This is a genomic window from Acidisoma sp. (assembly GCF_965199065.1).
Taxonomy (GTDB): Bacteria; Pseudomonadota; Alphaproteobacteria; order Acetobacterales; family Acetobacteraceae; genus Acidisoma.
Map to the genome: position 1 here is coordinate 282,971 of NZ_CBDAQN010000001.1, position 56,259 is coordinate 339,229.

Here is a 56,259-nt window from a genome sequence, read left to right on the forward strand (position 1 = left end):
CTGTTTCAGTCGACGACCGATTCCGAGGTCTTCATCCACCTCATCGCCATCAGCCTATACGCGACCGTGGTCGACCGGCTGATCGATGCGCTGAAGCAGGTCGTCGGCGCCTATTCCTTGGTCGCGCTGTCACAGGACGGGCTGATCGGCGTGCGGGACCCGCAGGGTGTGAGGCCGCTGATCCTCGGCCGTCTGCCGCATGCGGACGGCAATGACGGCTGGGTGCTGGCGAGTGAGACCTGCGCGCTCGAGATCGTCGGCGCCGAGTTCATCCGCGACGTGGAGCCGGGCGAGATCGTCGTCATCAACGATCAGGGCCTGCGGAGCATCAAGCCCTTCCACCGCACGACCTCTCGCTTCTGCATCTTCGAGTATGTCTATTTCGCCCGCCCGGATTCGGTGATGGAGGGCAAGCCCGTCTATGGCGCCCGCAAGGAGATCGGGGCGATGCTCGCCCGCGAGTCAGGCGTCGACGCCGATGTCATTGTGCCCGTCCCGGATTCGGGTGTGCCCTCGGCCATGGGCTACGCGTCGGAGAGCGGTATCCCCTACGAGCTGGGCATCATCCGCAACCACTACGTCGGCCGCACCTTCATCGAGCCGACGGACCAGATCCGCAACCTGGGCGTCCGCCTCAAGCATTCCGGCAACCGCGCGGTTCTCGCCGGTAAGCGCGTCATCCTCGTCGACGATTCCATCGTCCGCGGCACCACCAGCCGCAAGATCGTCGAGATGGTTCGCGCGGCAGGTGCTACCGAGGTGCACATGCGTATCTCCTCGCCACCCACCACGCACTCCTGCTTCTACGGCATCGACACGCCGGAGCGCGGTAAGCTGCTTGCCGCCCGCCACGATGTTGCCGAGATGGCGGATCTGATTGGCGCCGACAGTCTCGCTTTCATTTCGATCGACGGACTGTATCGGGCCTTGGGCGAGGCGAAGCGCAACGCTGTCAATCCCCATTTCTGTGACGCCTGCTTCACCGGCGACTACCCGATCCCGCTCCATGATTTGGATGTGCGCGGCGAGCGCCAACTCGCGCTGGTGCCCAAGGCCGGCTGACGACCGAACGTCATACGCTAAGCTCTTAACCAGAAAATCAGACGTTCAGACGATTATGGCTCCCGCAACCAGGGGGCGGTGATCGTCGATGGCTTTCTGGCTTGGTCGTCCGGTACTCGGTCATGTGGGCCGTCGATCAACGGGCCTGGGCGCGTGGTCGATCCCGGTGGCTCTTGGCTCGCTGTCTCTCATGGCGGCCCTCGTGCTGTCTCTGCAGCCTCGCCCATCCGGGCCGGTCGCGCTGCTCTTCCCTCCCTGGTGGGGTGCGATGCGATCCATCGCCGCCGCCGCCCGCGTCGGCTCCATTGTCCGCCTTGGGGCAGTTCCGTTCATCGTTGTCGTACAGCCGGATAAAAGCTTCCGCCGCCACGTCGGAGGAAGCCTCGCTTGGCTGGTTCTGGATCCTCAGGCGCTTGGCGGCTGTGGCCTCCTCAAACATATTTCAGAGTGAGACCCCAATGGCCGAAAACCTGAGCACTCTGCGCGATACCGTCAGCAAGCTCCTTGTTCCGGTGCTTTGGCTGCATGTCGTCCTGATAGCGCTGATCGCCTGGAAACTCGGCAACGGTTTGGTGCTTTTTGCCGTTCTGGCGGCCGCGGTGGCCGGGGCCGCCACGGCCGTCTGGGCCGCGGCGCCGTCATCACGATCCAGCCGCCTCACCATCGCGGTTGCATATATCGGGTTGGTCTCGATCCTGCTCGCCGGTTGCCGGGGCAGCCCTCTGCAGCTCGACATCCACATGTATTATTTTGCGTCCATGGCGATACTCGCGATGTACTGCGACTGGGAGGTTGTCCTCGCCGCAGCCGGAGCGACGGCGGTGCATCATCTCGTGCTGAATTTCGCCGCCCCGGCATTCGTATTTCCCGAAGGGAGCGATATCGGCCGGGTCGTTCTGCACGCCGTCGTCGTGGTCTTTGAAGCGGGAGCCCTGGTTTGGATGACGCACCGTGTCGCCAGGTTGTTCGTGTTGTCGGCGCAACATCTCGGAGAGGCGCACGCTGCTTCGGACGCCGCTGCAGCAGCGCGCGCGGAGCTCGACGTGCAAGGGGAAGCTGCGGAGTGCGAGCGTCAGGAAAGGCTGGCACTGATGACCGCGGCGGCGGCGCTGCAGACTGAGGTTGTGACGGCGATCAGCCTGGCGCTCGCAAAAGCGGCTGAAGGCAATCTCGTCTATCGCTTGACCGATGCCTTCCCGCAGGATTTCGAGAGCCTCCGGACAGATTTCAACGCGGCCATGGAATCACTCCGCCTCGCTCTGGCGTCGGTTGATTCCGTAAGCCAAGGCATCCGGGGCAACATTCAGAACATCTCCGCCTCGGCTGACGATCTGGCGCTGCGGACGGAGCGGCAGGCGGCTTCCCTGGAGCAGACGGCGGCGGCGCTTCATGAGATTGGGGACGGGGCTCGCCATTCGGCGGAGATCGCCCGCGACGCGCAGACGATCGTCGAGACGGCAGCCTCCGATGCGCGGCAATCGGAGACCGTTGTCAGGGAGACGATCGCGGCCATGGACGCAATTCAGGCCTCATCCCGGCAGATCGACCAGATCGTCGTTCTGATCGATGAAATTGCCTTTCAGACGAACCTTCTTGCGCTCAATGCCGGGGTTGAGGCGGCGCGCGCCGGGGACGCCGGGCGTGGCTTCGCCGTGGTAGCGACTGAGGTGCGGGCGCTCGCACAGCGTTCCGCCGATGCCGCGAAGGAGATCAAGTCGCTCATTTCGGCATCGGGACGGCATGTGGAAGCGGGGGTTCGGCTGGTTGGCGACACCGGGCGGACATTAGGCCGGACCGCCGAACAAGTTGTGCAGTTGCAAGGCCTTCTTAGTCAACTTGCGTCTGCCGCGGGGCAGGAGGCGACCGCGCTTGCGAACATCGACATGGCGGTCGCTGAGATGGACAGCGTAACCCAGCGGAACGCTGCGATGGTCCAGGATACGAGCGTGACGGTGCAGGGGTTGAGCGCGGACGTCGAAGACCTCGTCGGCCATGTTGGCCGTTTCCGGACCGAAACTCCGCGCGCCGTGCCTGTCAAGGGCAGGCAGCCGAACCGCTCCGCACCGCAGCGTGTCACGGAGACCGCCTGAACTTATTTACGCCGTGATGATCCGCCGCGAAATTCAACCCGCGTGCGACTCCCGCTGCACCTCGAGTTCGAGCCAGCGCTCTTCCGCCTCGACAAGCTCGTTTTCGTTCCGGGCAAGTGCAGCACTGGTCGCCGCAAACTTCCTTGCGTCCTTCGCGTAGAGGTCAGGGTCCGCAAGCACGCGCCGCAGACGCGCGGCCTCCGCCTGCAAATCGGCGATCTGGCCCGGTAGCTTCTCCAGGGCATGACGGTCCTTGAAGCTCATTTTGCGAGCGGGCATCGGCGCCGCCTCCGGCTTCACGGCGGCGCGCGGACCGGCGGCGGCCGCACCACCTTGTGCAGGCCGTGCCGGCAGGTCGGATTGCCGCTGCGCCATCATGTCCGAATAGCCGCCAGCATACTCCGTCCAGCGGCCGTCGCCCTCGGCCGCCAATGTGGAGGTCACGACCCGGTCGAGAAAATCGCGGTCATGGCTGACCAGCAGCACGGTGCCGGCGTAGTCGGTCAGCATGTCCTGCAGCAGGTCCAGCGTCTCGAAATCGAGGTCATTGGTCGGTTCGTCGAGCACCAGCAGGTTCGAGGGCCGCGCCAGAGCGCAGGCGAGCAACAGCCGCCCGCGCTCCCCGCCCGAGAGCGTTCCGACGGGCGTTCGCGCCTGCTCGGGCTTGAACATGAAGTCCTTCATGTAGCCGATGACGTGGCGGCGCTCGGCGCCGACCTGCACCATGTCCCCATGACCGTCGGTCAGCGTCTCGGCGAGCGTCCGCGTCGGATCGAGCGCCGCCCGCTGCTGGTCCAGCGTCACCGTCTCGAGGTTGGTGCCGATGCGGATGGTGCCGCTATCGGGTGTCACCTGACCGGTCAGCAGTTTGAGCAGCGTTGTCTTTCCAGCGCCGTTGGGCCCGACGATCCCGAGCCGGTCGCCACGCAGCACCCGCAGGTCGAGGTTGCGCACGATCGGCCGGTCGTAGGATTTCGACACACCCTCGGCGACGAAGACCAGCTTGCCGGAGCCTTCCGCTTCGCTCGCCGCCATCCGGGTGCCGGTCGCGACCGTGTTCCGCTCGCGATGCCGCTGGCGAAGGGCCGCGAGTTCACCCACGCGCCGCACGTTGCGCTTGCGCCGGGCAGTCACGCCGTAGCGCATCCAATCCTCTTCGCGCGCAATCTGGCGGCCGAGCTTGTGGTGCTCCGCCTCTTCCTGCGCCATCACCTCCTCGCGCCAGTCCTCGTAGCCGTCGAAGCCCCGGTCGACGCGGCGTGTCATGCCGCGATCGAGCCAGATCAGCGAGCGCGACAGCGTGGTGAGCAGCCTGCGGTCATGGCTGATGAGCACCAATCCGGCGCGCAGCCGCCCGAGTTCGGCCTCCAGCCATTCGATGGCCGGGAGGTCCAGGTGGTTCGTTGGCTCGTCCAGCAGCAGCAGATCGGGCTGGGGGGCGAGCACGCGGGCGAGTGCCGCGCGGCGCCCTTCGCCGCCCGATAGGCTGGCAGGGTTTTCCTCGCCCGAGAGGCCGAGTTCGGAGAGCAGGCTGATGGCCCGGTAGGGGTCGTCGCCGGGGCCCATTCCGGCTTCGACGTAGTCGAGGGTGGTCGCGAACCCGGAGAGGTCCGGCTCCTGCGGGAGGTAGCGGATGGTGGCCCCGGGCTGCATGAAGCGGGTGCCGCCATCGGGCTGCATGAGCCCGGCGGCGATCTTGAGCAGGGTCGACTTGCCGGAGCCGTTACGGCCGATCAGGCAGATGCGGTCGCCCGCGCCGACGCCGATCTCAGCTCCGTCCAGCAGCGCGGTGCTGCCGAGGTTGATGTGGATATCCTGAAGCATGAGCAGAGGAGGTGCCATGGCGCCTTGTCGCCGATCGGGCGGGCTTGCCGCAAGGCACGCATTGCGGCCGCTCAGGTTACGGGACGCTTGCTTGACAGCCTGGACCCTTTCCGCGACATCCGCCGGGCGTCTCGAGAGGTTCAAGCAGTCCTATGGCTCAGCGTAAACCCGGCGGCTGGGGTGACAGCCTCAAGACGGTGATCTACGCCGCCCTGATCGCCATCTTCATCCGCACTTTCCTGTATGAGCCGTTCAACATTCCCTCGGGCAGCATGATCCCCACGCTACTGGTGGGCGATTACCTCTTTGTCTCGAAATTCAGTTACGGCTACTCGAACTACTCGTTTCCGCTGTCGCCGAACCTCTTTCAGGGCCGCATCTTCGGCAGCCTGCCCAAGCGCGGCGATGTCGCGGTCTTCCGGCTGCCGCGCGACCCCAGCATCGACTACATCAAGCGCATCGTCGGCCTGCCCGGCGACAGCATTCAGATGCAGAACGGTCACCTCTTCATCAACGGCAAGGAGCTGCCGCGCACCCCGGACGGCAGCTATACGACCGAGGGAGACGATGACGGTCCGCCGATGGTGCTGAAGAAATACATCGAGACCATGCCCGACGGCCTGCAGCACCCGATCCTCAAAGCATCGGATGACGGGCCGCTCGACAACACCCAGGTTTATCACGTGCCACCAGGCTACGTTTTCGGCATGGGCGACAATCGCGACGACAGCCTCGACAGTCGTGTGCTGGATGCGGTGGGCTACATACCGGTCGCTAACCTGGTAGGGCACGCGGAGATCATCTTCTTCTCCATCGACGCGCGCTATCCTTGGTGGGAGGTGTGGGAATGGCCATTCGAGATCCGCTGGGACCGCATCCTCCACACGATCCATTGACCGCGGCCGCAGCCGGCACGCGACGCCCTCCCGGTGGTGCCGAGGCCGAGGGCGCCATCGCCGATGTGGAGGTCATCCTTGGCCACAAGTTCCGCGAACCTCGGCTGCTGCGGGAGGCGCTGACGCACCGCTCGGCCGCCGGCTCCGGCCGTCGTTCGAACGAGCGTCTGGAGTTTCTCGGGGATCGCGTTCTGGGCCTCACGGTCGCCGTCTGGCTCGTGGAGCAATACCCGCGGGAGGAGGAAGGCGCGCTCGGTCCCCGTCTGGCGCATCTTGTCTCTCAGCCGGTGCTGGCCCGGATCGCGGAGGAATTGGGTCTGTTTGCCTTGCTGTCGGTGCCGCCGGGTGAGACGCGGGCCGGGGTTCGCAGGCGGGCGTCGGTGCTCGCGGATACGATGGAGGCCTTGCTCGGCGCCATGTTCCTCGATGGCGGCCTTGAGCCTGTGCAGCGCTTTGTGCGCGCCCGCTTCGCCGCGACCATGATCGCCGAGGCGGATCCGCCGAAGGACCCCAAGACGGCCTTGCAGGAATGGGGGCAGGCGCGGGCTCTCGGCCTGCCGGTCTACGAGATCGCGTCGCGCGAGGGGCCATCGCATGAGCCCCATTTCGTCATCAGCGTCAGCCTGGGCGGAGAGATGACGCAGGGTGAGGGCGGCAATCGCCGGGCGGCGGAGCAGGCCGCGGCCCAGGCGTTGCTTGCCCGGTTGCAAGCGGGGCTCAAGGCGAGGATGAAGGGGCGATGAGCGACACCCCGACTGACGCGCCCCGCTGCGGCTTCGTCGCCATCATCGGCGCCCCGAATGCCGGCAAATCGACCTTGCTCAACCGCATCGCCGGCACGAAGCTCTCGATCGTCAGCCCCAAGGCGCAGACGACCCGGTTCCGCATCATGGGCATCCTCATGCGCGGGCCTGCGCAAATACTGCTGGTGGATACGCCCGGCATCTTTCAGCCCAAGCGCCGGCTGGACCGCGCGATGGTGGCGGCGGCCTGGACCGGCATGCAGGATGCCGATCTCACGGTGCTGCTGGTGGATGCCAAGGCCGGCCTGTCCGAGTTGACCAAGGGGATCATCGACCGGCTGGCAAAGGCCGACCGGGAGGTTTGGCTGGTCTTGAACAAGACCGACCTGGTCGAGCCGGCGAAGCTGCTGCCGCTTATCGCGGCGATCAACGAGCGGTTGACGTGCAGCGAGACCTTCATGGTCAGCGCGACGACAGGCGAAGGCGTGGCCGAACTACGGGACGCGCTGGCGCGGTCGATGCCGGAAGGGCCGCACCTCTATCCGGAGGAGGACCTCACCGACCTGCCGGACCGTTTGCTCGCCGCCGAGATCGTGCGCGAGCAGATCTTGCTGCAGACGCACCAGGAAGTGCCGCACGAGACGACTGTGGAGACGGAGAGCTTCACCGAGCGGAAAGATGGATCGGTGCGGATCGACGCCACGATCACTGTTTCGCGGCCCGGCCACAAGGCGATCCTGATCGGGGCTGGCGGCGCGCGAATCAAGGAGATCGGGGCGAAGGCGCGTTTGGAGCTGACGAAGCTTTTCGACCGCAAGGTGCACTTGTTCCTGACGGTGAAGGAGCGCGCGGGCTGGGACGAGAAGACGCAGCATCTGCGCGCCCTGGGGCTGGATGGTTGAGCCCGCAGCCGCCGGAACGCCTCCGCTTGTGATCCCATCATCCCCTGACGTGAGGCGCCGATGAGCCGCATCGCCTACGTGAATGGCCGCTACCTCCCACTGGCCGCCGCGCAGGTGCGCGTCGAGGATCGCGGATTCCAGTTCGGCGACGGCGTCTACGAAGTCGTCCACCTCCATCGCGGCCGCTTCACCGACGAGGACAAGCACCTCAACCGGCTCGGCCGGTCGCTCGGCGAGTTGCGCATCCCCTGGCCGCTCAGCCGCGCGGCGCTCGGCGGCATCATCCGCGAAGTCGTGGCGCGCAACCGGCTGCATGCGAACGGCCTCGTCTATATCCAGGTGACGCGCGGCGCGGCGCGGCGCGATCACGTCTTTCCGGCGGCCACCACCCGGCCGACGCTCGTCGTCACCGCCCGCACTCTGGCGCCATATCCCCGCGATGTGGATGCCTGGGCCACCACCATCATCACAGGCCCTGACCAGCGCTGGGACCGCTGCGACATCAAGACCGTCAACCTGTTGCCGAACGTGCTCGCCAAGCAGGCTGCGCGCGAGGCTGGTGCCTTCGAGACGGCCATGGTCGACGGCGACGGGATGATCACGGAATGCGCCTCATCCAACCTCTGGATCGTCGACGAGCGCGGCCAGCTTCGCACCCGCCCGCTGGGGCACGAGATCCTGCCCGGATGCACGCGTGCGGCGCTCGCAGAATTGCTCGCCGGGGAGCGGGTCACGCTTTCCGAGACAGCGTTCAGCCTGGAGGAGCTGCGCCGCGCGCGCGAAGTGTTTCTGACCAGCGCCACGAGCTTCGTCCGCCCGGTGATCCGCGTGGACGGCACCCCGGTCGAGGATGGTAAGGTCGGCCCGATTACCCGTCGGCTCTTCGCCGCCTTCGCGCGCCATGTGCAGGGAGGCCTGTCCAACGCGGCCTGAACCTAGGAAGCGCTTCTTTTCGAGCCCAAGTCGGGCACAAAGGAGCTAAACTTCCGTCCGCTAAAGAGGAATACAGCCATGTCCGACAACCGCCGCTCGGTCATCCTCCGCAGCCGCCCGAAGGGGCCGCCGACGATCGACAACTTCTCCCTGGAGACGGAGCCCGTCCCGCAGCCCGCCGAAGGGGAGGTGCTGACCCGGACGCTCTGGCTGTCACTCGACCCATACATGCGCGGCAGGATGAGCGACCGCGCCTCCTATGTCCCGCCGACGGAGATCGGCGCGCCGATGATGGGAGAAACGGTCGGCGAGGTCATCGAATCCCGGGACCCTCGTTTCAGCCCCGGCGAGGTCGTGCTCGGCGCCTTCGGCTGGCAGAGCCACATCGTGACGCCCGCTGACCGGCTGGTGCCGCTGCCCAAGGGCGCGCCCTATTCGGCCTATCTCGGCGTGCTGGGCATGCCGGGCACGACCGCCTACTCGGCGATGAAGGACATCGGCCAGCCGAAGGCCGGTGAGACGGTGGTGATTTCGGCGGCCTCCGGCGCGGTCGGATCGGTCGCCGGACAGTTGGCGAAGCGGGCGGGGGCGCGGGTCGTCGGCGTCGCCGGCAATTCCGACAAATGCATGTTCGTGCAGGAGTCGCTCGGCTTCGACGACTGCATCGACCACCGCGCGGTCATGGACCTCGATGCCGCGCTGCAGGATGCCTGCCCCGACGGCATCGACATCTATTTCGAGAACGTCGGCGGCGATCTCCAGCAGGCGGTGTTTCCGCGCCTCAACACCTTCGGGCGCGTCATCATGTGCGGCATGGTCGCCGAGTATAACGACACCAAGCCGCGTCCCGGCCCGAACCTCATGTCGGTCGTCCGCAAGCGGTTGAAGATCGAGGGTCTCATCGTCACGGACAAGCCCGAGCGCTTCGCTGAATGGCGGGAGCTGGCGGCGCCCTGGGTCGCCGATGGAACCTTGGCCTACCGGGAGCATGTCGTGGATGGGCTGGAGAATGCGCCCGGAGCGTTCATCGACCTGCTGCGCGGCCATAACTTCGGCAAGCTGGTCATCCGCGTCGGCGAACTCACGAGAGGACAATAAAGCCATGAGCGGCGATCTCAGCCCGCAGGCCATGCTTCCGCAGGATCGGGCCAAGCAGGCGGCGGCGGACGCGGCGGCGGCCATCGTCGAGGACGGGATGCTGGTGGGCCTCGGTTCCGGCACGACGCTGCGGCGCTTCGTGCGCAGCCTCGGGCTACGGGTCGGGCAGGGGCTCAGGATCACCGGCGTCCCGACATCGGAATCGACACGGGCACTGGCAGTCGAACTCGGCATCTCCGTCGCCGACCTCAACGACGTGAGCGAGCTGGACCTTGTGCTGGACGGCGCCGACGAGATCGATCCGCAGGGCCAGATGATCAAGGGCGGCGGCGGCAATCTGCTGTGGGAGAAGATCGTCGCGACTGCCGGGCAGCGCTTCGTGGCCGTCATCGACGAGAGCAAGCCCGTCGCGCATCTGGGCAAGTTTCCATTGCCGGTGGAGGTGGTGCGCTTCGGCTGGCGCTCCACCGAGCGGCAGATCCGCGGCCTCTTTGTCGAAAGCGGCTTCCTGGAGCCGGCGATGACGCTGCGCGGCGGCGAGGCCTCGCCATTCGTCACGGATGGCGGCCACTACATCCTGGACTGCGCGCTCGGCGAGATCACGCACCCGGAGCCGCTGGCGATTGCGCTGGACCGCATTGCGGGCGTCGTCGAGAACGGGTTGTTCATCGACATCGCGCGGTCTGCCATCATCGGCAAGCCCGACGGAACGGTCGAGACGGTCACCTACGACTGACGAAGTCGATGAAGGCGCGCAGCGGCGCGGGCAGGTAGCGGCGGCCCGGGTAATAGAGGAACGGCCCTGAGAAACTCGGCCACCAGGGCTCGAGCACCGGCTCCAGCGCGCCGCTGTCGAGATAGGGGCGCAGCCAGTCCTCAAACAACTCGATGATGCCGCTGCCGGCGACCGCCGCATCGACCACGAGTTCGGTGGCCGAGCCCACGCTGACGATCAGCGGGCCGCCCGGCTCCACTTTCACCACCTCGCCATCGCGCTCGTATTCCCAGACGAGCATCGCCCCGCTGGAGAACCGCCCGCGCAGGCAGGCGTGGCCGAGGAGGTCGCGCGGATGATCGGGCCGCCCACGCCGGTCGAGATAGGCGGGCGCGGCGGCTGTGGCGAACCGTTGCATCCGCGGCCCGATCGGGACGGCGATCATGTCCTGCTCCAGCCGCTCGTCGTAGCGGATGCCGGCATCGCAGCCCGCCGCCAGGATGTCGACGAAGCTATCCTCGGCCACGACCTCCAGAATGATATCGGGGTAGGCTGCCAGGAAAGGCGGCACGATGCGCGGCAGGAGGAGCCTCGCCGCGCTCACCGGCACGTTCAGCCGCAGCGTGCCCGCCGGCCGGTCACGGAAGCCGTTCACCACGTCGAGCGCCGCCTCGACCTCGCCGAGCGCCGGACCGAGCCGTTCGAGCAGGCGCGCGCCGGCTTCCGTGGGCGCCACGCTGCGGGTCGTGCGGTTGAGCAGCCTGACGCCAAGCCGCGCTTCGAGCCTGCGGACGGCCTCGCTTAGGCCTGAGGCACTGCCGTTGGTGAGGCGCGCGGCGTCCCGGAAGCCGCCGGCTCGGGCTACGGCCACGAAGGCCGTCAGGTCACTGAGCTCGGCCGTCATTGTTCGACACCCCGCACAACCTGTGCCGACCTATCCGGATTATCATACGGTCCGGCTGCGATTACAAATGCGTCCATCAACAGGAGACGCATGATGAGCGACATCAGCAAAGCCGGCACCTTCACACTCAGCGACCGCCGCGTGAACCGCCTTGGCTACGGCGCCATGCAGTTGGCCGGGCCGGGCGTGTTCGGTCCGCCGAAGGACCGCGAGGCCGCGCTCGCCGTGCTGCGGGAAGCGGTCGCGAGCGGCGTCGACCACATCGACACCAGCGACTTCTACGGGCCGCATGTCACAAACCAGATCATCCGGGAGGCGCTGCATCCCTATCCGGACGATCTGGTCATCGTCACGAAGGTTTCGGCGCGGCGCGGGGCGGACGGCTCATGGCTGCCGGCGATGTCGCCCGAGGAACTGACGGCGGCGGTGCACGACAATCTTCGCAACCTCGGTCTCGACGTGTTGGAGGTCGTCAACCTGCGCAGCATGCTGGATGTCCACGGTCCGAAGGAAGGTTCGCTGGAGGCGCCGCTGACCGTTCTCGCCGAGTTGCAGCATCAGGGCCTGATCCGGCACATCGGATTGAGCAACGTGACCTCGAAGCAGGTCGCGGACGGACGCCGCATCACCGAGATCGTCTGCGTGCAGAACGCCTACAATCTCGCGCACCGGGCCGACGAGGCGCTGATCGACGAGCTTGCCGCGAGCGGCACCCCCTATGTCCCGTTCTTCCCGCTGGGCGGCTTCACGCCCTTGCAGTCGACCGCGCTGTCGGAGGTCGCAGCCGGGCTGGGTGCGACGCCGATGCAGGTGGCACTGGCTTGGTTGTTGCAGCGCGCACCCAATATCCTTCTCATTCCCGGCACGTCCTCGTTGGGGCATCTGGAGGAGAATCTGGCCGCGGCCGATCTGGTTCTGCCGGATGAGGCGGTGGCTGTTCTGGACAGGATCGCGGAGTGACAGATGGCGGACGGCTTTAATCTTGGTCGGTTCGAGGCGGCGCAGGCGCCGGTGATCACGCAGGTGATGCGGGAGTTGCGGGCGGGCGACAAGCGCAGCCATTGGATGTGGTTCGTGTTTCCGCAGCTTGCGGGGCTGGGACACAGCCCGATGGCGCAGCGCTACGCCATCTCGTCGCTCGATGAGGCGCGGGCTTATCTCGCGCATTCCGTTCTCGGGCCTCATCTCGTCGAGTGCACGGGGCTGGTCAATGCCGTCGAAGGTCGCTCGGTCCATGCGATCTTCGGCAGCCCTGACGACATGAAGTTCCGTTCGTCGATGACGCTGTTCGCGCGGGCGGCGCCGGATGAGCCGGTCTTCCGCACGGCGCTCGATCGCTACTTCGGCGGCGGGGAAGATCCGAGGACGGTCGAGCTACTCGGCGCGGGCTAGCCGCCGCGCGGTAACTTCGATCTCGATCTTCATGCGCGGATCGGCGAGCCCGGCTGCGATCATGGTCGCGGCCGGCCGCACGTTTCCGAACGCGCGTTGCAGCGCCGGCCAGCAGGCCGGGAAATCCTCTGCCCTGGGCAGGATATAACGCACGCGTAAGACGTCGGCGAAGGAACTGCCGGCTTCGGCCAGCGCGGCGGCGATATTCGTGAGGGTTTGCTCCGCCTGCTCCGCCACATCCTCCGATATGGCCATCGTGGCATAGTCGAAGCCGGTCGTGCCGGAGACGAAGATCCAGTCCCCGTCCACCACGGCGCGCGAGTAGCCGATATCGGCCTCGAAGCGGGAGCCGGACGAAATAAGGCTGCGCATTCAAACCTCTCTCTCAAACTTTGCTCAGCGAATAGGAGCTGACGCGCATTTTATGACTGTGCGCGTAGTCCGAAAAGATGATGGTGCAAGCGATATTCCGTTACGGAATGTTGTTGCGGACGCTTCGGAAGAAGACCCAGTGTGAGCGGCGATGGAGTTTCGCTCGACAGGAACACAAGCTAAATCATTTCATGTGTTGTAGTCTATGGTTTAGGTTACGCTGCACCGTCTAGCTTGATCCGAACAACACGTTCCCCACGCCGGCGCAAGCTCAACACCGAGAGCAAGCTCAATGGACAATGTGATCGATAGCCGGTCAGCCGGGATCAGAACTGGCCGCTTCAATTCCATCCAGGTTCTGCGGGCGCTCGCCGCCGTTTCCGTCGTGCTGTTCCACTCCAGTGTCTTCGGCATCGGGTACAGCGGCGTCGACATATTCTTCGTCATTTCCGGCTTCATCATGGGCACCATCGGCGTCAATGAACGGCCGGCGGTCTTCGTCACTAATCGCCTTATCCGGATCGTTCCGCTCTATTGGGCGGTCACGCTCGCGATCTGCGTGTTGTCATTCATTCCCGGAGCGTTCAAGACTTTCACGTTCGACGTCCAAACCCTGACGAAATCGTTGCTGTTCGTCCCGTATTACGACCAGACCGGCCACATCTGGCCGCTGATAGTTCCTGGGTGGTCGCTCAATTACGAACTTTTCTTCTATGTCATCTTCGCGGTCGGATTGTGTTTCCGACGCGCTATCTCCTTCACCATACCCGTCATGGTTGTTCTGGTCCTCGCGGGGGCGCTGCTGCCGTCGGAAAGTCCGCTGGTCCACACCTACACCAACGCCTTACTGCTCGAATTTGCGGCCGGATTGGCTCTGGCCCAATTCCAGCTCATCAAGGGGCTCTGGCTCGGCCTCGCCTTGCTAGCAGCGGGCATCGCCCTCTTCGTTCACGCGGGCTTCGCCCAGCATAGCGATGTCGAAGGGTTCTCAAGGCTGATGATCTTCGGGGTGCCCGCGATCCTGGTTGTCGCGGGTGCTCTCTTTGTTGAGCGGGCAGGCTACTGGCCCCGCATGAAACCTCTTGAAGCAATCGGCGACGCGTCCTACTCGCTCTACCTTCTGCATGGATTTGCCGTGGCGTTCTTCCACAAGTTCCTTCATCTGCCGACGCCTCAGATGGCAGTCGTCATCGTCGTATCCAGCCTCATCGGCGCCTTGCTGAGCTACCGGTATTTCGAGCGTCCGGTCGCTCGCCTGCTGCGAACCACCATTGGCCGCAGAACGGCGCTAGGGCCCCGGTTGGCAACCGGGTAATGATCCGCCCCGGGCATCGTTACCGAAGTTCGCGGCCCATGCGGCGGCCTCTTTCGGCTTGCCAGCGGAGCCAACCGGAGTGAAGGCATAGGATCCGCCGCCGTTGTCGTCCCAGATGGAGACGAACGCGACCGGCACCTTGGATGTCTTGAGGACGCTGGCTTCCCACGCCGGAAAGTATGGATTGTCCGAAAGGCCCGCGTTGATTTCCGCGCCATCGCCGCCGGCGCCCGTTTCAGGCACGGCAACCGGCAGGTTCTGTTCCTCGGCAAACGCGATCAGCCCGGGCAGGCTGAGGGCCACGCCGCCACTGCTGTCGGCGATCGCAGCCGTCGCGGCCGGGTTGGAGTAGAAGTGGCAAAGGTTGATGGGGTTCGACGAGAACTGCGTCACGCTGCGGTCGTAGATCGCATGGGTCGCGTTATAGGCCTGCCCGTTGGCAGCCCAGTCGTAGAGGGAGTCCGGAGTAACCTCGCCGTAGATATCGCCGCCGATGATATCCACGTACTGCTTGCCCGGCCACAGTGTTTTGGTTGCGTTTCCGGCCGGAGTGCCGTTCACGAGGCCGGGGTTCCAGATGATCTTGAGATTGACGCCGTCAGCCGCCGCCGCCGCATGCATGGTCTTGTAGATGTGACGGAACGCCGTGATCCATAGTCTCTGCAGGGCCGCATCGCCACCGACGAAGCCGGGCGTCGACGTCAGGTTCATTTCGACGCCAGGACGCCAGTACTGCGTCGGATAGCCGTCGTTCTTCCAATCCTGCACCATGCCCTGGAGCATGCCGTCGTAGGCGCCATCGGCATAATTCCTCAGGAGGTGGGCTGTGGTGGGCGCACCCGGGTTGGTCGATCCCATCGGCAGCGCAATCAACGGTATGATCGGGTTGCTGGGGGTGTTCGTCCACCCTTCGGTGTGCTGGAACTGCGATGCCGAGTAGCTGCTGTTGCCCCGCCAATCGGATGGCACCTGCGTATAGTCGATGAAGTCGTTCAAGATCGTTGCGTGGGCGCCCATCAACGTGTCGAAGTCCTGCAGATTGGCCTGACTGCCGGGGTCGTTGGGTTCGTCGGGGAAGACGCCGAGCGGCCAAGGGGTTGCGGCCGACGCGCTGCACGCGAAGCCCGCGAACAGAGCAGCTGTCAACATTGCTCGCTTCATCGCCGGATAGCGCAACCCATCCTCCTGCCTTCTGTTAACGCCCATCGGCGACGAGCGGGTCCTCGGGCCAGTTGTGCTTCGGGTACCGGCCGCGCATGTCCCGCCGCGCGTCCGCCCATGCGCCACGCCAAAACCCGCCAATATCCGCCGTGATAGCGATCGGCCGCCCGGCCGGCGACAGCAGCGAAAGGCGTAATGCTATGCGCCCTCCCGCCAGCCTCGGCGTCTCCGCCAATCCGTAGAAGTATTGAGCCCGTGCCGAAGCAATCGGCACCGGCTGAGCATAATCCACCGGCGCACGCCCTCCCGGCAAGGCCAGATGCGTGGGCAACTCGCGGTCCAGGCGAGACCGCAGGCTCCACTCCAGCCGGTCCAGTAGCAGCGCGCTGAGGTCGAGCCGGGCAAGATCGCCAAGCCGCGTCAGCCCATGCAGATGCGGCTCCAGCCACTCCGTCAGTGTCGCCAGCACGGCCGCGTCGTCGCTCGCCGGCCATAGGTCGGGCTCGAGCCCATGCATCAGCACCAGCCGCGCCTGAACGCTGCGAGCAGCCTCGGTCCAGGGCAGGCGGCTCGGGTCGCGCGTCACCGCGTCCAGCAACGCGGCTGCGGCCTCGGCGGCGTCGGGTGGCCCCGACCGGTCCTCCAGCACCAGCGCGCCAAGCCGGCGCCGGCGGCGCGCGTGGATGCTGCCCGTCACCGGGTCCAGTGTCGTCTCCACCGTCTCGGTCACCCGCCGCGCGAGGCCCGGCGGCAGCGATGTGGGGTCGAGCACCGCCGCCATGCGGATGCGGGCCGATGTCTTCATCTCGAGCGCGGCCACCGCCAGCAGCGAGGCGCGGGCCAGCGGGTCGTTCGCCGGCAGCTTGGCGCCGCCGCCGCCGGAAAGCCGGAAACTGCCCGGCTCGCCGCGTCCCTGCGCCAACCGGTCCGGGAAAGCGGCGGCGATCAGCGGCGCCGGATCGCCACTTGGCCTGATCTCGCCACGCAACCCCAGTCGGCCGCGATACTGCCGCGCCGCCTGCCGGATGCGATGCACCGCGCCGCGATCCGCCTGCGCCGAGCCCGCATCAGCCAGCGCCTCGAGCCGCAGCGTAATATCCGCGGGCGCCTCGGGCCCCGCGCGCAGCGGGTCGCGCTCCTCCAATAGCGCCGCCAGATCGCAGGCGAGTGCGGCTTCGGAGGGCGTCCTCGCCGCCAGCATCATGGCTGCAAGCCGGGGATGGGCGCCAAGCCTGCTCATCTGCTGACCGAACTCCGTAATCGCGCCGTCGTCGCCCAGCGCCTCCAGCTCGCCCAGCAGAGTTCGCCCAGCCGCGAGCGCGCCTGCCGGGGGAGGGTCGGGGAAGGGCAGGTCAGTGGGCGCCGTGCCCCAGGCGGCGCAATCCAGCACCAGCCCGGAGAGTTCCGCCTCGAGGATCTCCGGCCGGTCGAAGGGCCGCAAGCCGCGGTGCGTGGCCGTCGTCCACAGCCGGATGGCGAGCCCCGGCGCCTCGCGTCCGGCGCGGCCGGCGCGCTGGTCGGCCGCGGCCCGGCTGATGCGCTCCGTCGTCAGCCTCGTCAGCCCGGTGCTGGGGTCGAGGCGCGGCGTGCGGCGGTAGCCGCCGTCCACGACAATCCTGACGCCCGGAACGGTCAGCGAGGTTTCGGCGATGGAGGTCGCCAGCACCACGCGCCGCCGCTCGGCCGGGCGCAGCGCCAAATCCTGTGCCGCCGGCGGCAGGTCGCCATGCAGCGGCAGCACGAGCGCGTCGACGCCCGCCAGCGCCGCCTCCACCCGGCGGATCTCGCCCATGCCCGGCAGGAAGGCGAGCACGTCGCCCGGCGTCTCGGCCAACGCGGCGCGGATCGCGCGGGCCATCGCGTCGGGCAGGTCGCGGATATGGCCGAGGTCGCGCGGCTGGTGGCGCACCTCTACCGGGTAAATCCGGCCCGCGCTCTCGATCACCGGCGCGGGATTCGGCGCGCCCATCAGCGCGGAGAGCCGCGCGCCGTCGAGCGTCGCGGACATCGCCAGCAGCCGCAAGTCCGGCCGCAGCAGCTTCTGCGCGTCCAGGCAGAAGGCGAGCGCGAGGTCGGCCTCCAGCGAGCGCTCATGGATTTCGTCGAGGATGACGGCGGAAACGCCCTCCAACCCCGGGTCGGCCAGCAGCCGGCGCACGAGCAGCCCGGTCGTGACGACCTCGATTCGTGTCCGTGCCGAGACGGCGCTGTCGATGCGGGTTCGGAAACCGACGGTTTCGCCGACCGTCTCGCCGATGAGGCTCGCCATGCGGGTCGCAGCGGCACGGGCCGCGAGGCGCCGCGGCTCGAGCATGACGATGCGGCCCTTCGCCCAGCTGGCGTCGCGCCACAGCGCGAGCGGCACCAGGGTGGTTTTGCCGGCGCCGGGCGGCGCGACCAGCACGGCGTTGGGGTGGTCCTCCATCGCCGCGAGAAGCCGGGGCAGTGCTTCGGCTACCGGAAGCTGCCCCATCGGGCTCTCCTGCGGCACAACGATGACCGGTATCTCCATGTTGCCGTCGGTCGGGATGGAACGAGCCTCCTTAAGGAAGTAGGGTGCCTGCCATGACATATCCCGGCGCTCCCAGGAAATCGCTGCGGGCAGTCCTGGCCCTCCTTGCGCTCGTCGCGGCCGGCTTCTTGGGCCGGCAAGGCCTGTGTCCTCAGGCGCAGGCGGCGCAGAGCTTGGTCGCCTCGACGCTGAACGTCGATGTGAGCCTGCTGTCGGACGTGGATCGTGTCGCCCCCGGCCAGCCCTTCCGCATCGGCTTGCTGTTCGGTTTGGGTAACGGCTGGCACATCTACTGGACCAATCCCGGCGATGCCGGGGCGGCGCCGACGCTCGACGTAGCGCTTCCTCAGGGCGGAAGGGCGGGCGCGCTTCAATGGCCGATCCCGAAGGTCATGATCGACGGGTCGATCACGAGCTACGGTTACTCCCGCAAGACGGCGCCGGTGCTGCTGCCGCTGACCGTTACCCCGCCAAAGACGCTGCTGACGGCCTCGACCTATACCGTCACGGCGACTGCCACCTGGCTCGTCTGCAAGGATATCTGCGTGCCCGGCTCCGCCAACTTCAGACTGGCGCTGCCCGTTGCGGACAAACCCGTTCCCAGTCCGCAGGCGACGCTGTTCGCGGCGGTCGATCGCCGCATGCCGACTGCGGCTCGTTGGCAGGCCTGGGTCGAGCCCGATGGCACCCTCAGCGTCGACGACACGGGTGTATCGCGCTCCTCCGACCTCGCGACCGCCTATTTCTTTCCGCTTCAGCCGGGCGTGATCAATCAGGATTTCGATCAGCCGCTGAAGGTTCGTCACGGCCGGGTGGTGCTCGGGCTGAAGCCGGGTTCTGACTTCAGCCAAGCCCAGCCGCTTACCGGGCTGCTCGCTTTGACGATGGCCGATGGAGACGAGGCCGCGGCGATAATCTCCGCACGGCCCGGCGTCCCGCCGCCGCTGGGTCCTGTCGGTTCGCGGCTCAGCATCGTGATCGCGATCGTGACATCGTCCGGGTTTCTGGCCCTTCTGGGTGGCGCCTTTCTAGGCGGCCTCATCCTCAACCTGATGCCGTGCGTCTTTCCGGTGCTGGCCATGAAGGCGGCGCATCTCGTTCGGCTCTCTGGTGGCAAAGCGGGTTCCGCACGGCGCAGCGGGCTCGCTTACGGCGCCGGCGTGCTGCTGAGCTTCCTGGCGCTCGGCGGCGTGTTGCTCGCTCTGCGCGAGGGCGGCCGGCTCGCCGGCTGGGGCTTCCAGTTCCAGTCCCCGCTATTCGTGCTGGCGATGATCTGGCTGCTCTTCGCCGTGGGGCTGAGCTTCTCCGGCGTGCTGGTGATCGGGGGCCGCTGGGCCGGTGCCGGGCAAAGCCTTGCAGCGCGCGGCGGCGTGGCCGGCAGCTTCTTCACAGGGGTTTTGGCGGCGGTGGTCGCCACCCCGTGCACCGCGCCCTTCATGGGCGCCGCCGTGGCGGCCGCTCTGGCTGGGCCGCCGATCCCCGGCATCATGATCTTCCTGGCCCTCGGGCTCGGCCTCGCGCTGCCGCTGGTGGTCATCAGCCTCATCCCCAACCTGGCGCGGATCGTCCCCCGGCCCGGAGCATGGATGGACATCCTCCACCAGGCGCTCGCCTTTCCCGTCTATGCCAGCGTGCTGTGGCTGGTCTGGGTCGCCAGCCGGGAGGGGGGCTCCGATCTGCTGCTGGCCGCGGGCTCCGGCCTTCTGCTGATCGCCTTCGCCGCATGGCTCGGGCGTCTCGGGGGCCGGGTCGCGCCGATCGTCGCGCTGCTTGCCGTCATCGCCTTGATCCCCGTGCTCTGGGGCGCGCACAGCGCCCGGCCCGATACGGCGCAGAAGGTCGCCAATGGCGGCGAGCCATTCACGACTGCGCGGCTGGCCGATCTCAGGGCCGCGGGCAAGCCGGCCTTTGTCGATCTCACGGCGGCCTGGTGCGTGACCTGCCTGTTGAACGAGCGCGTGGCGCTGGATCAGGCTGCGGTACAGGCGGGCTTCAAGCGCGCGGGCGTGACCTACCTCGTCGGCGACTGGACGCGGGGGGACCCGGACATCACCACCTACCTCAGGGACAACAGGAGGGACGGCGTGCCGCTCTATGTCTTCTACCCGGCGGGGGGCGGGCCGCCGGTGACGCTACCGCAACTGCTGACGCCTGCTCTGGTGCTGAGCACGATCGACAGGTCACCCGGTTAGAGAAACTGGAGCGGGTAGCGGGAATCGAACCCGCGCATTCAGCTTGGGAAGCTGACGAGCTACCATTACACCATACCCGCCCATGGGTGGCGTGCTCTTCCTCCCTCATATCGCCATCCGCGGCGTTTGAGAAGCGCCCTCCCGCTCCGGGCCCGGGCGGTTGACGGCGGCGGGCACGCAGTCCTATGCAGGGTCATGGCACGGCGTGCCCCTCGTGATTTGTCCGGCCGGATTGCGGCGAGGTGAAAGAAACGCGCTAAAGAGGCCAGTGGAGACGTGCGAGCCTCCACTGCATCCACGGCCGGGTTTCTCCATGAGAGGCCCTTTGCCATGACCGACACCCCGAGATCCCTCCGCCCCGCCAGTCTGCTCGTCCATGGCGGCACCATGCGGAGCGAGTTTGGCGAAACCAGCGAGGCGCTCTTCCTCTCCTCCGGCTTCGTCTATGACAGCGCCGAACAGGCCGAGCAGACCTTCCTCGGCGAGGTCCAGCACTTCCAGTACTCCCGCTTCGGCAACCCGACCGTCCAGATGCTGGAGAACCGGCTGGCTTTGCTGGAGGGTGCGGAGGCCTGCCGCGCTACCGCCACCGGCATGGCGGCGGTCTCCTCCACGATGCTCTCCCACCTGAAGGCAGGCGACCGGGTCGTGGCCGCCCGCGCGCTCTTCGGCTCCTGTCACTGGATCGTCTCGACGCTTTTGCCCCGCTACGGCATCGAGACCGTGTTCGTCGAAGGCGCCGATCTCGGCCAGTGGGAGCAGGCGCTTGCTACCCCGACGCAGCTCGTGCTCGTCGAAAGCCCGTCGAACCCGATGCTGGAGATCGTCGATCTGCAGGCGGTGGCCGATCTCGCCCATGCCTCCGGCGCCATCGTCGTCGTCGACAACGTCTTCGCGACCCCGCTGCTGCAGCACCCGTTCAAGCTCGGCGCCGATGTCGTGGTCTATTCCTGCACCAAGCATATCGACGGGCAGGGCAGGGTCCTCGGCGGCGCCGTCCTCGGCCGTAAGAAATGGGTCGAGGAGGTGTTGCAGCCCTTCACCCGCAACACCGGCCCGGCCATGTCGCCCTTCAATGCCTGGCTGCTGCTCAAGGGGCTTGAGACGCTGAGCCTGCGCGTCGACGCCTCCTGCCGAAACGCCGAACAGGTCGCACAGTTTCTAGAGAGTCGCGCCGAGGTGGTGCGTGTCTGGTATCCGACGCTCGCCAGCCACCCGCAGCGCGATCTCGCGATGCGCCAGATGTCGGCTGGCGGCACGCTGGTGACCTTCGACCTTGGCAGCAAGGAGGCTGCGTTCCGCTTCCTCAATCGCCTCGGGCTGATCGCGATCTCGAACAACCTCGGCGATTCGAAATCCCTCATCACGCATCCGGCGACGACCACGCACATGCGTGTCGGTGCCGAGGAGCGGGCGCGCCTCGGGATCGGAGACGGCGTGGTCCGGCTCTCGGTCGGGCTGGAGGATCCGGCGGATTTGATCGAGGATCTGGGGCAGGCGTTGGACGCCGTCGCGCAGCGTCTGGCGGCGGAGTAGCCGCGCGGATGCAGATCAGGCCGGCGGACGAGGGCGATCACGACACGGTCTGGTCGATCATCGCGCCGATCATCGCGCAAGGCGAGGCTTACGCCCTCCCCCGCGACTGGTCGCGCGCGGAGGCGCTCGAGTATTGGTTTGGCGGGGAAAACAACGTCTTCCTGGCCGAGGCGGAGGGTGTCGCGCTCGGCGCCTTCTACCTCAAGCCGAACAAGCTCGGCGGCGGCGCGCACGTCGCCAATGCCGGCTATGCGACCGCCGTCAGCGCCCGTGGCCGGGGCGTCGCCCGCGCCATGGGCGAGCACAGCCTCGCGCAGGCCCGGGCGCTTGGTTTCCGGGCGATGCAGTTCAACTTCGTCATCAGCAGCAACACGCCCGCCGTGCACCTGTGGACGAGCCTGGGCTTCGAGACGCTCTGCCGCGTGCCCGAGGCCTTCGCCCATCCAACTCTTGGTTTTGTCGACGCGCTCGTCATGTACCGGCGGCTGTAGGCGCCGGCTTCAGCCATCCATTCGCCACCGCATCGGCGAAAACCGTCTCGGCGGCGGCCCATAAAACCGGCGAGCCGTGCGCGATCCGGCTCGTCAGGGCCCGCTCGCGACCCTCGTCGAAATCGTAGTCCGTCCAGGTGCCACCGCCGACGACGTGGTTGAGCAGGATCGGCTGCAGCCGGTCGCAGGCCTTGGCGAAGCGGGCATCCGGCGTTTCGGCGGCCTCGAACTCGTCCCAGATGGCACGCATCGCCGGCCCCTGGTCCGGCGGCAGCAGCCCGAACAGGATGTCGGCGGCGGCCTGCTCCCGCTCGGCCTGACCCACGGCCGCCGCCGCGTCATAGAGCGGCGTGTCTCCGGCTTCGATCTCGACCAGATCGTGCAGCAGGAGCATCTGCACGACGCGCCATACATCCACCGGCCCCACCGCATGCTCGGACAGCACCATCGCGAAGAGGGCAAGGTGCCAGGAGTGTTCGGCGGTATTTTCCCGGCGCGACCCGTCGGCGATGCGGTTGCCGCGAATGACCGTCTTGAGGCGGTCCGCCTCCATCAGGAAACGGAACTGGTCGGCCAGCCTGCCGCCGGTGCGGTCCAGCCACACGGTTGATTTCATCGCTCGCGACCTTCTTGCTGAAGCCTGTGGAACCCTGAATAATCGCCCATGGCTCTCGACGCGCCCCGGCTGATCGTTCCGCCCGCGCTGGCCGGCCTGGACCGCCATCACCGGGACCCTGTCGGTCGGCTGTTCGGACTTGAGCCGCCGCGCAGCGTCATCGACCCGTCGCTCAAGTTCCTGTTCGTCTGTTTCACCAACCGCTGCGGATCGAATTATCTTGCCCGGCTGATCGCCTCCACCGGCATTCTGAACGTGGCGGAGGAGGTGTTCAACGCGCCGGCGGTGGAGGAGCACGCCCTGCGCGAGGGGCTGCGGTCCCTGCACGACTACGTCAACTTCCTGGGCCGGCGGCTGACCATGAGCGGCTGGCTCACCGCCAAGCTCGGCATCGAGCAGCTGTTGATGCTGACCGAGGCCGGCATCCTCGACGCCATCATCGGGCGGACCAGCTTTCTCCTCATCGAGCGGCAGGACATCGCGGCGCAGGCGGTCTCGCGCCTCGTCGCCATGCAGAACAGCGCGTGGACCTCCCAGCACGTCCCGGTCATGCCGGACGACCAGCTCATCTACTCGCGGGCCGAGATCGACAAGCAGCGCGCGATCGTCACTTTCGACAACCAGGCATTTTACCGCTTTTTCGCCACCAACGGCCTGGCGCCCAAGCACCTCGCCTACGAGGCGGTGGTGCGGTCGCCCGAGCGGCATCTGGCGGAGATCGGCGCCTGGCTCGGTTTCGAGCGCTTCATCGGGGATGCGGCGGCGATCGGCATCCGCCGGCAGGAGAGCGCCCTCAAGCAGGCGTGGCTGGAGCGATACCGGCGCGGCGACTGAGCGTCACTTGCCGGGCGGCCAGCTATTGGCCTCGGGGAACTCCACGTCCCGATGCACGTGCACGGACATCAGGATGCCGAAGGCGAGCATCGCCGTGATCAGCACGGACCCGCCATAGGAGATCAGCGGCAACGGCACGCCGCCCACCGGGATCGCGCCCATCACCATGGCGATGTTGACGAACACGTAGAGGAACAGGTCGACGCTGATGCCGAGCGCCACCAGCCGCCCGAACTGGTGACGGCATCGGAGTGCTATGAGCATGCCGCCCAGCACGATCAGCAGCAGCAGGAACAGCACGGACAGGCTGCCGACGAGCCCGAACTGCTCGGCGATGAGGTCGAAGATGAAGTCCGTCTGCTTCTCGGGCAGGAAGTCGAGGTTGCCCTGGCTGCCGTTGAGGAAGCCGCGCCCCAGCATGCCGCCCGACCCGAGCGCGATCTTCGACTGGATGATGTTGTAGCCGGTGCCGAGCGGATCGCGTTCCGGATGCATGAAGGTGATGATGCGTTGGCGCTGGTAGTCGTGCAGATGGTTGTAGGCGATCGGCAGCGCCGCGCCGAGCGCGCCTATGATGAGGACGAACTTCCACCAGCGCACCCCGGCGGCGAGGAAGATCGACGCGCCGATGGTGCCGGTGATGACCGCCGTCCCGAGGTTCGGTTCCTTGAGGATCAGCGCCACCGGCAGCAGCACCGCGAGCGTGGGCGGCACCAGGAACAGCACCTTGCCAACGCGCTCGTAGCTCGCCCGGTGGAACCAGTGGGCGAGGGCCAGCGCCAGGAAAATCTTCATGAGTTCGCTGGGCTGCAGCTGGAAGCCGCCGATGGCGATCCATCGTTGGGCCCCTTTGCCGACATGGCCGTACCGGGCCACGATGAGCAGCAGCACGATGCCGAGCGCGTAGAGCCACCACGACCATTTGGCGATGATGCGGATGTCGGTCATGGCGAGCGCGATCATCAGCACCAGCCCGATGAAGAAGCGGACGAGTTGCTTTTGGGCGTAGGGCTGGGGCGAGCCGCCCGCCGCCGTATAGAGGGCGACGTAGCCGACGGCGGCGAGGCAGCAGATCAGCAGCAGATAGAACCAGTTCGTCTGCCAGACCTTGCCCGCGATGCCGAGCGAGCCCTCCCGCCACAGCCGGCGCTCCATCATGCCCGGTACCTCACGCCCGATACCTCATGAGCTATGGATCGGCGGCGGTGTCACGACCGGCGTCAGCGGCGCGTCCCGCCCCGCCGGGTCGAGCGTCAGCGCACTCGTCATGATGTCGCGCGCGATCGGGCCGGCCACGTCGGCGCCGGCGTTGCCGTGCTCCACCACCACCGCCACCGCATAGCGCGGCGCGTCGAAGGGCGCGAAGCCCATGAAGAGGGCGTGCGGCCGCAGAGCCCACGGCAGGTTCATGGAGTTGAAGCCGCGTTCGCGCGCAGCCCGCCCGATGCGGATGACCTGGGCGCTGCCTGTCTTGCCCGCCATCTGCACCCCCGGGAGGTTGAGACGGGCGGCCGGCGCGGTGCCTCCAGGCGCGTTCACGACGTCCCACATGCCCTCGCGGACGAGCGACAGATAATGTGGCGAGAGGCTCATCTCCGGCCAGTCGGCGGCTACCGCACCGTTTTGGAGAACGGCGTCGCGATGGCGGGCGACGTGTGGCCCGACGGCCACCCCGGTAGCGACACGGGAGCAGAGCGTGGCCAGCGACAAGGGCGTCGCCAGAATGAAGCCCTGACCGATGCCGCTGATGACGGTGTCGCCCAGCTCCCAGCGCTTGCCCGCGCGCTCGCGCCAGGCTCTCGTCGGCATGAACCCGGTCGCGACGTTGGTGATATCCATGCCGGTGTCGACGCCGATGCCGAAGCGGTTGGCCATCGCGGCGAGCGGCCCGATGCCGGTGCGAAGCGCCACGTTGTAGAAAAATACGTCGCAGCTGTTCTTCAGGCCGCCACGCACATCCAGTGGGCCATGGCCACCGCGCCGCCAGCAGTAGAAGCGGGCATTGCCGAGATCGAGATGGCCCGGACAGAAGATGATATCGTAAGGGCCGATGGCCCCGGAGCTGAGCCCCGCCATGGCCGTGACGGTCTTGAAGGTCGAACCCGGCGGATAGAGCCCCGCCGCCGCCTTGTTCACGAGAGGCTTGCGTGGATCGTTCATCCAGCTCTGCCACTGCGTGTTGCTCACCCCGGCGTCGAACAGGCTGGGGTCGAAGCTCGGCTGGCTGACCATCGCCAGCACCTCGCCGTTGCGCGGGTCCATGACAACGGCGCTGGCGCTCAGACCTTGCAGGCGGTCTGCCGTCGCCTGCTGCAGCGCGCTGTCGACGCTGAGGCCGAGGTCGATCCCCGGCGTACCCTCCTGCCGATCGAGTTCCCGGATCACCCGCCCGACCGCATTGACCTCCAGCTGCTGGGCCCCCGCATGGCCCCGCAGCTCAAGATCGTCGTAACCCTCGGCCCCGCTGCGGCCGACCCGCGACCCGGGCATGGCGAGCGTCGGGTCCGCCTTGATGTCGTCCTCGTGCGGCGGCCCGACATAGCCGACGACATGGGCCAGCAGATCGCTCGCCGGGTAAATGCGCGTCGAGCCCACGTCGATCAGCACGCCGGGCAGCGCGGGCGCGTTGACCTCGATCAGCGCCATCTGGTCCCAGGTCAGGAAATCCTGCAGCAGCACCGGCACGTAGCGCTGATGGGTGCGCAGCTCGCGCAGGATGCGGGCGCGCTCGCTGTCGGACAGCGGCACGAGCTTCGAGAACGCGTCGAGCACCGAGCCGGTGTCATTGGTCTGCTCGACCATCAGGAGGGCGCGCCAGTTCTGCTTGTTGGTGGCGACGGCCACGCCGAACCGGTCGAAGATGCGGCCGCGCGAGGCCGGCAGCAGGCGCACGCTGACGGAATTGCCCCGCGCCATCGCCATGTATTTGGCGCCGTCGACCACCTGCATCTTGTACAGGCGAGCGCCCAGCAGCCCGAAGACCGTGATCTCTCCACCGGCCACGAGCAGGGCACGGCGGGTAAAGACCCCGCTGCGCATGACTTCCTTCTTCATGGGCAGGTCATAGCAGCCGGGGGGCCGCCGGGGCGTGTATCTTTCGCAAGCTCCATCACACCCGCTCGGGCGCGGCGACCGAGCGGTGCGCGCGGGTGAAGCCGGTCGCGAGTACGGGGTAGAGCCCCGTTGCGAGCAGGAACTGAAAGATCGCGGCGATCGGCGGATAAATCGCCCAGTTCATCAGGCAAGCGAACGCATATTGCAGGGTCGACGCCACGCCGGCGACGGCCACGAACACCACCCAGACGAACAGAAAGCCCTTCTGAGGGAGGAACCGTCGGCTGCGGAGCACCAGCAGCTGCGTCAGCAGCAACACGAGCACGAAGCTGCCGATCGGCATTTCGCCCAGCAGATCGGCAAGGAGGCCGATGAGGAAGACCAGCGGGGGCGGCACGGAGCTTGGACGGAAGAGCGTCCAGAAGAAGATCGCCGCCAGTGTGAAGGCTGGCATCAGCTGTGCCTGCCCCGGAAGGCCGAACGGGGCCGTGAGCAGGATCATGCCGATGATCGTGGTGCCGGCGGGGAAGCCGAGGCGCGCGGCCCTGTCCAGTCTTTGGCCCCAGCTGCTCCGCGGCCGGATGCCGGGCAACTTGTCCACGCGTCACCGGCCCAGATTGTGCTGCCGGCCAAGCGGCGCTTCGGGTGCCACGACCGTGGTGTCGCCGTAGTCGAACAACCGGACCATGGCGAGGTGGTCGAGGTCCGCTTCCGGATAGACCTGGGCCACATGATCGGCGTTGTAGTGGACCGTCCCGAGCGGCAAGCCGGTCGGAAAGGCGCCCGCCGCGGCGCTCGTCACCACGCGCTCGCCTTCGACCGGGGCTTCCCCTTCCGGCCAATACGTCAGAACCGGGAAGGCGCCGTTGGTGCCTTCCATGATCGCGTGCCCGCCGCTGGTTTCCAACACCACGGGAATGCGGCTGTTGATGTCGGTGATGAGCAGCACGCGGGCGCTGCGGGTGCCGACCTCGGTGACGCGGCCGACCACACCTCGGTTATCGAGGGCGATTTCGCCCTTGACGATATGGTGCGGCGGGGTCACCGCCAGCAGGACGGAGCGGGCATAGACGCCGCCTGAGTCCGCAACCACCGGGGCAGTGGTGAAGACCGGAGCCGCCGGCGGCATCCAGTTCAGCTCTGCCTTGAACTCCTGATTTTCCGCCTGCAGCGCCAAGGCGGCGGCTTGCCAGCGACGGAGGTTTTCGTTCTCCGCCCGCAGCCGGACGTTCTCTGCCCGCATGTTCCAGAGCTCGGCGATGTCGCCGCCGAAGCCGCGCACATCCGCCAGCGGCTGAGCCATGCTGGCGTAGATCGGCGAGAGGATGTCGGTCAGGGCGACGCGTACTTCGACGGCCAGAACCGCATCGGCCTTCCCGATCAGCATCAATCCGAACGCGGCGGCGATCAGGACTGGAAGGGACAGTTTTTCCAGCGCTTGGCGGACGGGAACAGACAGCCGTATCACCTTGCCCGCATCTCCGATCGCCAACCTTTGGAAGATGGGGGCTATACGCGCGGGCGCGCCGATAATCGAATATTAAATGTGCCCGAGGTATCTCGGCTGCCCCGCAGCCATGACGGGGAGCGCTCGATCTGGCCATTGCCTCGGCGGCAATCTCGGAGGTCTCATTCCGAAGCCGCTTTCTGGCCGATGACCCGGGGCTCCCGCACATAGCCGAAGCCGGGTCCGCCCGACCAGGCGCGTCCGTCCGGATAGCGGAGTTCGATGCCGGCGAGGTCGCCTTCATCCGCCAGCGACATATTGACGCCGGTCTGGACGTTGCCGAATTTCGAGATGGCGCTTGCCGTCAGAGTGAAATGCGTCGTCGCACCGCATCGGCCGCAGAAGTGGATTTCCGCGGCCGGATCATCTTTGTCTTCCCGGCTATAGTCTTCGGTCGCGCCCTCGATGCTGACATCGGCGGGGTGGAAATAGGACCAGCGGGCGCCGGACTTGCGGCAGAGCGTGCAATTGCACTCGTTGATGAAGTCCGGTCGCTTTGCCACGTCGATGCGGACCTGACCGCAGAGGCAGGTGAGTTTCAGCATGACCGTCGTCTCTCAGCGGCAGCGCCCGGCGGCTTAATACATCGTCGTCAGCACGTTCTGCAGGCGCTTCATCTCCTCCAGCGCGCGGCCGGTGCCGAGCGCCACGCATTGCAGCGGCTCCTCGGCGACCACGACCGGAAGCCCCGTCTCGTCCCGCAGCACCTGATCGAGCCGGTGCAGCAGCGCGCCGCCGCCGGTCAGCACGATGCCCTTGTCGACGATGTCGGCGGAAAGTTCAGGCGGCGTATTTTCCAGCGCCACCTTCACCGCCTCGACGATCGCGCTGACCGGTTCGGCGAGGCTCTCGGCGATCTGCCGCTGGCTCACCATGACCTCGCGCGGCACGCCGTGCATGAGGTCGCGGCCCTTGACCTCGCGGTAGGGGCCGTCGATGCCCGGCGCGTCCGTCATCGCGGCGCCGATATCCATCTTGATCCGCTCGGCGGTGCTCTCGCCGATGAGCAGGTTATGGTTGCGGCGGATGTAGCTGATGATCGCCTCGTCCAGCTTGTCGCCGCCCGTGCGGACGCTGCGGGCATAGACGATGCCGCCGAGCGAGATCACGGCGACCTCGGTGGTGCCTCCACCGATATCCACCACCATGCTGCCCGAGGGCTCGGTCACCGGCAGGCCGGCGCCGATCGCGGCGGCCATCGGTTCCTCGATGAGCAGCACCTTGCGGGCGCCGGCGCTCTCGGCGCTTTCCTGGATCGCCCGCCGCTCGACGGCCGTCGAGCCCGAGGGCACGCAGACGATGATGAGCGGGCTCGCGAAGCCGCGGCGATGGTGCACCTTGCGGATGAAGTGCTTGATCATCTCCTCGGCGACCTCGAAATCGGCAATGACGCCGTCCCGCATCGGGCGGATGGCCTGGATGTTTCCGGGCGTGCGGCCGAGCATGCTCTTGGCCTCTTCACCCACGGCCAGCACCTGCTTCTTGCCGCGCACATCGGCGATGGCGACGACGGAGGGCTCGTTCAGCACGATGCCGCGGCCTTTGACATAAACGAGGGTGTTTGCCGTCCCGAGGTCGATCGCCATGTCGGCGGACATCATTCCGAGAAGCCGAGAGAACATAAAGACCGAACCTTCCACGCGCGCAGCACCGCGCGGGGCTTACCCGTGGGGGAATGCGATCACAAGAGGGCGCCAGCCTCAGCCAGCCACGCGGGTGCTTGCCGTGATCCGGGGATTCACCTACCGCTTCGTGTCAGGAGCATGGACCGACTCCATGGGCGTGACCTTCCGATGACGGTATCCGACGACAGTCTTCGCCTCGCCGAGGCGCTCATCTTCGCTTCCGCGGCACCGGTGACGCTGCGGGCTCTGACTGGCCTCCTGCCCGAAGAGGACGAGGCGGAGGAGGTTCTTGCCGGCCTGCGCGACCTCTACGCCGGCCGAGGGGTGGAACTGGTGGAGGTCGCGGGCGGCTTTCAGTTCCGCACCGCGGCCGATCTGGCCCCACGCCTGACCCGTATCATCGAGGTGCCGCGCCGCCTGCCTCGCGTCGCGATGGAGACGCTCGCCATCATTGCCTACAAGCAGCCTGTCACGCGCGGCGAGATCGAGGAGGTGCGCGGCACCGCACTCTCCCAGAACACCATCGACGCGTTGCTTGAGGCGGAGCTGATCGCCCCCTGCGGCCGCAAGGACGGGCCCGGCCGGCCGACGCTCTGGGCGACGACGCCGGCGTTCCTCGCGAAATTCGGGCTCAAGTCGCTCAAGGATCTCCCCCGCCGCGAGGACCTCATGAACGACACCGCGCTGATGGCGGCGGCTCCCCAGGCCGACGTGGCCGAGGAAGCCCCCGCCGAGGAAGCCCACGCCGAGGAAACACTCGTCAGGGAGCCTCAGACCGAAGAGCCTGGAGCGGACCAAGGCGCCTGAGGTTTCCCAACCCCGGACTTCCTGCTAGCAGTCCCGTCGGGGGAGCAACCGGCAAGCATGTTCGATTTTCTGTCCTGGCCGCATATCGCCGTCATCGCGGCGGCCGCTTTGATCTTCATCGGCCCGAAGGATATGCCGGTGGCGATCCGCTCGATCACCACCATGCTCAAGAAGGCGCGCCGCATGGCGGGCGACTTCCAGGGCCAGATGGACGAGCTGGTGAAGGAGGCCAACCTTCAGGAGGTTCGGGACGGCATCGCGGAACTCCGCGGCGGCCTCAACGTCCGCCATCAGATCGGCCGGATGATCGACCCGGACAACACCATCAAGTCCGCGTTCAGCGACCCGCTGTCGACGACAACGCCCATCGCCGCCGGGCGGCCATCGAGCCCCGCCTCCGAGCCGGTGGAGAGCGTCGCCGTGGGTCAGTTCCCGGAATACACCATCGCCCGGCCGGAGGATCTGGAACCTGCCATGGCAGGTGAGCCGCAGCGCCCTGCCTTCGTTCCGCCCGGTATCAGCTTGACGGAACAGCGCCCGGCCTTCATCCCGCCCGGTATCCGCCGGTAACGGCACTCACCTGAACATCCGAGGCAGCCGTTCGTGGCCCGCGACGACAACGACATCATCGACGACAAGCCGATGCCCCTGCTGGACCATCTGTCCGAGCTGCGTCGCCGGCTCCTATGGTCAGGCGTTGGCTTCATCATCGCCTTCCTGATCTGCTACCACTTCTCCTTCCAGATTTACTCCTTCATCGCCCATCCGCTGGTGGAGGTGCTCAAAAGCCGCGGGCAGACGCCACGCCTCATCTACACCCAGCTGTACGAAGCGTTCTTCACCTACATCAAGGTCTCGGTCTACGCGGCCTTCTTCGTTTCTTTTCCGCTCATCTCGACCCAGCTCTGGCTGTTCATCGCTCCGGGCCTCTACCGCAGCGAGAAGAAGGCGCTGCTGCCCTTTATCGCCGCCACGCCCATACTGTTCCTCGCGGGCGCCGCGCTCGCCTACTACTTCATCTTCCCCATCGCCTTTCGCTTCTTCCTGAGCTTCCAGACGCCCTCCGCCCATCCGGCGGCGGACGGCATGCAGATCGAGCTGATGGCGCGCGTGTCCGATTACCTCGGCCTCGTCATGAAGCTGGTCTTCGCTTTCGGCGTTGCCTTCGAGCTGCCGGTGGCGCTCACGCTGATGGGCAAGGTCGGCATCATCCGCTCCAAGACGCTGAAGAAATTCCGGCGCTACGCCTATGTCGGCTGCTTCGTGATCGCCGCGATCCTGACGCCGCCGGATGTGCTCACCCAGACCGGTCTCGCCGTGCCGCTGATCCTGCTTTACGAGATATCGATCTTCTCGGTTCGTCTTGTGGAACCAAAGCTGGATGAGGACGTATAACCGTTCCCTCCGACTGACCGAGAACCTCCAGCCATGCATGACATCCGCGCCATCCGTCTCGATCCCGCTGGCTTTGACGCGGCGATGTCGCGGCGCGGGCTCGGCGCCCAGAGCGAGGCGATCCTGGCGCTCGACGCCAGCCGCCGCGCAAACCTCGGGCTGCTCCAGGAAAAGCAGGCGAAGCGGAACGAGTTGTCCCGCGAGATCGGTCGGGCAAAGCGCGAGGGCAACGTGACCGAGGCGCTGGAGGCTCAGGCCGTCACCCTCCGCATCGAGATGGATCTACTGCAATCGCAGGCCGATGAGGTCGACGCGCAGATCAAGGGCGTGCTCGAGGCGCTGCCCAACATACTCGCGGCCGACGTGCCGGAGGGGCGCGAGGAGAGCGCCAACGTGGTCCTGAAAACCTGGGGCGAGCCACCTGCCTTCGATTTCGCGCCGCGCCAGCATTTCGAGTTGGGCGAGGCGCTCGGGCTGATGGATTTCGCCAGCGCCGCCAAGCTCGCCGGATCGCGCTTCACCGTGTTGCGTGGGCCGCTCGCGCGGCTGGAGCGGGCGCTCGGTCAGTTCATGATCGACCTCCACACGACGGAGCACGGCTACGAGGAGATGGTGGTGCCGTCGCTGGTGAACGACGCCACCGCCTACGGCACGTCGCAACTGCCGAAGTTCGCCGAGGACCTGTTCCGCACCACGGACGGGCGCTGGCTCATTCCGACGGCGGAGGTGCCGCTCACCAACATGGCGGCCGGCGAGATCACGCCGGTGGCGCGCCTTCCCTGGCGGATGACGGCGCTGACGGATTGTTTCCGCAGCGAGGCGGGGTCCGCCGGGCGCGATACGCGCGGCATGTTGCGTCAGCACCAGTTCCGCAAGGTGGAGATGGTCTCCATCACCCACCCGGATGCAAGCGCCGACGAGCATGAGCGCATGACCCGCTGTGCCGAGACGGTGCTGGAGCGGCTGGGGCTGCCGTACCGCCGGATGCTTCTTTGCTCGGGGGACACAGGGTTCGGTGCGGCGAAGACCTTCGATCTGGAGGTCTGGTTGCCGGGGCAGGGCGCGTGGCGGGAGATCAGTTCCTGCTCCAACATGCGGGACTTCCAGGCGAGGCGGATGAACGCGCGGTTCCGCGCGGCCGACGGCAAGACGCTGGGGTTCGTCCATACGCTCAACGGCTCGGGTCTCGCGGTCGGCCGCGCGCTGATCGCGGTGATGGAGACCTGTCAGCAGGCTGATGGCTCGATCATCGTGCCGGAGGCGCTGGGTCCATACATGGGCGGGATTGTTCGCATCGGCTAAGGAAGCGGTGGTTCCTTTTCTCGACAAGAAGCCGCTGCCTGTTCTCTGTAGCTTAGCCGGCTGCCGCCTTGGGCACCCATATCGTGAACTCCGGGGTGCGGAGAGAGATCGTGTAGTTTGCCAGAAGGGTCTGCAGGAACAGCATCGTGTAGCGTGCATGCGTCCGCGTCGGCGGTTCCGGCCTGTCGTAGTCGCCGATTTCGACCATACCGAGCCGCCTGTCCTTGACCAGCTCGACGATGTCACTCTCTTTGATCCTGCCCAGCCTGATCTGGTCACGGACGAAATAGGGATCGAAGGCCGATGCCTTTCCTGCACGCTCACACATGAGCAGGTTTTCGCAGACAACGGGAGAGGACGAGCTTCTGAGAAGCTTAACGCCTCTGGCAAAGTCATCCTGCATCTGAGGGAGATTGCGCCACTCGCTCAGGCCCACGGAGATTTTTCTGGGCAGCAGGCAAGCCGGCAGCAGCACCAGAAGCAGCAGCAAGGCAACGGATCGTCTCGCCGGTAAGGCGGGCGTCCGTTGAAAATAATCTTCGTAGGCAATGACGACGATGACGCAGTTCAGGACCATGGCCTCGAAGAACATATTGCCTCCGGTGCCATCTCCTCCCGAGAGTACAAGGCCCAGACCGTGCGCGGCCAGCCATGCCAGTATCAGAGGCCGGCGCTCGACCGAGGCCCGGTTGCGAAACGCCCAGACAGCCGCAATCCCGACGTAGGGCAGAAAGACCAGAAGATACAGACCGCCTTGCGACACTGCGTCAGCGACGCGGTAGGCGCGCCCGCGCATGAGATCGGACAGAAAGTACGGCCCGTCGATGACGTGAGTCGCCAGGAGCAACACGGCGACCGACACCAGTCCAGCGGTCGCCCAATAAAACAGCGGTCGCCATGCACGGCCGATGAGCAAGCTCAACCCTGCTCCAATCGGTAGAGCGACAAGATTCTGCTTCGTGAAGAGCGCGATCACGAACAGAGCCGCGGACAGGCATCCGCTGCGGGCCGATCTTGGATGCTTTATCAAAACGTAAAACGCGGTGACCTCGAAGGCCATCCCCAGCAGTTGGGGATCGTTGACCCCGATGCGGTTCGGCATCCAGACTTCGAGCAGCAAGACAAAGAGCAGCGCCGCGCAGGCGCCGGCATAGCCTGTCGTGGTGAACAGCCTCGTTACCAGCCGGATGACCCAGCAAACGACGGCCAGGGAGACGAGGGAGATGATCCGGCCGGTCGTCGTGACGCTACCTGTCAGCCAGCTCAACAACCCGATCAGATGGAACGACAGCGGCGGATAGTTGGTGATCTCGAACTTCGGCGGAGCGCTGTACAGAGCGATCAGATATGCGGCGCTTCGGTCCCGGTAGGCGTTCCACCCTTCATCGTAGTCGAACTGCACATTGGCCGTGACGCGCAGGAGCAGCGGCCAGGCGGTGCCGATGAGGGTCACCGCCAGTATCAGCGCGGTCACCCTCCAGAATTCTGCGCCGGATGCCGAAGTCCCAACAGGCGGATGATCAGAACGCCAGGCTCTTCTCAACGCGCCGCTTGCCTGTCCGTCAGGCAGCCGCCGCAATCGCGGGCACGCGCTTGAGCGCGCCGATGACCTGCTCGCCCGTGATCAAACGGGTGCATTCGAACTGCCGGTCCGTCCCCTTGTGCCGCGGGCAATACAGAAAATCCTTGTGGTCGAAGCGATGCCGTACATCGTTCCAGCAACTGTTGCAGGTGTGCCAGTTGATGACGCGGTAGGGCGTGTCGAATTCATTGTTCGGGTGGGTGAAGCCGCTCACCATCACCACCGGGCAGCCCGCTGCCCAGGCGAGCCAAGATAGCCCGCTGCTCAGCCCGACGAAAGCCGTGCAATGGCGCAGCCAGCGTGCGCGCTCCGTCAGCGGGCGGTCTCCGGTCTCGTCCTCCACCCCATGAGGAATGGCGTTCCACACGATCCCCTGGCCGTTCACGGCCTTCTGGTCGATGCAGATCACCCGGAAGCCGCGCCCTTTCAGGAAAGCAATGACCTCCCGCCACCCGTGCGGGTTCGTCCAGTGCTTGCATTGGGTCGAGGCCTGGACCGCCACGCAGACGTAGGGCTCGTCGATCGGCCGGCTCTCATCCGGCAGGGTGATCCGCGGCACCTCCTCGGTGGGGTCGACGCCGAGGATATATCCCGCGGTACGGTGCAGCCCGACATGCCGGAAATCCGTCGGTTGCCACTCGAAGCTGGCATCGTCGAAGAACAGGCCGAGGCAGTACGTCGCGTAGGCGGCCTCGGAAAGCTTCTGCTCCACCACCTGCTCATGGGTAACGAGCCGTATATGCGGATAGGTGCCTTGCAGCAGAGGGATGATGAGGCCCGACATCGCGCAGGTCACCCGCGCGCCATGGACGGCGGCGAAGCGGACGGCGTACGAGAACCACCCGATGGTGTCGCCCAGCGTGCCGACAGGGAAGTGGATCAGCACGTCGCGGCCGCGCACGTCATACTCGTGGCTGAATACGGGCGTGGCCTCGCCGCCCGCGTCGACATCCCAGACATCGATACCGAAACGCACGAAAAAGCGTTTGGAGGAGCGGACGAACGCGCCCTTGTTGTCGCTCAGGAAGAGGATGTTGCCGGTGTCGAGATCGCGCAGGCGGACCCGCCAGCTACCCTCGGTGCGATTGGGCAGCACCACGCGAGCGCCGTGGTTGATGTCGAAGCGGATGCCGTCGGGCCCATGCTGCGTAGGGGTATCGGCAGGCGGCGGAAAGCTCGCCTTTGAAGGCCCTGCGGCCGCAGGCGGCTCAGCCGGGGTGACGACGGGGGCCGGCGTCGCCGGGGGCTCGGACACATCCAGCTCATCGGCCGGCATGGCTGTTCGCGCGTCTCCATCCATAGGCCTCGCCCTCATCCAAGATCGGCCTGTACCTTACCGCAACGATCGGCACCTACCAACGCATGATATTCCGGGCGTCTAAGTGAGCATTTTTATCCCGACGAGGATGAGAACCACGCTAAGCGCCGGTTTCAGCCAAACCTCCGACACATAGCGGGCGCCGTAGCTGCCGAGCAGAATGCCGGGGATCGAGCCGACCAGCAGCGATTCGAGCAGCTTGAAGTTTACGGCGCCCAGATACCAATGTCCGATCCCGGCGATGAGCGTGAGCGGCACCGCATGGGCGATGTCCGATCCGACGATCTTCACCACCGGCAGGCGCGGATAGAGGAACAGCAGCGCGATGGTGCCGAGGGCGCCCGCGCCTACCGACGAGATCGACACCACCACGCCGACCACGAAGCCGACGACCACGGTCAGCCAGACGGCCGTATGGAGGCCGAAGTCGGGGTTCCGCTGCACGGCGACGCGGATGACCCGGTCCTTGACGATCAGGGACACTGCGCTGAGCAGGAGCGCGATGCCCAGCACGAGCGAGATCAGCGAGGTGACGGCTTTGCTCGTGGTGCCGAAATGGGCGATGACGATGAGCGTGAGGATCGTCGCCGGAATGGACCCGAGCGCCATCCAGCCGACGATCCGCCAGTCGACGGTCTTGCCGGCGTTGTGGATGGTCGTGCCGACGCTTTTGGTCACGGCGGCGAACAACAGGTCCGTGCCGACGGCCGTAGAGGGGTGAAAGCCGAAGACGAGCACCAGCAGCGGGGTCATCAGCGAACCGCCGCCGACCCCGGTGACGCCGACCAGCAGACCCACCAGCAGGCCCGATACGACATAGGCGGGCGATAAGCCCATCAGACCACTCCATGACAGCCTTGACCGGGCGACAGCCCGTTCAATACGCAAAACCTTCGTTTAACGTCAATAAACGCGCCTCGGATCGTAGAATCCACCTCGCGGGATCGTGACGGCTCATCCGTCCGTGATCGAGGGTGAGGCAGGCGCGTGCAGCGTTTGGCGCACCAAGTAGCGGCTGCATCCAACACTGACGGAGCCGAGCCGCAATGAGCGCCACCACGTCCAAAGATCCAACCGCTCCCGCTTTGCCGGATGCGAGCCGTCTGCCGAATGCACCCTACCATGCGGTGCTCACCGGGCAGCCGGCTATCGTCACCGGCGCCAACTCCGGGATCGGGAAGGCGGTTGCCCTCGGCTTGGCCCGTGCCGGCGCGGATGTGGTGGTCAACTACGTCACGCACCCCGAGACGGCCGAAGAGGTGGCGCACGAGATCGAGGGCATGGGCCGCCGCGCCATCGCGTTGCAGGCGGATGTCAGCAAGGAAGATGATGTCGAGCGGATGTATGCTGCCGCGATAGCGGAGTTCGGCACGCTCCATATCTCGGTCAGCAATGCGGGCTTGCAGCGGGATTCGGCTCTCGACGAGATGACCCTGGACCAATGGAACACGGTGATCTCCATCAACCTGACCGGGCAGTTTCTTTGCGCCCGCTCGGCGACGCGGGAGTTCAAGAAGCGCGGCGTCGTGTCCGCCGTTTCTCAGGCCGCGGGCAAGATCATCTGCATGAGTTCGGTGCATCAGATCATTCCCTGGGCGGGCCATGCAAACTACGCCGCATCCAAAGGCGGCATCGACCTGCTGATGAGAAGCATCGCGCAGGAACTGGCGCCGCACTTCATCCGGGTGAACAGCATCGCGCCCGGCGCGATCCGCACGCCCATCAACACGGCAGCTTGGAACACGGACAAAGCCTATTCCGATCTGATGACGCTCGTTCCCTACAAGCGCATCGGCGAGCCTGACGACATCGCGCAGGCGGCCGTATGGCTCGCTTCGGAGGCGTCCGATTATGTCACCGGCGCGACGCTCTACGTCGACGGCGGCATGACGCTGTATCCGGGATTCGCCACCGGCGGCTGACCGCATCTCGGAGCGAGGAGCCGAGGCGCTCGCCGCCCACAGCGCGACCGGCGCGTCATGGCGGCTCTCGGCGCCGGGAACGCGCCGGGTGACAGGCGACGCTCCGGTCAGATATCCAGGTTGGCGACCTTCAGTGCGTTGCCCACGATGAAGTCGCGCCGTGGCTCCACCACATCGCCCATCAGCGTCGAAAACACCTGCGCGGCTTCCTCGGCATCACCGATCTTCACCTGCAACAACGTCCGCAAATCCGGGTCCAGCGTCGTCTTCCACAGCTGGTCCGGGTTCATCTCGCCAAGACCCTTGAACCGCTGGATCGCGAGGCCGCGTCGGCCATGCCCGAGGATCGCATCGAATGCCGCGGCTGGCCCGGCAACGCGCTCCTCCCGGCTGTCGAGCTTCAGCACCGCCGGCTGTCCGAACTCCTCGGCAATCCGGCGGGCCCGTTCGGCCAGCCACCGCGCATCGGCGCTGCGCAGAGCCGCGGCATCCAGCGAGTAGCGCTCGCCAACGCCGCGGAGGCGCCGGGCGAGCGTGATCCCGCCCGGCACGTCGCCTGTGCCGATCCACCCCGCTTCCCCGTCCAGCAGCAGCGTGTTCAGCCGCTCGGCGAGGGCCTGCGCGTGCGTCAGAGCATCGGTGTCGTCCGCCGGCACCGCAAGCGCCCCGGCGATTGCCGCCTGTTCCAGAATGGCGGCCGGCGCCGTCGTCGCCAGCCGGCGGACGCGGTTCCAAGCTTCGCGCAGAAAGCCGACTTCGGCCTCAAGCTCAGGCCCTTGGAGGACCTCGCCGTCGGCATAGGTCAGTCTGGCCTCGGCGAGCGCCTTGCTGAGCAGGAAGTCTTCGAGCGCGCGGTCATCCTTCAGGTAGCGTTCGTCGTTGCCGCGCTTGGCGCGATAGAGCGGCGGCTGCGCGATATAGAGGTGCCCGCGCGTAATCAGCTCCGGCATCTGCCGGAAAAAGAACGTCAGCAGCAGGGTCCGGATATGTGAGCCGTCAACGTCGGCGTCCGTCATGATGACGATCCGGTGGTAGCGCAACTTCTCGATGTTGAAGCCGCCCTGCTCGGGCTCGCCGGTGCCGATGCCCGCGCCGAGCGCTGTGATCAGCGTGCCGATTTCCGCGCTGCCCAGCATGCGGTCGAAGCGCGCCCGCTCGACATTCAGGATCTTGCCTTTCAGCGGCAGGATCGCCTGGAACTTGCGGTCACGACCCTGCTTGGCAGAGCCGCCCGCCGAATCTCCCTCGACGATAAAGATCTCGCACTTCGACGCGTCGCGCTCCTGGCAGTCGGCGAGCTTGCCCGGCAGCGTTGACACATCAAGCACGCCCTTCCGGCGCGTGAGTTCGCGTGCCCGGCGGGCGGCCTCGCGCGCGCTCGCCGCATCCATCACCTTCGTGACGATGGCGCGTGCTTCGCGAGGGTGCGTCTCCAGCCAGTGCGCGATGGCGTCGGAGGCCGCCGCCTGCACCGCGGGCGTCACTTCCGAGCTCACCAGCTTCTCTTTGGTCTGCGACGAGAACTTCGGGTCCGGCACCTTTACCGAGAGCACCGCCGTCAGGCCCTCGCGCATGTCGTCGCCGGTCAGCGTGAGGCTGTCCTTCTTGCTCAGGGCTTCCGCGTATTTCGTCAGCACGCGGGTCAAAGCCTGACGGAAGCCCGAGAGGTGCGTGCCGCCGTCCCGTTGCGGGATGTTGTTGGTGAAGCAGAGCATCGTCTCGTGGTAGGAATCGTTCCAGGAGAGCGCGAACTCCACCCGGATGCCGCTTGCCTTGTCCTCGAGGTTGCCGGTGACCGGCAGCGCGAACAACGGTGCCCGCGCGCGGTCGAGCCATTCCACGAAGGCCACCAGTCCGCCCTCGTAGAAGAAGCGCGTCTCCACCGCCGGGGCGTGCCGCTCGTCCCGCAGGGTCACGTCCAGGCCCGAGTTCAGGAATGCGAGTTCGCGCAAGCGGCGCTCGAGGATCGCGTAGTCGAATTCGATATGCGTGAAGGTGCCCGCGCTCGGCTTGAAGATGATCTCGGTGCCGTGCTCCCGCTCGCTCGGACCTACCTCCACGAGTGGCGCGTCCGGCTCGCCGTGCTGGAACCGCATGAAATGCTCGCGGTGTTCCCTCCAGATCCGCACCTCCATCCATTCGGAGAGCGCGTTGACCACGGCCGCGCCCACGCCGTGCAGGCCGCCGGAAACCTTGTAGGAGTTCTGGTTGAACTTGCCGCCGGCGTGCAGCCGGGTCAGCACCAACTCCGCGGCGGAGATGTTTTCCTCCGGATGGATGTCGGTCGGGATGCCGCGCCCGTCGTCGCGCACGGTGACCGAGCCGTCCCCGTTCAGGCTGACCTCGACCTTGGTGGCGTATCCCGCCTGCGCCTCGTCGACCGCGTTGTCGATGACCTCGAAGGCCATGTGGTGCAGGCCGGAGCCGTCATCCGTATCGCCGATATACATGCCCGGCCGCTTGCGGACGGCATCCAGCCCCTTGAGAACGGAGATCGAGGCGGCGTCATAGACATGGACTTCGGGCGCATGAATTTCGGCGGGAGACTCAGGCGTAGGCGCGGCGGGATCGGACATGCCGAAATTCACTCCAGGATGCGGGGATTGGCTCGCATCATAGCGATTCTCAGGGCGCAGGCCTAGTTAAACCAGGGTTTTGTTGCAGACCGGCGGCCATGCAAAGCATGAACTCGGCCCGACCGCGCAATAAACCAAACGGCGCCGCGTCGACGCCCGTGAGAAATACCTGAGCGGGCACCCGAAGCAACGCCTCCAGCAGCGCCGTGCGGTGACCTTCATCCAGATGCACCAGAGGCTCGTCCAGCAGAAGCCAGGGTGCGAAGCCGCGCGCCTCGCCGATCACCATGGCATGTCCGAGCACGGTCCCGAGCAACAGCGCCTTCTGCTGCCCGGTGGAGGCGAGCGCCGCCGGCCGTCCGCTCGCGAGGTCAGCCAGCGCGAAATCGGCCCGGTGGGCGCCGAGCGAGGCCGAACCGGAAGCCGCATCGGCGGTGCGCGCCGCCGCCAGCGCCTCCCGCAGCCACTCCTCGACAGCCAGCGCCGGCGCATGGTCGAGCCGGTCGCCGATCGGGCAGAGCAGGGACAGCCGCGCCGCGGGGAACGGCGCCACGGCCCCCGCCGCCAACATGGCGTTGAGGCGCCCGACCAGCGCCCGCCGCCCCGCCGTCGCCGCCACCGCGTGCCGTGCCATGCCGTCCTCCAGCCCGGCGATCCAGGCCGGATCGGCGCGGACCTCGGCCAGCAGGCGGTTACGCCGGCTCATGGCCGCGTCGTGCGCCGCCACCTCGCGCGCATGGGCCGGGTCCAGCGCCCAGACCAGCCGGTCGAGAAACCGCCGCCGCCCGCTCGGGCTTTCGCCGAACAGCCGGTCCATCTGCGGCGTGATCCACGAGATCGCGGTGTGCGTCGCCAGTTCCGCCTGGCTCGCCGGCGCGCCATCCAGCCGCACCACGCGGCGCTCGCTGACCTCAGGGCCACTCCCGGTGCCGATGACGAGCGGTTCCGCCAGATCGGGCGTCCGCACCCGCGCGGCGACGGCCCAGCTCGTTCCGCCCTCCGGACGCAGGCGGGGAAACTCGGCGGCCCGCGCCTGTCGAAGGCCACGGCCTGGCCCGAGCAGCGAGATCGCCTCCAGCAGGTTCGTCTTGCCGCTGCCGTTGGGGCCCGAGATCACGGAGATCCGCGCCTCCGGCCGCCAGCTCAACGCCGCATAGTTGCGGAAGTCGGTGAGGTCGAGGCGCGTGAGGCGAAACTGCGGTAAAGCTGACGGGCCGGGCGCCTCAGACACGCATCGGCATCAGCACGTAGAGCGCGCTCGTGTCGCCCGCGTCCCGCACCACCGTGGGCGCCGAACCGTCCGAGAACAGGAACTCGACCTCGCCGCCGATCTGGTCCGTGATGTCGTTGAGGTAGCGCGCCTGAAACCCGATCTCGAGCGGCGTCGAGCTGTAGGTGACGCGGCCCTCGTCCAGCTCCTCGGTGGCCGAGCCCTGTTCGGGACTTGCCGCCGACAGCGTCAGCAGGTCGCGATCTAGCGCCATCTTCACGGGGCGGGACCGCTCGGTCGAAATCGCGGAGACCCGGGCCACCGCCTCGGCGAAGTCCTTCTTGCCGACGCGCAGGATTTTGTCGTTGTCGCGAGGGATGACGCGCTCGTATTCCGGGAAGGTGCCGTCGATGAGTTTGCTGGTCAGCCGCACGTTGCCGAGCGTGAACTGGATGCGCGTGTCGGAAAGCGCGATCTCGATATCGTCCTGGCTCTCGTCGAGCAGCTTGCGCGCTTCGGCCACCGTCTTGCGCGGGATGATGACGCCCGGGATGTCGGCGGCACCCTCCGGCAGCGGCGCCTCGACGCGGGCCAGCCGATGCCCGTCGGTCGCCACCGCCCGCAGCACGCGCACCCCATCCGCGCCCATCGCGGTGTGGAGGTAGATGCCGTTGAGGTAGTAGCGCGTTTCCTCGGTGCTGATCGCGAAGCGCGTGCGGTCGATCATGCCGCGCAACAGCTGTGCTCCGAGCTTGAAGGAGAAGGGCAGGGTGCCCGCCGTCATCGAGGGGAAGTCGTCGACCGGCAGCACCATCAGGCTGGTGGTGTAGCGGCCTGCGCGCAACCCGAGCGGCGCGTCTCCGCCGGGATGGTTGAGTTCGACCTCGGCCCCCTCGGGCAGCTTCCGCACGATCTCGTAGAGCGTCGCGGCGGGCGCCGTGGCGGCGCCTGCCTGCGCCGTCGTGGCGGCCACCTGCTCGACGATGGCGATCTCCATGTCCGTGGCCGTCAGCGTCAGCGCGTCATCCTTCACGCTCATCATCAGATTGGCGAGGATGGGGATCGTGTTGCGCTTCTCGACCACGCTCTGCACATGGGCGAGAGCCTTCAGCAGAACCGCGCGCTCGGCCTTGAACTTCATGGTCTAACCCCGGATAGCCTGAAAGGGCGCGCACCTTAGCAGCAAGAGCTGTGCGGACAAGCGGCGGACGTGCAGCCCGTCAGGCAAGCGTCTCTTTTTGTCTTCAGGACTCGAGCATGCGCCGCAGCAGCTCCACATCCTCGGAGAAGGCGGCGTCGCTTTCCATCAGGCTGCCGACGCGGGAGACGGCGTGCATGACCGTTGTGTGATCCCGGTTGCCGAACTTGCGGCCGATCTCCGGGAGGCTGCGGCTGGTCAACTGCTTGGCGAGAAACATCGCCACCTGCCGCGGACGCGCGACGTTGCGGGCACGCCGCGCCGAGGACATGTCGGTCAGCCGGATGTTGTAGTGCTCGGCGACCTTCCGCTGAATTTCCTCGATCGTCACCCGGCGGTCGTGGGCGCGGAGGATGTCGTGCAGCACCTCCTGCGTCGTCTCGAGGGTGATCGGGCGCTGGAAGAGGGCTGAATGCGCAACCAGCCGGTTGAGCGCACCCTCCAGTTCGCGGATGTTGCTGGTGATTTTGTGGGCGAGAAATTCCAGCACCCGTGGCGGGACGGAGACGCTGGCCTTCGCGGCCTTGGCCTCGAGGATGGAGATGCGAAGCTCGAAGGTTGTCGCATGCAGATCGGCGACCATGCCACAGCCGAGCCGGGTCCGCAGCCGGTCCTCCAGGCCCGAGAGATCGGACGGCGACTTGTCGGCCGAGACCACGATCTGCTTGCCGGCATCGACCAGCGCGTTGAAGGTGTGGAAGAACTCTTCCTGAGTATTATCCTTGCCGATAAGAAACTGTAAATCATCGATCATAAGGACATCGACGCTGCGAAGATTGTCTTTGAACTCGATGGTCGATTGATTGCGAATGGCGGCGATAAACTTGTACATGAACTTTTCGGCGGACATGTATGTCACCGAGACCGGGGGCGCCGCCCGCCGGGCGCCCTGCAGCTTCCAGGCGATGGCATGCATCAGATGCGTCTTGCCGAGGCCGACGCCGCCATACAGGAACAGCGGGTTGAAGCCGGGAGAAAACGGCTTATCCGCAACACGGCCGGCGCAAGCAAATGCGAACTCGTTCGGCTTCCCCACGACAAACGTTTCGAAAGTAAAGCGCTGATCGAGACCGGAGCTGTCGCCGCGTCCATCCAGCCCATCATCGGCGATGGCAACCGCCGGCTCGGTTGCGTCGGCTACCGGGACTGCTGCGGGCGTTGTGGAGACAGGCGTCGTCAGCCCTTCGGGTCCACGGCCGACCCGAATGTCCACGCGCCGGACCCGGCAGTTCTCAGCCTGCCACAAAGCGCTGATGCGGTCGCCGTAATGACTCCTCACCCAATCGCGCAGAAAGCGCGTCGGCAACAGGACCGTCACCTCGTCGCCATCGGTGCCGCCGAGGCTCATCTGCCGCAGCCAGGTCCGATACTCCACTTCGCCGACTTCGCTCTGCAACCGGGTCCGCACGCGGCCCCATTCGGCTGACAGTTCGGCCGGCGTGGTGGTCTCGGATCCTTCCACCTTAACGTCGGATGCGGCTTTCAACTGTAGCTCCATGACGTGCCAAACCAACTGCCGTCGCAGAGCTCAGCTTCAAAGAAGCGGGACTACGACACGGAATTTCAGAAACGAGGGTCGCTTGTGCGCCCCCGGCCGAACTTCATTAACGTAAGCTAGGTCACAGCGGGGGGGTTAGGCAACCAGAATCAAGTGGAGCCATAATAAAAGGACTCCAGTTTGAAAGTCTCTGAAAGTATTTGAAGAGTGTCAAACTCAGCGACGAAATCGTCGCTCACAGTTGGACAATAATCAGGTTCGGCTGCTAAGTCGACAGACCGCCGTGACTTCTGAACTACGTCACCGTCTAGATAGCACGACGGTGACTATATGCCAAACGCCGGGACGCCCAACAGCAAGGAAAATCCCGGACTCAGCGCCGCAAATTAAACAGCGATCGCCTTGATGCGGCTCGACATACGCGAAATCTTGCGCGAGATCGTGTTCTGGTGCGCGACGCCCTTGTTGGCTGCTCGCTGAAGCAGAGGCTGCGCTGCCCGCAATGCAGCCTGAGCCACATCCTTGTCGCCCGAAGCGATCGCAGTCTCGACCGATTTGATCACATGGCGCATCCGCGTCCGGCGAGCCACATTACGAGCGGTGCGCTTTGCGGTCTGGCGTATGCGCTTGCGGGCAGAGTCGGTATTGGCCATGGTCGAACGACATCCAAAAACTGAAATTAGAGCGAGGTAAGAGGCGCTCCCGTGAGGGGGTCTGTCTAGATATCGGCTGCAGGTGAGTCAAGCGCGGTGAGGCGGTGCAAGAGCGTCCCAGCCTTGCGTTCATCTCGTAAAAATCCGCGGAAGTGCTCGCTCAAAGCTGCGTGCGCGGGCAGTAGAAAGTGCTTCGTCCGGATTGCACGATGCGCCTGACGCCGGCGCAGACGGGCAGCCCCGGGCAACGTTCGCAGGCCGTCCCGGCACGGCCGTAAACCTTCCATGCATGCTGAAAATATCCCAGCTCCCCGTCAGGCTGAACGTAGTCGCGCAGACTGGAGCCTCCGGCCTCGATCGCTTCGAGCAGGGTCGCCCGGATCGCCGGTACCAGGCGCGCGGCCCGCGCTCCCGGTACGGAGCCTGCCAGCCTGCGCGGGCTGATCCCGGCGCGAAACAGCGCTTCGGAGACGTAGATGTTGCCGAGCCCGGCCACGATGCGCTGGTCGAGCAGCGCCGCCTTGATCGGCGTCCGCCGTCCGCGCAGCGCGGTCGAGAGCGCCGCCGGCGTGAAGCTTTCTTCCAGCGGCTCCGGGCCCATCTCGCGCAGCAGCGCGTGGGCATCCTCCGCTTCTGTCGCCATCAGGTCGAGCAATCCGAACCGGCGCGGGTCGATCAGCCCGATGCGCCACCCATCCTCCGTCTCCATGATCAAATGTTCGTGTTTGGCATCCTCCGTTCGGGTGAGCGTCTGAAGGCTTATCGCCATCCGCCCGGACATGCCCAGATGGATGAGCAGGCTGTCCCCGCCGGACAGCCTCATCAGGATGTATTTTCCGCGCCGCCGGAACCCGATGACGGTCGCGCCTGTCAGTCTGGCCGCGAGGCCCGAGGGGATGACGCGCCTGAGGTCGCCCCGCGACAGGACGGCGCTACGGATGCGGCGGCCTTCCAGGCGCAGGGCCAGGCCGCGCATCACGGTTTCGACTTCGGGGAGTTCCGGCATGTGTCGGGCCATCGTATAGGGTACGGCGACAAGCGACAAAGCCCCAGAAGCAGATGATCATGGACGATATCCCAGGCGACCAGACCGATTTCGGCTTTCGTGCGGTTCCGCGGGCCGAGAAGAAAACCCTGGTGCGCGAGGTCTTCGCGAGCGTGGCGCCGCGCTACGACCTCATGAACGATCTCATGTCGCTCGGCATCCACCGGGTGTGGAAACAGATCTTCACGACATTGCTCGATCCCCGGGCAAGCCGCCGTCTTCTCGATCTGGCGGGCGGCACGGGCGACATCAGCTTTGGCTGGCTCGCCGCGGGTGGCGGCCCCGCTATCCTATCGGACATCAACCCGGCCATGCTGGAGGTCGGACGCGACCGCGCCGTCGACCGCGGCTTTGTCGGCGATCTTACCTTCCTCGTCGCGGATGCGGAGGCTCTGCCGATCCCGTCGGGAACTATGGACGTCGTATCCATGGCCTTCGGTCTGAGGAACTGTACGGACAAGGACAAGGTATTGACGGAGGCGAGGCGTGTCCTCCGTCCCGGCGGTCGCTTTCTGTGCCTCGAGTTTTCCCGGCTGGAAGTGGCGGCGCTGGTTCCTCTTTATGAGGCATGGTCGTTCAAGGTCCTGCCGCGCCTCGGCCGCGTGTTCGCGGGCGATGCGGAGAGCTACCAGTATCTGGCGGAAAGCATCCGCATGTTTCCCGACCAGGAGGCGCTCGCGGGAATGATGCGTAATGCCGGCTTCTCCCGTGTGTCGGTGCGCAACCTCTCGGGCGGGATCGCCGCGATCCATTCCGGCTGGAAACTGTGAGCGCAAGCCTGTCACAGGGTCTGCCGCTCGCCGGAAAGCGCGTCCTCTTGATCGTGGCCGGCGGTATCGCCGCCTACAAGGCGCTGGAGCTCATCCGCCTTCTGCGGCGCGAGGGTGCGGCGGTTCGTTGCGTGCTCACGGAGGGCGGCGCGCAATTCGTGACGCCGCTTTCGCTGCAGGCGCTGTCAGAGGACCGAGTCTACACCGACCTGTTCTCGCTGACCGACGAGAGCGAGATGGGTCACATCCAGCTCTCCCGCGCCGCCGACCTCGTCGTCGTCGTTCCGGCATCCGCCGACATCCTCGCCCGCATGGCGGCGGGATTGGCCAGTGACCTGGCAACCACGCTGCTGCTGGCGACGGACAAGCCCGTGCTGGTGGCGCCTGCAATGAACGTGCGGATGTGGAACCATCCGGCGACGGTTGCGAACATGGTGACGCTCCGCGCGCGTGGCGTGGCCGTGGTCGAACCCGAGGAGGGCTCGATGGCCTGCGGCGAGTGGGGGGCAGGGCGGCTGGCCGAGCCGCCTACTATCCTCGCGCATATCGCGGCGATGCTTGGTCCCAAATCGGCACCCTTGTCCGGGCGGCACGTCCTGGTGACGAGCGGGCCGACGCATGAGCCGATCGACCCAGTGCGATACATCGCGAACCGCAGCAGCGGGCGTCAGGGTCATGCCATCGCGGCCGCCCTGGCGGGGCTCGGCGCGCGGGTGACGCTCGTCAGCGGGCCGGTCACGATCCCCGATCCGCCGGGGGTGCGCGTTCTCCATGTCGATACGGCGGAGCAGATGCTGACGGCTTGCCGCGCGGCCCTGCCTGCCGAGGCGGCGGTCTGTGTGGCGGCGGTGGCCGACTGGCGGGTGTCCGTTCCGAGCCGCGGCAAGATCAAGAAGGTCGAGGGTGCCGCCGCACCCATCCTGGAGTTCGTCCCGAACCCCGACATCCTGGCGGCTTTGTCGGCACATGGCGAGGCACGTCCCCGGCTGGTGGTCGGCTTCGCCGCGGAGACGGATGACCTGATGGCGCATGCGACCGAGAAGCGGCGGCGGAAGGGTTGCGACTGGCTGGTCGCCAACGACGTGTCGGAGGCGGGCGGCGCCATGGGAGGAATGGAGAACGAGGTGCATCTGATCACGGCGGCGGGCGTCGAGGACTGGCCGCGCATGCGCAAGGAGGCGGTGGCCAAGCGTCTCGCCGCGCGGATCGCTCAGGCTTTGGCCGGTGAGGCGATCGGATGATCGAGGCGATGGTGGAGGTTGTGCGGCTGCCGCATGCAGAGGGGCTTGCGCTGCCCACCTATGCGAGCGCGGGCGCGGCGGCCTTGGACCTGTTGGCCGCGGTGGCCGACCCCGTGGTTCTACCTCCCGGCGGACGAACCGCCATCCCGACCGGATTGATGGTCGCCCTGCCCGAGGGCCACGAGTTGCAGATCCGTCCGCGTTCCGGCCTGGCGCTGAACCACGGGCTTCTGGTGGCCAATTCGCCGGGCACCATCGACGAGGACTACCGCGGCGAGATCAAGGTCATCCTGATGAACGGGGGCTCCGAGCCGGTCGTGGTGACGCGCGGGATGCGGATCGCGCAGGCGGTTCTGGCGCCGGTGACGCGGATCGTCTGGCGCGAGGTCGCGGCGCTCGACGAGACGGCGCGCGGGGCCGGCGGATTTGGCTCTACCGGACTTTAGGTGCCCTTGCCCTCAGGATGACGTCAGAAACACATCAAGCCTCAGCGGTAGAAATGGGCGGCGATCACTCCGGGCAGGGTGGCGTCCGTCGCCAGGATCGCGGCGATCGGCGCCGGCCACCAGAGCCATCCGGGAAGGCGCCGTGACACACCGCTGGCCGGGACGACGAAGAGGATGAGCGGCAAGAGCGGGAGGAAGTACCGCCCCTGGATGCCGTCGACGCGATCCATGCCCACCGGCGTCCAGGTGAGGTAGAGCGCCAGAAAGATGAGTTCGACACTGGCCACCACTGCGACTGCCGCCGCCGGTCCGGTGAACCAGCGCGTTCCGGGTGGGCGTGGGCTTGCCGTCAGCGCACCGAGACCCGAGACGATCGCCAAGGACCACAGCGTGTAGAGCGCCCGCGGCAGGCGGATCGAAAGCTGACCCAGAACGCCGATGAATTGCAGCCAGAGCGATGGCAGCGCCGCGCCGCCCGACGTGAACGGCAGCAATGCGACCTGCACTGGATGGTGCATTACCACGGCGATCTGCGCGCCGGCGATGGCCGAGCGGAACAGCCGCGCCGGATCGCCGGGCCAGAGCGGACCCGGATGGTAAGGCGGTCCGGGCAGCAGCGGCACCGAAACGAGCGCCGCCACCGCCAGTGCCCATAGCAGCCCGGGCAGGGCCACGCTCACGGCACCCCCGATGCGCCGTCTCCAGCTGCCGGGCCCGGATGTCCCCGGCACCACCAGCGGCAGGATCGCCAACGGAAGAAACGGTGGCTTCTGCAGGACCAGCACGGCCAAGGCCGCGCAGCCGCACCAGAAGCCCGCGCGGCTTCCCCGCGTCAGCAAGGCTGCGCCCAGCACCGTCACGGCGATGGCCAGTCCATCCTGGCTGACGGAGCCGGCGAGCCAGATCGTCATCGGCAGGCTGAGCGTGATCAGCAGCAGCAGACGCCCGCGCGCCGCCATCAGCAGCGCCAGGGCGCCGATCAGGGTGAAGGCGAGCACGTTCGCCAAACGGGCGCCGATGATGGCCGCATGAGGTTTGGCGCCCATCAGGATTGCAGCACCGAGCCCCAGCGCCGCCGGGATGTATGTGACCGGCGCGTAGGCGGCAGTGTTGGCGCTGCTGACGAAGCTCAGCCGCGGCTGCCACGGGATGTCCCACACCCAGGCGAGCCTTGCCGCACGCGACGCTTCCGGCGGCAGCGGGGCCATGTCGCCGTTGCCTGCGATCGCCGCCAAGGCGAGGCCGGTATTGCCGGTCACTCCGGCGTCGCGGCTGCCCGTTTCGACATTCAACGTCGCGACGCGATGGCCGATGATCGCGCCGTGCAGCAGGCTCGCCGCCCGCATGACGTGGGTCGGCTCGTCCGGCACCTGGCCAGCCGGCACCCGCCAGGCACAGATGGCGACCAGCGGCACGACGAGCACAAGAAAGACGGCGAGGGGGGCAAGCCGGAGGGGCACGCGCATCTGGGCGCCATAGCCGCCCCCACCCGCTGTGTCACTCATCCATGCTCGCAATGGTCTTGCTGTCACCGGTCCGTCACAGGAAGAGTGGTGACAGGCACCTGCCGGCTGGGATAGAGCGCCAGCATCCGGGCGGCTCGCCGTGACGGCCCACCAACAATTCAACCCGAGGGCAACGACCATGACCGTCCTGGCCTTGCCCGCCTTCGTGAGCGGCCGCCGCCTCCCCAACCTCTGGGATGCCGCGGCCATCCTCTGCGTGCTCGCGCTGCTGATCCTCGTCGCCCATGCCGCGCACGGCACCCTCGCCCCGCTGCCGAGGGCGGACACGATCACGCTCGATCCGCGCTGGCTCCCTTATTACGCCCTCAGAACCACATTGCGTATGTTCGTGGCGCTGATCTTCTCTACAATCTTCACGCTCATCTTCGCGCCGCTCGCCGCGAAAAGCCGTCGTCTCGGCATGATCATGATCCCGGCCCTCGACATCCTCCAGTCGGTGCCGATCCTCGGCTTCCTGTCCTTCACCGTCCTATTTTTCCTCAACCTGTTCCCCGGCCGCGTCATCGGCGCCGAACTCGCCGCGATCTTCGCGATCTTCACGAGCCAGGCCTGGAACATGACGTTCAGCTTCTACCAGTCGCTGACGACGGTGCCGCGCGACCTCGACGAGGCGACGCGCAGCTTCCGGCTCTCGACCTGGCAGCGGTTCTGGCGGCTCGAGGTGCCTTTCGCCATGCCGGGGCTGGTGTTCAACACCATGCTGTCGATGTCCGGCGGATGGTTCTTTGTCGTCGCGTCGGAAGCGGTGACCGTCGGCAACACGACCTTCCTGTTGCCGGGCATCGGCTCCTACGTCTCGGAGGCGCTCCGGGCGAGCGACCTTCGCGCGGTGCTCTACGCGATCCTCGCCATGCTCGCGGTCATTCTGACCTATGATCAATTGCTGTTCCGGCCGCTCGTCGCCTGGTCATCCAAGTTCCGCTTTGAAATGACGAGCGGCGGCGAGCAGCCTGACCCCTGGGTGCTGAGCGTGCTGCGGCGCACTCGCCTGTTGCAGATCGCGGGTGACTGGATCGGTGATGTGGCGACCGCTGCCGGCGGCCTCCGGCTGCGCCTTCCGGTCGCGGTTGGCGGCAGGCAAGGGGCGCCGCCCTCGCGCCTCCTCGACGGCATCTGGTTCGCCTTCATCGGCGTCGTGGTCGCCTTCGCCTTCTGGCGGATCGCGATGTTCGTGTCGGCTTCCCTCACGCTTGCGCAGTTTGGCCATGTCGTGCTGCTAGGTTTCTTTACGCTGCTGCGCGTCGCGGCGGCGATCTTCATCGTCACGCTCGTCTGGGTGCCGATCGGCGTCTGGATCGGCCTCAGGCCCCGCTGGACCCGGGTGATCCAGCCGATTGCCCAGTTCCTCGCCGCCTTCCCGGCCAACCTCCTGTTCCCCATCGTCGTCATCGTGCTGGTGCGCTACGCGCTCAACCCGAATATCTGGCTGATGCCGCTGATGATCGTCGGCACCCAATGGTACGTGCTGTTCAACGTCGTCGCCGGCGCCTCGGCCTTTCCGGGCGACCTCAAGGAGGCCTCGGCCAACCTTGGCGTGAAGGGGCTGCTGTGGTGGCGGCGCGTCATCATCCCCGGCATCCTGCCCTATTACATCACCGGGGCGCTGACGGCGTCCGGCGCCGCCTGGAACAGCGCGATCGTCGCCGAGGTCGCGTCCTGGGGGAAGACGACGCTGACCGCGGTTGGCCTCGGCTCCTACATCGCGCAGGCGACCACGGCCGGGAATACAGCCGGCATCGTCCTCGGGGTCTGCGTCATGACGGGCTTCGTGCTGGTCATCAACCGGCTGCTCTGGCGGCCGCTGCACGCCTATGCGATGCGCCGCACGACTTTCTAGTCAGGCCGCCCAGGAACAAGGAGACGCCGATGGATCAAACTGTGCGGACCGAAACCTCGATGCTCGTCAGCATCGAGAACTGCCGGCAGTCCTATCCGAAAGATGCGTCCTCCGATGTCATCATCCTCGACGACGTGCAGCTTTCCCTGAAGGAGGGTGAGATAGTCGGTCTGCTCGGGCGCTCGGGCTCCGGCAAGTCGACGCTGCTGCGCATCGTGTCGGGTCTCCTCAAGCCGACCTCGGGCGACGTTCGCTGGCGTGGCGAGCCGATCACCGGTCCCGTCAAGGGCGTCTCGATGGTGTTCCAGAGCTTCGCCCTTTTTCCCTGGCTGACGGTCGAGGAGAACGTGGCGCTGGGGCTGGAGGCGCAGGGCGTGCGGCGCGCCGAGCGCGAGACCCGTGCCGAGGAGGCGATCGACCTCATCGGCCTCGGCGGCTATGAGAACGCCTACCCGAAGGAAATGTCGGGCGGCATGCGCCAGCGCGTCGGCCTTGCCCGGGCGCTCGTCGTCCACCCCGACCTGCTGCTGATGGACGAGCCGTTCAGCGCGCTCGACGTGCTGACCGCCGAGACGCTCCGCACCGACCTCATCGACCTGTGGTCGGAGGGGCGGCTGCCGGTGAAGTCCATCCTGATGGTGACGCATAATATCGAGGAGGCGGTGCTGATGTGCGACCGCATCCTCGTCTTCTCCTCCAATCCCGGCCGGGTCGCGAGCGAGTTGAAGGTGCCGTTCGCCCATCCGCGCGAGCGTCTGGCGCCCGATTTCCGGCAGATGGTCGACGACATCTACGCGCTGATGACGCGGCGGCCGGTGGAGCATCCGAAGCCGCAAGGGACGGACCGCGGCGCGCCCGCCGCCCCGCCGCCCGTGCAGCCGCTGCCGGTGGTGTCCACCAACCTCATGGCCGGTTTGATGGAGACGATCGAGGGCGAGCCGTATAATGGCCGCGCCGACCTGCCGGCGCTTGCCGCGGCCTTCCAGATGGAGGCGGACGAACTGTTGCCCATCGGCGAGGCGCTGCAGATGCTCGGCTTCGCCGAGTTCGACGAAGGCGACATCAAGCTTACCGATCCGGGAAAGCGGTTCGTCGAGGCGGATACCGACGACCGCAAGGAAGAGTTCGAAGCGGCGCTCCGCGCGCACGTGCCGATCATGACGCAGATCCGCCAGGTGCTGGACGAGCGCTGGAACCATCGGGCGCCGGCGCTGAGGTTCCGCGACGAACTGGAGGACCACATGTCTCCCGACTACGCGGATGCGACGATGCGGACGGTGATCGCCTGGGGCCGCTATGCGGAGCTCTTCAGCTACGATCGCGAGGCGGACCAGTTCAGCCTGGACGAGGACCAGGACGAAGAGGACTAGGCCGATAGACGGCTGTGGGGGTCATTGGAAACACCTCCGGTCTGTAGGCAATCGCCGCTGGATGGATGCTAATCTTCTCGTACGCGAACGATGCCCCATCGCGACGCCACAGATGGCCAACCTCATGATCGCCTCTCGCCTCGGCGCGGCGGGCTGTGGTAGCCCCGTCGGATGTCCGGATTCCAATTCGACCTTACCCGTGTGCCAGGGTCTCGCATCGTCTCCGTCGCCCGGCTCGCCTTCGGCCGCCCGGATACGGAGTTCCTTTGTTTCGGCGAGAGCGACCAGCCAAGCCCCGCCAGTGCGCTGACAGCGCTCGCGGCCTCGATCGGACGGGGCGAGACCCTCTACCCGGACGTGCGCGGTCTGCCCCCGCTGCGCCACGCCATCGCCGACTACCTGACGCGCCTCCATCAGCGCCCGGTCGACCGAGGATCGTGTCATCGTCACCGCCTCCGGCATGGCGGCGCTGGCCATCACCCTCTCGGCCATCGTTCGAGCCGGGGACAAGGTCGTGCTGCATGAGCCGGCCTGGCCCAATGCCGGCAATGCCGCCCGCCTGCGCGGCGCCGATGTCGTGCCCCTGCCGCTCGATGCCCGGCAGGACGGCCGTTTCCACCTCGATCTCGGCAAGCTCGACCACGCACTGTCGGGCGCGCGCTGCTTCATCCTCAACTCGCCCAACAACCCGACCGGCTGGACCGCGACGCACGACGAGCTGCGCGACATCCTCGCCCTCTGCCGCCGCCACGGCTGCTGGCTGATCTCCGACGAGGTCTATTCACGCCTGGTCTATGACGGGTCGGACGCCGCCCCCTCGATCCTTGACGTCGCCGAGCCCGATGACCGGGTCATCGTCTGCAACAGCTTCAGCAAGACCTGGGTGATGACCGGCTGGCGGCTCGGCTGGCTCATCGCCCCCGCCGGCACGCGGGACGAACTGGCCGAACTGGTCGAGGTGACGCATTCGGGCGTCGCCCCGTTCATCCAACAGGCCGGTCTCGCCGCCGTTGCCGACCACGCGACGCCCGAAACCTTCCGCGCCCACTGCACCGAGGGCCGCGCCATCGCCGAGCGCTTCCTGGGCGACCTGCCCGGCGTTCGCTATGCCAGCCCCGATGGCGCCTTCTATGCCTTCCTCAAAGTCGAAGGCGTCGACGACAGCCTGGCCTTGGCCCAGACCCTCGTCTCCCGGCATGGAATTGCCGTGGCTCCCGGCATTGCCTTCGGCGACAGCGGGGAAGGGTGGCTGCGCGTCTGCTACGCCGTCGCGCCCGACCGTCTGACCCGCGCGCTCGGCCGTCTCGCCGAGGGGCTCGTCGCCCGTCGTGTCGCGGCATGAGGAGCGCTGCCGCATGAAGCCGGTCCGGTGAGCGTCTGTGCCGTCTGCGGCGCGATGGTGAGGCCGGTCTTCAAGGCGCCGGCCCCTGAACTCGCGCCCGATCTCGATTTCCGTCCGGGCGAGCCGGCGCGTTCGACGCTGCGCCGCTGGGTGGCGGAATGCTCCGGTTGTGGCTCGGCTGCCCCGGACCTATCGACGGTGAGCCCGGAGGACGCGGAGGTTGTCCGCGCGGACGCGGAGTATGCGGCGCTTCGCACGCAGGCCCCGGCCTTCGCGCGTCCCTTCCTGTTATGGGCGCTGCTCTGTCAGCGTCGCGACGATCCCTGGCCCGCGGCGGAGGCCCTGTTGCAGGCTGCCTGGGCGGCGGACGACGCCGAGGAAACCGAGTGGGCGGCCGCGTGGCGGCGCCAGGCTGCCGCCATCTGGCCGCCATCCACCGAAATCCAGCCGCGGCTTTGCCTCGTCGACATCTACCGCCGAGCGGGGGAGTTCCATCAGGCGGCGGCGGTCGCCGAAAGCCTCGCCCAGGCGAAGTTGGATGAAAGCTCCGCGGCCATCCTCGCTTTTCAGAGGCGGCTCGTCGGCGAACGAGACGTGGGGCGGCAGCTGATGAGCAGCGCTTTGCGTCCGCCGGCCTCCCGGCCCCACGTCTCCTACCAGCAGCCGCGGCGGACAGCCGGCAGCGGCTTCTGGCATCGTTTCTTTGGCGGCGGCTGATTATGGCCCCCCACTACAAGCTGGAACGGGCGGCGGGCGGCCGCGTCGCGGGTTTGGATGAGGTCGGGCGCGGACCGCTGGCCGGCCCCGTGATCGCCGCCGCAGTCGTCTTCCCCAACGGCGTGCCGAGGAAGCTCGCGAAACTCCTCGACGATTCGAAGAAGCTCACGCCGGAGCGGCGGCTTGCGGCATCGATGGCACTATACGCCTCCGGCGCGGCGGAGATCGGCGTCGGGGCGGCGTCCGTGGCCGAGATCGAGCGGATCAACATTCTCCACGCCAGCCTGCTGGCCATGCGGCGGGCTGTGATGCGGCTGCCGAGCCTGCCCGATCTTGCTTTAGTCGACGGCAACCGGCCGCCCAATCTCCCCTGCGCCGTGCAATGCGTGATCGGAGGCGACGCCCTCAGCCTGTCGATCGCGGCGGCCTCCATTGTCGCGAAGGTGGCTCGCGACCGGCTGATGACGCGGCTGGCCGTGCGCTTCCCGCACTATGGTTGGGAGACGAATGCAGGCTACGGCACGCCTGCACACTGCCAGGCCATGGCCGCCAGCGGCATCTCCCCGCACCATCGCCGCGGCTTCGCGCCGGTGCGCGCCATCTTGCAGGGCACGATCGTCCTACCTCCGGAAATGGCGTCCGACATCGTCGCCGACATGGGCGGCGGGACGGTCGCCGAGCCCAGTGACGAGGCGGGCCACCTCGGCGTGCCGGAGCTAAGCGAGCTGTC

At 66.8% G+C, this 56,259-nt stretch carries 52 protein-coding genes, 1 tRNA gene and 1 riboswitch (2 of these 54 only partly in view); of the genes, 30 read left to right on the top strand and 23 right to left on the bottom strand.

The genetic code is table 11. From position 1 onward, the window contains the following. The 3 genes from purF to ACOEQ1_RS01380 all read left to right on the top strand — a co-directional run. Positions 1–1,062, top strand: the 3' portion of a protein-coding gene (purF, locus tag ACOEQ1_RS01370; RefSeq protein WP_419757442.1) for an amidophosphoribosyltransferase. 426 nt of this gene lie to the left of the window's left edge; the window shows 1,062 of its 1,488 coding nt (coding positions 427–1,488); its start codon lies beyond the left edge, outside the window; its stop codon occupies positions 1,060–1,062. 88 nt (positions 1,063–1,150) lie between these two features. Then, complete coding sequence (locus tag ACOEQ1_RS01375) at positions 1,151–1,513, top strand: hypothetical protein (protein ID WP_419757443.1); 363 nt, start codon at positions 1,151–1,153, stop codon at positions 1,511–1,513. A 7-nt stretch (positions 1,514–1,520) separates the two neighbouring features. Further along, positions 1,521–3,152, top strand: coding sequence for a methyl-accepting chemotaxis protein (locus ACOEQ1_RS01380; protein WP_419757444.1), 1,632 nt, complete (start codon positions 1,521–1,523; stop codon positions 3,150–3,152). 33 nt (positions 3,153–3,185) lie between these two features. Here the strand turns inward: ACOEQ1_RS01380 and ACOEQ1_RS01385 are convergent, their stop codons facing one another. After that, positions 3,186–4,994 carry an ABC-F family ATP-binding cassette domain-containing protein gene (locus ACOEQ1_RS01385; protein WP_419757445.1) on the bottom strand — a complete coding sequence of 603 codons (1,809 nt, stop codon included), beginning with the start codon at positions 4,992–4,994 and terminating at the stop codon, positions 3,186–3,188. 134 nt (positions 4,995–5,128) lie between these two features. On the opposite strand from ACOEQ1_RS01385, the gene lepB reads away from it, so the two are divergent. The 6 genes from lepB (at position 5,129) to rpiA (ending at position 10,284) form a co-directional block, all read left to right on the top strand. After that, complete coding sequence (lepB, locus tag ACOEQ1_RS01390) at positions 5,129–5,872, top strand: signal peptidase I (protein ID WP_419757446.1); 744 nt, start codon at positions 5,129–5,131, stop codon at positions 5,870–5,872. Beyond that, complete coding sequence (gene rnc, locus ACOEQ1_RS01395) at positions 5,824–6,615, top strand: ribonuclease III (protein WP_419757447.1); 792 nt, start codon at positions 5,824–5,826, stop codon at positions 6,613–6,615. Before lepB ends, rnc begins: the two co-directional genes overlap by 49 nt. Then, a complete protein-coding gene (era, locus tag ACOEQ1_RS01400; protein WP_419757448.1) occupies positions 6,612–7,517 on the top strand; it encodes a GTPase Era in 906 nt (301 codons plus the stop codon). The genes rnc and era overlap by 4 nt, the downstream gene beginning before the upstream one ends. Positions 7,518–7,577: 60 nt before the next feature. Continuing rightward, positions 7,578–8,450, top strand: coding sequence for a D-amino-acid transaminase (locus tag ACOEQ1_RS01405; protein WP_419757449.1), 873 nt, complete (start codon positions 7,578–7,580; stop codon positions 8,448–8,450). A gap of 78 nt (positions 8,451–8,528) precedes the next feature. Then, the gene (locus ACOEQ1_RS01410; RefSeq protein ID WP_419757450.1) at positions 8,529–9,548 is read left to right on the top strand and encodes an NADP-dependent oxidoreductase; all 1,020 of its coding nucleotides are present in this window, start codon (positions 8,529–8,531) and stop codon (positions 9,546–9,548) included. 4 nt (positions 9,549–9,552) lie between these two features. After that, positions 9,553–10,284 (top strand): ribose-5-phosphate isomerase RpiA, encoded by a 732-nt coding sequence (gene rpiA, locus ACOEQ1_RS01415; RefSeq protein WP_419757451.1) that lies wholly within the window; start codon positions 9,553–9,555, stop codon positions 10,282–10,284. Here the strand turns inward: rpiA and ACOEQ1_RS01420 are convergent. After that, positions 10,271–11,167: a LysR substrate-binding domain-containing protein gene (locus tag ACOEQ1_RS01420; RefSeq protein ID WP_419757452.1), complete on the bottom strand. Its 897-nt coding sequence runs from the start codon at positions 11,165–11,167 to the stop codon at positions 10,271–10,273. The two genes, rpiA and ACOEQ1_RS01420, sit on opposite strands and share 14 nt — an antisense overlap. Before the next feature lie 93 nt (positions 11,168–11,260). Here ACOEQ1_RS01420 and ACOEQ1_RS01425 point away from each other — a divergent pair, with 93 nt between their 5' ends. Continuing rightward, positions 11,261–12,127, top strand: coding sequence for an aldo/keto reductase family oxidoreductase (locus tag ACOEQ1_RS01425; RefSeq protein ID WP_419757453.1), 867 nt, complete (start codon positions 11,261–11,263; stop codon positions 12,125–12,127). Positions 12,128–12,130: 3 nt separating this feature from the next. After that, positions 12,131–12,559 (top strand): DUF1810 domain-containing protein, encoded by a 429-nt coding sequence (locus tag ACOEQ1_RS01430; protein ID WP_419757454.1) that lies wholly within the window; start codon positions 12,131–12,133, stop codon positions 12,557–12,559. Here ACOEQ1_RS01430 and ACOEQ1_RS01435 read toward each other — a convergent pair. Beyond that, positions 12,542–12,931 (bottom strand): RidA family protein, encoded by a 390-nt coding sequence (locus ACOEQ1_RS01435; RefSeq protein WP_419757455.1) that lies wholly within the window; start codon positions 12,929–12,931, stop codon positions 12,542–12,544. The two genes, ACOEQ1_RS01430 and ACOEQ1_RS01435, sit on opposite strands and share 18 nt — an antisense overlap. A gap of 292 nt (positions 12,932–13,223) precedes the next feature. Here ACOEQ1_RS01435 and ACOEQ1_RS01440 point away from each other — a divergent pair, with 292 nt between their 5' ends. Continuing rightward, complete coding sequence (locus tag ACOEQ1_RS01440) at positions 13,224–14,246, top strand: acyltransferase family protein (protein WP_419757456.1); 1,023 nt, start codon at positions 13,224–13,226, stop codon at positions 14,244–14,246. Here ACOEQ1_RS01440 and ACOEQ1_RS01445 read toward each other — a convergent pair. Both ACOEQ1_RS01445 and hrpB read right to left on the bottom strand, forming a co-directional pair. Next, on the bottom strand, positions 14,220–15,422 hold the full coding sequence (locus ACOEQ1_RS01445; RefSeq protein ID WP_419757457.1) for a hypothetical protein: 1,203 nt from the start codon (positions 15,420–15,422) through the stop codon (positions 14,220–14,222). The genes ACOEQ1_RS01440 and ACOEQ1_RS01445 overlap by 27 nt on opposite strands. 19 nt (positions 15,423–15,441) lie before the next feature. After that, positions 15,442–17,880 carry an ATP-dependent helicase HrpB gene (gene hrpB / locus ACOEQ1_RS01450; RefSeq protein WP_419758610.1) on the bottom strand — a complete coding sequence of 813 codons (2,439 nt, stop codon included), beginning with the start codon at positions 17,878–17,880 and terminating at the stop codon, positions 15,442–15,444. Positions 17,881–17,972: 92 nt separating this feature from the next. Here hrpB and ACOEQ1_RS01455 point away from each other — a divergent pair, with 92 nt between their 5' ends. Then, positions 17,973–20,111, top strand: coding sequence for a protein-disulfide reductase DsbD family protein (locus ACOEQ1_RS01455; protein WP_419758611.1), 2,139 nt, complete (start codon positions 17,973–17,975; stop codon positions 20,109–20,111). A 6-nt stretch (positions 20,112–20,117) separates the two neighbouring features. Here ACOEQ1_RS01455 and ACOEQ1_RS01460 read toward each other — a convergent pair. After that, a tRNA-Gly gene (locus ACOEQ1_RS01460) sits at positions 20,118–20,191 on the bottom strand. Positions 20,192–20,312: 121 nt separating this feature from the next. Beyond that, positions 20,313–20,392: riboswitch (SAM riboswitch) on the top strand. A gap of 49 nt (positions 20,393–20,441) precedes the next feature. Here ACOEQ1_RS01460 and metZ point away from each other — a divergent pair. Together metZ and ACOEQ1_RS01470 are read left to right on the top strand one after the other, a co-directional pair. Further along, a complete protein-coding gene (gene metZ, locus ACOEQ1_RS01465; protein WP_419757458.1) occupies positions 20,442–21,647 on the top strand; it encodes an O-succinylhomoserine sulfhydrylase in 1,206 nt (401 codons plus the stop codon). An 8-nt stretch (positions 21,648–21,655) separates the two neighbouring features. Next, entirely contained in the window at positions 21,656–22,138 is a 483-nt protein-coding gene (locus tag ACOEQ1_RS01470) for an N-acetyltransferase family protein (RefSeq protein WP_419757459.1), read from the top strand. Here the strand turns inward: ACOEQ1_RS01470 and ACOEQ1_RS01475 are convergent. Next, entirely contained in the window at positions 22,119–22,754 is a 636-nt protein-coding gene (locus ACOEQ1_RS01475) for an HD domain-containing protein (RefSeq protein ID WP_419757460.1), read from the bottom strand. The two genes, ACOEQ1_RS01470 and ACOEQ1_RS01475, sit on opposite strands and share 20 nt — an antisense overlap. A 48-nt stretch (positions 22,755–22,802) precedes the next feature. On the opposite strand from ACOEQ1_RS01475, the gene ACOEQ1_RS01480 reads away from it, so the two are divergent. Then, on the top strand, positions 22,803–23,588 hold the full coding sequence (locus ACOEQ1_RS01480; protein WP_419757461.1) for a Stf0 family sulfotransferase: 786 nt from the start codon (positions 22,803–22,805) through the stop codon (positions 23,586–23,588). Positions 23,589–23,591: 3 nt separating this feature from the next. Here the strand turns inward: ACOEQ1_RS01480 and rodA are convergent, their stop codons facing one another. From rodA to ACOEQ1_RS01510, 6 genes are all read right to left on the bottom strand, one after another. Next, positions 23,592–24,746 carry a rod shape-determining protein RodA gene (gene rodA, locus ACOEQ1_RS01485; protein ID WP_419757462.1) on the bottom strand — a complete coding sequence of 385 codons (1,155 nt, stop codon included), beginning with the start codon at positions 24,744–24,746 and terminating at the stop codon, positions 23,592–23,594. Positions 24,747–24,770: 24 nt separating this feature from the next. Then, positions 24,771–26,642, bottom strand: coding sequence for a penicillin-binding protein 2 (gene mrdA / locus ACOEQ1_RS01490; protein ID WP_419757463.1), 1,872 nt, complete (start codon positions 26,640–26,642; stop codon positions 24,771–24,773). Between the two features lie 55 nt (positions 26,643–26,697). Next, positions 26,698–27,243 (bottom strand): rod shape-determining protein MreD, encoded by a 546-nt coding sequence (locus ACOEQ1_RS01495; RefSeq protein WP_419757464.1) that lies wholly within the window; start codon positions 27,241–27,243, stop codon positions 26,698–26,700. A gap of 3 nt (positions 27,244–27,246) precedes the next feature. Beyond that, positions 27,247–28,110, bottom strand: coding sequence for a rod shape-determining protein MreC (gene mreC / locus ACOEQ1_RS01500; protein WP_419757465.1), 864 nt, complete (start codon positions 28,108–28,110; stop codon positions 27,247–27,249). Positions 28,111–28,271: 161 nt separating this feature from the next. Beyond that, positions 28,272–28,694, bottom strand: a complete 423-nt coding sequence (locus ACOEQ1_RS01505; protein ID WP_419757466.1) for a GFA family protein — start codon at positions 28,692–28,694, stop codon at positions 28,272–28,274. A gap of 33 nt (positions 28,695–28,727) precedes the next feature. After that, positions 28,728–29,771 (bottom strand): rod shape-determining protein, encoded by a 1,044-nt coding sequence (locus tag ACOEQ1_RS01510; protein ID WP_419757467.1) that lies wholly within the window; start codon positions 29,769–29,771, stop codon positions 28,728–28,730. A 141-nt stretch (positions 29,772–29,912) separates the two neighbouring features. Here ACOEQ1_RS01510 and scpB point away from each other — a divergent pair, with 141 nt between their 5' ends. From scpB to serS, 4 genes are all read left to right on the top strand, one after another. Further along, positions 29,913–30,581 (top strand): SMC-Scp complex subunit ScpB, encoded by a 669-nt coding sequence (gene scpB / locus ACOEQ1_RS01515; protein ID WP_419757468.1) that lies wholly within the window; start codon positions 29,913–29,915, stop codon positions 30,579–30,581. Between the two features lie 57 nt (positions 30,582–30,638). Further along, positions 30,639–31,151, top strand: a complete 513-nt coding sequence (locus ACOEQ1_RS01520; protein WP_419757469.1) for a twin-arginine translocase subunit TatB — start codon at positions 30,639–30,641, stop codon at positions 31,149–31,151. Between the two features lie 72 nt (positions 31,152–31,223). After that, on the top strand, positions 31,224–31,976 hold the full coding sequence (gene tatC, locus ACOEQ1_RS01525) for a twin-arginine translocase subunit TatC (RefSeq protein WP_419758612.1): 753 nt from the start codon (positions 31,224–31,226) through the stop codon (positions 31,974–31,976). A gap of 33 nt (positions 31,977–32,009) precedes the next feature. Then, complete coding sequence (gene serS, locus ACOEQ1_RS01530) at positions 32,010–33,278, top strand: serine--tRNA ligase (protein WP_419757470.1); 1,269 nt, start codon at positions 32,010–32,012, stop codon at positions 33,276–33,278. A 52-nt stretch (positions 33,279–33,330) separates the two neighbouring features. Here serS and ACOEQ1_RS01535 read toward each other — a convergent pair whose 3' ends face one another. The 3 genes from ACOEQ1_RS01535 to ACOEQ1_RS01545 form a co-directional block, all read right to left on the bottom strand. After that, positions 33,331–34,752, bottom strand: coding sequence for an ArnT family glycosyltransferase (locus ACOEQ1_RS01535; protein WP_419757471.1), 1,422 nt, complete (start codon positions 34,750–34,752; stop codon positions 33,331–33,333). An 88-nt stretch (positions 34,753–34,840) separates the two neighbouring features. Then, positions 34,841–36,136 (bottom strand): autotransporter strand-loop-strand O-heptosyltransferase, encoded by a 1,296-nt coding sequence (locus tag ACOEQ1_RS01540; RefSeq protein ID WP_419757472.1) that lies wholly within the window; start codon positions 36,134–36,136, stop codon positions 34,841–34,843. A 102-nt stretch (positions 36,137–36,238) separates the two neighbouring features. Then, complete coding sequence (locus ACOEQ1_RS01545) at positions 36,239–37,015, bottom strand: sulfite exporter TauE/SafE family protein (protein WP_419757473.1); 777 nt, start codon at positions 37,013–37,015, stop codon at positions 36,239–36,241. 209 nt (positions 37,016–37,224) lie between these two features. On the opposite strand from ACOEQ1_RS01545, the gene ACOEQ1_RS01550 reads away from it, so the two are divergent. After that, the gene (locus tag ACOEQ1_RS01550) at positions 37,225–38,100 is read left to right on the top strand and encodes an SDR family oxidoreductase (protein ID WP_419757474.1); all 876 of its coding nucleotides are present in this window, start codon (positions 37,225–37,227) and stop codon (positions 38,098–38,100) included. A gap of 107 nt (positions 38,101–38,207) precedes the next feature. Here ACOEQ1_RS01550 and gyrB read toward each other — a convergent pair whose 3' ends face one another. The 6 genes from gyrB to mutM all read right to left on the bottom strand — a co-directional run bounded on the left by gyrB (position 38,208) and on the right by mutM (position 46,241). Further along, positions 38,208–40,676 carry a DNA topoisomerase (ATP-hydrolyzing) subunit B gene (gene gyrB, locus ACOEQ1_RS01555; protein WP_419757475.1) on the bottom strand — a complete coding sequence of 823 codons (2,469 nt, stop codon included), beginning with the start codon at positions 40,674–40,676 and terminating at the stop codon, positions 38,208–38,210. Between the two features lie 49 nt (positions 40,677–40,725). Further along, positions 40,726–41,907 (bottom strand): DNA replication/repair protein RecF, encoded by a 1,182-nt coding sequence (gene recF / locus ACOEQ1_RS01560; RefSeq protein ID WP_419757476.1) that lies wholly within the window; start codon positions 41,905–41,907, stop codon positions 40,726–40,728. Next, positions 41,900–43,027, bottom strand: coding sequence for a DNA polymerase III subunit beta (dnaN, locus tag ACOEQ1_RS01565; RefSeq protein WP_419757477.1), 1,128 nt, complete (start codon positions 43,025–43,027; stop codon positions 41,900–41,902). Before dnaN ends, recF begins: the two co-directional genes overlap by 8 nt. Before the next feature lie 103 nt (positions 43,028–43,130). Next, complete coding sequence (dnaA, locus tag ACOEQ1_RS01570) at positions 43,131–44,513, bottom strand: chromosomal replication initiator protein DnaA (RefSeq protein ID WP_419758613.1); 1,383 nt, start codon at positions 44,511–44,513, stop codon at positions 43,131–43,133. A gap of 455 nt (positions 44,514–44,968) precedes the next feature. After that, positions 44,969–45,235, bottom strand: a complete 267-nt coding sequence (gene rpsT, locus ACOEQ1_RS01575) for a 30S ribosomal protein S20 (RefSeq protein WP_419757478.1) — start codon at positions 45,233–45,235, stop codon at positions 44,969–44,971. A gap of 160 nt (positions 45,236–45,395) precedes the next feature. Next, positions 45,396–46,241, bottom strand: a complete 846-nt coding sequence (mutM, locus tag ACOEQ1_RS01580) for a bifunctional DNA-formamidopyrimidine glycosylase/DNA-(apurinic or apyrimidinic site) lyase (protein WP_419757479.1) — start codon at positions 46,239–46,241, stop codon at positions 45,396–45,398. 59 nt (positions 46,242–46,300) lie between these two features. Here mutM and ACOEQ1_RS01585 point away from each other — a divergent pair, with 59 nt between their 5' ends. The 3 genes from ACOEQ1_RS01585 to dut are packed head-to-tail and all read left to right on the top strand — an operon-like array spanning position 46,301 to position 48,737. Further along, positions 46,301–47,050 carry a class I SAM-dependent methyltransferase gene (locus ACOEQ1_RS01585; protein WP_419757480.1) on the top strand — a complete coding sequence of 250 codons (750 nt, stop codon included), beginning with the start codon at positions 46,301–46,303 and terminating at the stop codon, positions 47,048–47,050. Continuing rightward, positions 47,047–48,291 carry a bifunctional phosphopantothenoylcysteine decarboxylase/phosphopantothenate--cysteine ligase CoaBC gene (coaBC, locus tag ACOEQ1_RS01590; RefSeq protein ID WP_419757481.1) on the top strand — a complete coding sequence of 415 codons (1,245 nt, stop codon included), beginning with the start codon at positions 47,047–47,049 and terminating at the stop codon, positions 48,289–48,291. The genes ACOEQ1_RS01585 and coaBC overlap by 4 nt, the downstream gene beginning before the upstream one ends. Next, positions 48,288–48,737, top strand: coding sequence for a dUTP diphosphatase (gene dut, locus ACOEQ1_RS01595; protein ID WP_419757482.1), 450 nt, complete (start codon positions 48,288–48,290; stop codon positions 48,735–48,737). The genes coaBC and dut overlap by 4 nt, the downstream gene beginning before the upstream one ends. A 41-nt stretch (positions 48,738–48,778) precedes the next feature. On the opposite strand, the gene ACOEQ1_RS01600 is transcribed toward dut, so the two are convergent. Continuing rightward, a complete protein-coding gene (locus ACOEQ1_RS01600) occupies positions 48,779–50,242 on the bottom strand; it encodes a DUF2142 domain-containing protein (RefSeq protein ID WP_419757483.1) in 1,464 nt (487 codons plus the stop codon). Positions 50,243–50,381: 139 nt separating this feature from the next. On the opposite strand from ACOEQ1_RS01600, the gene ACOEQ1_RS01605 reads away from it, so the two are divergent. The 6 genes from ACOEQ1_RS01605 to ACOEQ1_RS01630 form a co-directional block, all read left to right on the top strand. Continuing rightward, entirely contained in the window at positions 50,382–52,100 is a 1,719-nt protein-coding gene (locus tag ACOEQ1_RS01605; RefSeq protein ID WP_419757484.1) for an ABC transporter permease, read from the top strand. Between the two features lie 29 nt (positions 52,101–52,129). Continuing rightward, complete coding sequence (locus ACOEQ1_RS01610) at positions 52,130–53,470, top strand: AAA-associated domain-containing protein (protein ID WP_419757485.1); 1,341 nt, start codon at positions 52,130–52,132, stop codon at positions 53,468–53,470. 171 nt (positions 53,471–53,641) lie between these two features. Continuing rightward, positions 53,642–53,995, top strand: a complete 354-nt coding sequence (locus ACOEQ1_RS01615) for a hypothetical protein (RefSeq protein ID WP_419757486.1) — start codon at positions 53,642–53,644, stop codon at positions 53,993–53,995. Continuing rightward, positions 53,931–54,812, top strand: a complete 882-nt coding sequence (locus ACOEQ1_RS01620; protein ID WP_419757487.1) for an aminotransferase class I/II-fold pyridoxal phosphate-dependent enzyme — start codon at positions 53,931–53,933, stop codon at positions 54,810–54,812. The genes ACOEQ1_RS01615 and ACOEQ1_RS01620 overlap by 65 nt, the downstream gene beginning before the upstream one ends. A gap of 27 nt (positions 54,813–54,839) precedes the next feature. Then, positions 54,840–55,529 (top strand): hypothetical protein, encoded by a 690-nt coding sequence (locus ACOEQ1_RS01625; RefSeq protein ID WP_419757488.1) that lies wholly within the window; start codon positions 54,840–54,842, stop codon positions 55,527–55,529. Positions 55,530–55,531: 2 nt separating this feature from the next. Further along, positions 55,532–56,259: the 5' portion of a ribonuclease HII gene (locus ACOEQ1_RS01630; protein ID WP_419757489.1), read on the top strand. It continues 28 nt past the right edge of the window; 728 of the gene's 756 nt are visible here — the first part of the coding sequence; it begins with the start codon at positions 55,532–55,534; its stop codon lies beyond the right edge, outside the window.

Coding starts and splice junctions, on each gene's coding strand:
- ACOEQ1_RS01475 (WP_419757460.1), bottom strand. CDS start 22,754: ATGAAATCAACCGTGTGGCTGGACCGCACCGGCGGCAGGCTGGCCGAC.
- ACOEQ1_RS01505 (WP_419757466.1), bottom strand. CDS start 28,694: ATGCTGAAACTCACCTGCCTCTGCGGTCAGGTCCGCATCGACGTGGCA.
- ACOEQ1_RS01440 (WP_419757456.1), top strand. CDS start 13,224: ATGGACAATGTGATCGATAGCCGGTCAGCCGGGATCAGAACTGGCCGC.
- serS (WP_419757470.1), top strand. CDS start 32,010: ATGCATGACATCCGCGCCATCCGTCTCGATCCCGCTGGCTTTGACGCG.
- gyrB (WP_419757475.1), bottom strand. CDS start 40,676: ATGTCCGATCCCGCCGCGCCTACGCCTGAGTCTCCCGCCGAAATTCAT.
- ACOEQ1_RS01470 (WP_419757459.1), top strand. CDS start 21,656: ATGCAGATCAGGCCGGCGGACGAGGGCGATCACGACACGGTCTGGTCG.
- metZ (WP_419757458.1), top strand. CDS start 20,442: ATGACCGACACCCCGAGATCCCTCCGCCCCGCCAGTCTGCTCGTCCAT.
- ACOEQ1_RS01540 (WP_419757472.1), bottom strand. CDS start 36,136: ATGCCGGCCGATGAGCTGGATGTGTCCGAGCCCCCGGCGACGCCGGCC.
- hrpB (WP_419758610.1), bottom strand. CDS start 17,880: ATGGGGCAGCTTCCGGTAGCCGAAGCACTGCCCCGGCTTCTCGCGGCG.
- rpsT (WP_419757478.1), bottom strand. CDS start 45,235: ATGGCCAATACCGACTCTGCCCGCAAGCGCATACGCCAGACCGCAAAG.
- ACOEQ1_RS01405 (WP_419757449.1), top strand. CDS start 7,578: ATGAGCCGCATCGCCTACGTGAATGGCCGCTACCTCCCACTGGCCGCC.
- dut (WP_419757482.1), top strand. CDS start 48,288: ATGATCGAGGCGATGGTGGAGGTTGTGCGGCTGCCGCATGCAGAGGGG.
- ACOEQ1_RS01510 (WP_419757467.1), bottom strand. CDS start 29,771: ATGTTCTCTCGGCTTCTCGGAATGATGTCCGCCGACATGGCGATCGAC.
- ACOEQ1_RS01610 (WP_419757485.1), top strand. CDS start 52,130: ATGGATCAAACTGTGCGGACCGAAACCTCGATGCTCGTCAGCATCGAG.
- tatC (WP_419758612.1), top strand. CDS start 31,224: ATGCCCCTGCTGGACCATCTGTCCGAGCTGCGTCGCCGGCTCCTATGG.
- mrdA (WP_419757463.1), bottom strand. CDS start 26,642: ATGAAGAAGGAAGTCATGCGCAGCGGGGTCTTTACCCGCCGTGCCCTG.
- ACOEQ1_RS01545 (WP_419757473.1), bottom strand. CDS start 37,015: ATGGGCTTATCGCCCGCCTATGTCGTATCGGGCCTGCTGGTGGGTCTG.
- ACOEQ1_RS01620 (WP_419757487.1), top strand. CDS start 53,931: ATGGCGGCGCTGGCCATCACCCTCTCGGCCATCGTTCGAGCCGGGGAC.
- ACOEQ1_RS01410 (WP_419757450.1), top strand. CDS start 8,529: ATGTCCGACAACCGCCGCTCGGTCATCCTCCGCAGCCGCCCGAAGGGG.
- ACOEQ1_RS01455 (WP_419758611.1), top strand. CDS start 17,973: ATGACATATCCCGGCGCTCCCAGGAAATCGCTGCGGGCAGTCCTGGCC.
- ACOEQ1_RS01550 (WP_419757474.1), top strand. CDS start 37,225: ATGAGCGCCACCACGTCCAAAGATCCAACCGCTCCCGCTTTGCCGGAT.
- ACOEQ1_RS01585 (WP_419757480.1), top strand. CDS start 46,301: ATGGACGATATCCCAGGCGACCAGACCGATTTCGGCTTTCGTGCGGTT.
- ACOEQ1_RS01605 (WP_419757484.1), top strand. CDS start 50,382: ATGACCGTCCTGGCCTTGCCCGCCTTCGTGAGCGGCCGCCGCCTCCCC.
- ACOEQ1_RS01435 (WP_419757455.1), bottom strand. CDS start 12,931: ATGCGCAGCCTTATTTCGTCCGGCTCCCGCTTCGAGGCCGATATCGGC.
- ACOEQ1_RS01380 (WP_419757444.1), top strand. CDS start 1,521: ATGGCCGAAAACCTGAGCACTCTGCGCGATACCGTCAGCAAGCTCCTT.
- ACOEQ1_RS01520 (WP_419757469.1), top strand. CDS start 30,639: ATGTTCGATTTTCTGTCCTGGCCGCATATCGCCGTCATCGCGGCGGCC.
- ACOEQ1_RS01425 (WP_419757453.1), top strand. CDS start 11,261: ATGAGCGACATCAGCAAAGCCGGCACCTTCACACTCAGCGACCGCCGC.
- ACOEQ1_RS01600 (WP_419757483.1), bottom strand. CDS start 50,242: ATGAGTGACACAGCGGGTGGGGGCGGCTATGGCGCCCAGATGCGCGTG.
- ACOEQ1_RS01385 (WP_419757445.1), bottom strand. CDS start 4,994: ATGGCACCTCCTCTGCTCATGCTTCAGGATATCCACATCAACCTCGGC.
- era (WP_419757448.1), top strand. CDS start 6,612: ATGAGCGACACCCCGACTGACGCGCCCCGCTGCGGCTTCGTCGCCATC.
- ACOEQ1_RS01420 (WP_419757452.1), bottom strand. CDS start 11,167: ATGACGGCCGAGCTCAGTGACCTGACGGCCTTCGTGGCCGTAGCCCGA.
- ACOEQ1_RS01430 (WP_419757454.1), top strand. CDS start 12,131: ATGGCGGACGGCTTTAATCTTGGTCGGTTCGAGGCGGCGCAGGCGCCG.
- rnc (WP_419757447.1), top strand. CDS start 5,824: ATGGCCATTCGAGATCCGCTGGGACCGCATCCTCCACACGATCCATTG.
- ACOEQ1_RS01375 (WP_419757443.1), top strand. CDS start 1,151: ATGGCTTTCTGGCTTGGTCGTCCGGTACTCGGTCATGTGGGCCGTCGA.
- ACOEQ1_RS01480 (WP_419757461.1), top strand. CDS start 22,803: ATGGCTCTCGACGCGCCCCGGCTGATCGTTCCGCCCGCGCTGGCCGGC.
- dnaN (WP_419757477.1), bottom strand. CDS start 43,027: ATGAAGTTCAAGGCCGAGCGCGCGGTTCTGCTGAAGGCTCTCGCCCAT.
- rodA (WP_419757462.1), bottom strand. CDS start 24,746: ATGATGGAGCGCCGGCTGTGGCGGGAGGGCTCGCTCGGCATCGCGGGC.
- mutM (WP_419757479.1), bottom strand. CDS start 46,241: ATGCCGGAACTCCCCGAAGTCGAAACCGTGATGCGCGGCCTGGCCCTG.
- lepB (WP_419757446.1), top strand. CDS start 5,129: ATGGCTCAGCGTAAACCCGGCGGCTGGGGTGACAGCCTCAAGACGGTG.
- scpB (WP_419757468.1), top strand. CDS start 29,913: ATGGACCGACTCCATGGGCGTGACCTTCCGATGACGGTATCCGACGAC.
- rpiA (WP_419757451.1), top strand. CDS start 9,553: ATGAGCGGCGATCTCAGCCCGCAGGCCATGCTTCCGCAGGATCGGGCC.
- ACOEQ1_RS01615 (WP_419757486.1), top strand. CDS start 53,642: ATGTCCGGATTCCAATTCGACCTTACCCGTGTGCCAGGGTCTCGCATC.